A 57671-nucleotide genomic window follows, 5' to 3' on the forward strand; every position below is an offset into this window, starting at 1 on the left:
ACCTGGAAGATCGGCGCTTCTTCGTCCTTGTTGATGGCGACGATGACGCGGCTGTCCTTCATGCCTGCCAGATGCTGGATCGCGCCGGAAATGCCGACAGCGATGTAAAGCTCCGGTGCAACAACCTTGCCCGTCTGGCCAACCTGCCAGTCGTTTGGCGCATAGCCCGCATCGACTGCCGCACGGCTGGCACCAACCGCCGCACCGAGCTTGTCAGCAACCGGCAGGATCACTTCCTGGAACTTCTCAGCCGAACCAAGTGCACGACCGCCCGAGATGATGATCTTGGCCGAGGTCAGTTCCGGACGGTCCGAAGCCGACAGCGCATTGCCAACAAAGCTAGACAATGCTGGATCGGCAGGCACAGTTGCACTTTCAACCGCAGCCGAACCGCCATCGCCGGTGGCCTGGAAAGAGGCCGTGCGCACCGTGATCACCTTCTTGGCGTCGGTGGACTGGACAGTCTGGATCGCATTGCCTGCATAGATCGGACGCTTGAACGTGTCTGCCGATACGACTTCCATGATTTCCGACAACTGCATCACATCGAGAAGTGCTGCAACGCGCGGCAGGATGTTCTTGGCCGAGGTCGTCGCCGGAGCGATGATCGTGTCGTAATTGGCGGCGAGTGCCACGATGAGCGCTGCCGTTGGCTCAGCCAGACGGTTTTCCAGCGCATCGCTTTCAGCCAGCAGAACCTTGCGCACGCCTTTCAGCTTGGCAGCAGCATCGGCTGCCGCCTTTGCGCCCTTGCCTGCAACCAGAATATCGACATCGCCGCCGATCTGGGCGGCTGCCGTCAGCGCCTTTGCCGTCTGGTCCGAAAGGGTTGCATTGTCATGTTCGGCAAAAAGAAGAATAGCCATTTATCGTGTCCCTTCCGATTTCTTAGATGATGCCATCAGCTTTAAGCTTCTCGACCAGCTCGCCAACCGAGCCAACCTTGACGCCAGCCTTGCGGCCACCCGGTTCTTCGGTCTTCAGGACCTTCAGGCGCGCTGTGATATCGGCACCGAAATCGGCAGGCGACTTCTCGTCCAGCGGCTTCTTCTTTGCCTTCATGATATTTGGCAGCGATGCATAGCGCGGCTGGTTCAAACGAAGATCAACCGTGACAATCGCCGGAAGCTTCACATCGATGGTCTGCAGACCGCCATCCACTTCGCGCGTGACCTTGGCCGAACCGTCGCCCAGTTCCACTTTCGAGGCAAAGGTTGCCTGGCTCCAGTTGAGAAGCGCCGACAGCATCTGGCCGGTCTGGTTGGCATCGTCGTCAATGGCCTGCTTGCCGAGGAAGACGAGGTCTGGCTTTTCCGCATCGACCACGCCCTTCAAGACCTTGGCGACGCCGAGCGGCTCGACCGTCTCGTCGGTCTTCACCAGAATGGCGCGATCCGCACCCATGGCAAGTGCCGTGCGCAGTGTTTCCTGCGCCTGTGCCGGGCCGACCGATACAGCCACAATCTCCGTGACCTTGCCAGCTTCCTTCAGGCGGATCGCCTCTTCAACCGCAATCTCGTCGAACGGGTTCATCGACATCTTCACATTCGAAAGCTCAACGCCTGATCCGTCGCCCTTAACGCGGATCTTAACATTGTAATCGACGACACGTTTTACTGCGACAACTGCCTTCATGGGACTAACCTTTCCTTGCGGCGAACCGGATCGTCGTAACGATATATCGGAGCCGGTTCGCAATAACTATTGGACGGACGATCAGAGGCGCGCGCGCTTGGCTTCCGGATCGTATGGCGATTCCTCGATCACGCGGGCCTTGCGCATCTCACCCAGAACCGGGATTTCCAGTTCCGTGCCCGGCACGCCAAGCTCGACCGGCAACAGCGCCAGCGCGATATCGTGTCCGAATGTGTAGGAATAGCTGCCCGAGGTGACCCGCCCCACCAGCTTGCCATCATGGTAGACACCCTCGCAGGTCAGCGTGCTGGCGCCATCGGTTTCAACCGCAAGCGTGACGGAGCGGCGCTTGATGCCGCGTTCCTTTTCCTCGACCAGCGCCTGCCTGCCGATGAAATCGCCCTTGTCGAGACGGATGAACCGGTCGAGGCCGCTTTCCCAGGCGCTCAGCTCGGTGTTCATGTCGCGGTACATGGCGCGATAGGACTTGTCGAGACGCAGCGATTCCAGCGCATGCAGGCCGATAAGGCGCAGGCCGTGCTCCTTGCCGGATGCGAGCAAGGCTTCAAGCAGATGCCGCTGATAGGCCAGCGGATGATAAAGCTCCCAGCCCAGTTCGCCTTCATAATTGACGCGCAGCAGGCGCATATCGCTGGCAAGGCCGACCGTTCCAGACTTGATGCCGAACCACGGGAACGCCTCGTTCGACAGATCAATTTCGGTAAGCGACTGCAACACGCCACGCGCCTTCGGCCCGACGATGGTGAAGCAACCCCGATCATTGGTCACATTGCGCAGGGTGACGCTGCCGTCCTTCGGCAGCAGCTTCGACAGGTCGTCGAAGTTCCAGCGTTCGGCGCGCGGGGTGGAGATCATATAGAAAGTGCCGTCATCGAGACGCGACACCACATATTCAGCCTGCACGCCGCCCTTCTTGGTCAGATGATGCGCAAGGTTGACGCGACCAATTTTCGGCAGGCGGTTGGCGAGAATGCCGTCGAGCCAGGCTTCCGCGCCGGGACCGCTGACCTCGAATTTGGTCATCGGCGTCATTTCGACGAGGCCGACCGCATTGCGGACCGCTTCAACTTCCTCGCCAACATATTTGCCCTTTTCCGTCCAGCGCCAGCTATACTGATCCTTGGCCTCGACGCCCTTAGGCGCGAACCAGTTCGGCATTTCCCAACCATTGAGGCAGCCCCAGACAGCGCCCAGTTCCGTCAGGCGGTCATAGGACGGCGCGGTTTTCTGCGGGCGAGCGGCGGGCATATCCTGCCCCGGATAATGCTGTTCGGCATGGGTGCCCCAGGATTCGCGCACCTTTTCGCGGGTCCAGTTCTTGTTGGCGTAATCGCCGAAACGACGCGGATCGAGTTCGGACGTATCGATGCTGTTGCCGCCCTCCACGATACGCTCCGAAAGATAATAGCCGATTGCACCGCCCCACAGGATGCCGCCCGGAACGCCTTCGGCCAACCAGACATTGTCCAGCCCCCAGGCCGGACCGACCAGCGGCAGTTCATCCGCCGTCATCTGGAACGGTCCGCGCACGTTGGCCTTGATGCCGACGCGACCGAGTGCGGGAACCATCTCGATGGCCTGCTCCCAGTTCCACGAAACAGAATCGAAATCCTCTTCCAGAAGATCGGCGCCGAACCATTCCGGCACGCCGTTTTCAGCAAAGAGCTTCAAGTGTTCCGTCTTCTCATAAGGGCCGAACATCAACCCGTCGCCTTCCTCGCGCAGATAGCCCTCAAAGCCCTCATCGCGCAGGATCGGCATTTCCGGCAGGCCCTGACGCTTGCGCTCGATCACTTCCGGCACCGCATCGGTGATCCAGTACTGATGGATGATCGGGATCGCCGGAATGTCGAGGCCAAGCATCGCCCCGGTCTGGCGGGCGTAGTTGCCAGTCGCCGAGATGATATGCTCGCAGATGATGTCGCCCTGATTGGTCTTCACCTTCCACTCGCCGCTTGGCAGACGCTCGAAACCGTTGACCTGCGTGTTGAGATGAATCTTCGCGCCTCTGTCGCGTGCGCCCTTGGCAAGCGCCATGGTGACGTCGGCAGGCGCGATATGACCGTCATCCGGGTGATAGAGCGCGCCCAGCATGTCATGATTGTTTTCAAGCAGCGGCCACAATTCGCGGGCGCGTGCCGGAGAAACCAGCTCGGCGCGCAGGCCCTGCACTTCGGCAACGCTCATATAGCTCTTATATTCGTCCAGCCGGTCGCGCGTGTTGGCAATGCGCAACTGGCCGCATTTGTGCCAGCCGACATGCTGGCCGGTCTCGGCTTCCAGACCTTCATAAATCTCGATGGATTTGTTGATCATGCGGCCGATATTGATGCTGCGCGCATAGGACGGGATCAGGCCTGCCGCGTGCCATGTGGAACCGGCGGTGAGCTGCGTTCGTTCCAGAAGAACGACATCCGACCAGCCCCGCTTGGCCAGACCGTAAAGAATGGAGGCGCCGACGCAACCTCCCCCGATGACAACCGCGCGCGCATGAGTCTGCATTCCAAGTTCCCTTCCAATATATGATTTGGAGATTGCCGAAGCGTCGCTCCCGGCGACAATACGGACTCCTTTCTGCGTTACATTACAGAGGGTTCTGCGCCCTGTGAGCTTGATAAAAAATCCGCGAAGATATAACTTCAGATTATGCATAGACTCCGCTCGCTCATCCCCTCGGCCAATTACCTCTTCGTGTTTGAGGCGGCGGCCCGACGGCTGAGCTTTACGGCGGCAGCGGAAGAGCTGAATGTCAGCCAGCCAGCGGTGAGCAAGACGATCAAGCTTCTGGAAGAAGCCACCGGATTGAAGCTTTTCCGGCGCGAGCGCAGCCGTCTGGAACTGACGGCGGAAGGCCAGCGGCTTTATCGCGAAACGCAGGAAGCATTCGACCATCTGCACATGGTCATCTCGTCCATGCGCAAGAAACACTCGCGCGATATCATCCGCGTGTCGTTCTCGGCATCCTTCGTGCAACTATGGCTTTTGCCACGCCTGAAAGGGTTCAAGGAAAAGCATCCGGATGTGGCGCTGCGCATCGAAGAAAGCAGTCGCGACGATCAGGATTTGCTTGAAGAAGATATCGACGTTTCAGCGCGTCTGGGGAGAGGCAAATGGCCGGGCATCCTCGCCTGGCCCTTCGTGACGGAGGAAGTCTGGCCGGTTTGCAGCCCCTCATATCTGAAGGAGCGCGGACAGATCGAGGAAGCGAGCGATCTTCTGAACCACACGCTGCTGCATTTCGAGGAGCGCCACCGCTCGCGGCTTGGCTGGCGCGAATGGCTGGAACGTTCCGGCGTACCAAACCCGCGCATTGAACAGGATTTCGTCTTTACCGACGCGCTCAGCTCCATCGAGGCTGCGGTGCAGGGACAAGGCGTAGCACTTGGCTGGAAACACCTCGTCCATGATCATATCGTGGCCGAACGGCTTGTGCCCGCCACTCATATTTTTCATCGGTCCGGCGATACGATCCATCTTGTCATGCCCGCCCAGCGCCCGCCAAAGCGGGGGGCTGAACTGTTCCGCGACTGGCTTCTCGAACAGGGCGCAGACGCGGAACTGGATATATAGGCCCTCGGCCTATTGCGCGAAAACCACCGTCTTGTGCCCATTGAGCATGACGCGGTTTTCCAGATGCATCTTTACCGCCCGCGCAAGAACCCGGCTTTCGATATCGCGCCCGGTGGCGACGAAATCTTCCGCGCTCATGGAATGCGTGACGCGCTCGGTTTCCTGCTCGATGATCGGGCCTTCGTCGAGGTCCGGCGTCACATAATGCGCCGTTGCACCGATCAGCTTCACGCCGCGCTCGAAAGCCTGATGATAGGGCTTTGCACCCTTGAAGGATGGCAGAAACGAATGGTGGATGTTGATGATCTTGCCGAACAGGCGGTTGGACAGATTATCCGATAGCACCTGCATATAGCGTGCGAGGACGACCAGATCGGCCTGCGTCTCACGCACCAGATCGATCAGGCGGGCTTCCTGCTCGGCCTTGTTGTCCTTGTTCACGCCCCATGAATGATAGGGAATGCCCGCACTTTCCGCCGTTTCGCGGCTATCTTCATGATTGGAGACGATGGCAACGACCTCGGCATTCAGCCAGCCGACGCGGATCTGATAGAGAAGATGCAGCATGGCGTGATCAAATTTGGACACCATGAGCACGATCTTCGGCTTGCGGCTGGCATCGGCCACCGCGAATTTCATGCCGAACCGCTCGCCTGCCGGTTTCAGTGCATGCTCAATCGCCTCACGCGACATGCCAAGCGGCGCGCTGAAAGCAATACGCATGAAAAAGCGGTTGGTCAGCCTGTCGCGAAACTGATTGCTTTCCACGATATTGCCACCGATGGCCGCCAGTTCCGTGGTGATGGCCGCCACGATGCCGGGCTTGTCATCGCAATCGAGCGTGAGGACAAAAAGGGCTGGTTCGACGGCGGCGACAGAGCGCACCTTCGCGGGCATGTCGTTCATGGTGGTTCCTTAAGACTGATCAGTCGTTCTTGGGAGGCTTTCCGAAAGCGTATTCACCGACCTTCGGCACGAAATGCGGGTGCTGATAACCGGCAGGCTTGTCACCGACCGAAACGCCGGTGTTGAGAATGCCCGCCTGATAATCCGGCGCAAAAAGCGAATAGGGATAAGTGGACTGAAGGGCGCTTGCACCCTCCAGTCTGGCGCGCAACTCATCCGGAATTGTGAATGCGAGCGCGCCCAGATTGTCGTCGAGCTGTGCAAGCTTGCTTGCGCCGATAATGGCTGCCGCAATGCCCGGCTGTGTCACCACCCAGTTGAGGGCTACCTGCGCCATCGGCTTGCCCATAGCATCTGCAACCTCGGCCAGCGCCGTGACGATGCGGGTGTTACGTTCGGTGAACAGCCCCAGCCCTTCGGCATTGTCGCGGTTCAGGCGGCCTTCGCCGCCCGCGCGATATTTGCCCGACAGAAGCCCCATGGCCAGCGGGCTCCATGCGGTGATGCCAAGGCCGAGATTTTGACCAAGCGGCACGAATTCCTGCTCGATGCTGCGCTCGACCAGCGAATAAGGCAGTTGAAGGCTGATCGGCTGCGAAAGCGCATGCGCTTCCGCCCAGGTTTGCGCCCGCGCCGCATACCAGGCAGGCACGTCGGAAAGGCCGCAATAGCGGATTTTACCCGCGCGGATCAAATCATCGAAGCCGCGCATTACCTCTTCCACGGGGGTCATCCCGTCCCAGGTATGCACCATATAGAGATCGATATAATCGGTCTTCAGTCGCTTCAGCGACTGGTCGACCGCCCGCATCATGTTCTTGCGGCCATTACCGCCGGCATTGGGATTGCCCGGCTGCAAATTGTTCGAATATTTGGTCGCAATGACCACGCGATCCCGTGCGCCAGCTTCCGCGACAAACTTGCCGACCAGTGTTTCGCTGAGACCTGCGCCATAGGAATCCGCCGTGTCGATGAAATTACCGCCCGCTTCCAGATAGCGGTCGAAAATGGCCCGCGCATTGTCCTCGTCGGTGCCCCACGACCCGCCGATCCCCCTGATCCCGGCATTGCCGAATGTCATCGTGCCAAGCGCCAGACGGCTGACACGAAGACCGGAACGACCGAGAAGGAAATAGTGATCGAGCGCCATGGCGGCACCTCCGCAAAATGCCATTATGCAGGTGGTTGCGGATGCGGCGGTCAGCCGCCGCATCCGGTCATGATGATGGGATTACTCGATGAGCTTCGGCGCACCGGTGTCACCGGCGCTTTCATCGAGACCGTAGGACTTCAGGATTTTGGCAATCGTGCCGTCCTTGTGCATTTCCTCGATATTGGCATCGAGTGCCGCACCGAAATCCGTCGCGCTCTTGGCATAAGGCAGGCTTGCCTGCGCCGCTTCCTTGGTGGCGCGGATGCGCGGATCGGGCTGCGCAACCTCGACCTTGATATCCTTGAGCGTGCCATTCTTGGCCGCATAGGCACCGGTCGAATAGCCGTCGATGCCGATGTCGATGCGCCCCGATGCGAGATCCTGATGCATGTTCACGGAGTTCGGGTAAAGGCGCAGTTTCGCACCCAGAAGTTTCTTGGCATCGGTGACCCAGAGATAGCCCTGAACGGTGCCGACATTCTTGCCGACCAGTTCCTCGACAGTCTTGGCGCCATCCTTGGAATAAAGACCCATCTGGTCCTTATAGAGCGGATAGGAAAGGTTCATGACCTTGGCGCGTTCGGCGGTGCGATACCAGTCGCCAGTGGTGATATCGGCCTGACCCGACAGCACATACTGGATGGCCGCAGCCGGATCGACGGCGACCGGCTTGACGGTCAGGCATTCACGCTTGGCGAATTCGGTTGCGATATCGCCATCGAGACCCTTCAGCTTGCCGCTTTCATCCATGAAGGAATGCGGTGCATAGGTGGTGACGGCAATCGTCAGCGTGCCCGGCGTGATGGTCTTGAACTCATGCTTCGGCTTGCAATCCTCTGCGAACGCTGCCGAAGACAAGCCCATAAGCAATGCGGCGCCGAGAACACCTTTACGTATCATCCCATTTTTCATCTGCTACTCCCCTTTATTGTTGTGGGCATTTATTGTTGCGTTGGGTTTTATCGGGTGGCGTAAGCGGATGAGCGCTTCTCCACATAGGAAACGATCCATGCTGCCGGAATGCAGATCGTGGCATAGAGCAAGCCGGCCAGCAGCAAGGCAGGCATATAGCGGAACGTGTTGGACCCGATTTCGTAGGCATTGCTGACGAGTTCCGGCAGGGCAATCGTGAAGCAGAGCGACGTGCCCTGAAAAATCAGGATCGCGAAGCCCAGGAGAGCCGGAAGCGCCACGCGCAGAGCCTGCGGCAGCAGGACAAAGCGCAGTTCGTCAAGCGCATTGAAGCCCATCGCCTCTGCCGCCTCGCGCTGGCCGTGATGGATCGATTGCAAGCTCGCGCGGATGATCTCGCTGGTATAGGCTCCCGTATTCCAGGCCAGCGCCACCACGGCAGCAGAAAACGAGGTCATCGTCAGACCGGTCGCAGGCAGGCCGAAATACATGAACTGCAACAGCACCAGCGCGGGAGCCCCGCGCCCGATCTCAACCAGAAACAGGCTCAGATAGCGATTGAAGCGCGATTTTGCACCGACGCCCAGCGCCAGCAACAGCCCGAGCGGAATGCCGATGGCGAGGCTCAGCGCTGCCACCTGCAAGCTGACTTGCAACCCGCCGAGCAGCGCGGGCATCCATTCGTAGAATTCTTCAGAGGTCGGGAACATCAGCGCGCCACCTTTGCTCTCAGATAGCTGTCGGCAGAGCGCGACAGCCATGCGACGGGGAGGCTCAGGAAAATGTAGAACAGGCCGACCAGCGCGAAGACCTCGATGCCCTTGAAGGTAAGCTGCGACACCTGATTGCCCCGGAAGGCGAGGTCAGCGACACCGATGGTCGAGGCAACGGCGGTTTCCTTCATCAGCCCGATCAGATAGCTCGCCGCCGATGGCAGCGCGACACGAAAGGCCTGCGGCGCAACCACATCGACCAGCGTATGGCGGGTGCCGAAATTCAGCGCCGTCGCCGCTTCCCACTGGCCATGGTGAAGAGAGGCCAGCGCGCCGCGATAAATTTCAGCCATATTGGCCGATGCGATCAGCCCCAGACCGATCAACGCCGCCACAAACGGATTGATCGGCATGATGCCCATGCCAATGCCGAAGAAGATGATGAACAGCCAGAGGATCGGTGGCAGGGCGCGCACGATCTGGATCAGCACGGCCGCGATCCACCGTACCGGCGCGAGACGTGCCTGACGCGCGGCGAGAAGCGGGACGCCGAGAATGCAGCCGATTGCGAAGGAACCCAGCGTCAGCGCTATGGTCCATGGCAGGCCGCTCAGGATGAGGAGAACATTGTCCGCTGTCATCGGTCATGCACCGCACGAAGAAACCGCTTCGTGCGTTCCTCTTGCGGATTGCGCATGACATCCTTCGATGCGCCCTTCTCGATGATGCGCCCATCGGCCATGATCATGACCGTATCGGAGACATTTTCCGCGAAGCCCATTTCATGGGTCACCACGAGCATGGTCATGCCGCTTTCGGCAAGCTCGCGCATGACGGCAAGCACTTCAAGCCCCAGTTCAGGATCGAGCGCCGAGGTCGGCTCGTCGAACAGCATCACCTGCGGATTGAGCGCCAGCGAGCGCGCGATGGCGATGCGCTGCTGCTGACCACCCGAGCAACGGCCGGGATATTGCGTTGCCTTGTCAGCAAGACCGACGCGTTCGAGAAGCTGGATCGCCCGCTCCTCGGCTTCTGCGCGGCTGCGGCCCAGAACACGTTCCTGCGGCAGGCTGACATTGCGCAGAACACTCATATGCGGGAACAGATTGAACGACTGGAACACCATGCCAACCGTATTGCGCAATTCCTTCAGCTGCGCAGTACGCGGCGCCTGCGTGGCGTCGAGCTTCACCTTGCCGACCGTCAGGAGACCGCCATCCGGCCTTTCCAGATAATTGATGCAACGCAGAAGTGTGCTCTTGCCCGAGCCGCTGGGACCGATGATTGCCAGCACTTCGCCTTGCGCAACTTCCAGATCGATATTCTCAAGGACGAGATGCGCCCCGAAATGTTTGCTCAACCCCTCAAGGCGTATGAGTTTCGATGCGGAGGCAGGCGCATTTTCCACGCCAGCAGACCCTGACACCAAAGTCGGTCGCATTGCGTTCAATAACCGCACTCCCCTTTTTTATCGTTCATCGCGACAGTCCCATCTTTACGCGGATGCAGACCGGAAATACCTGCAAGACACGCTGGATCTATGCTCGTTCTGGCGGAACCTTGATTATTTATTATGCCGCCGACGTTCCCTTTATCTTCATCACGATAGTGACCGCTGGAAAGAATACAAAGGCAAAAAATGTCTACGACTTCATAACTCTTAGTTATGAGGTCATGCCTCTGACTACAGATCCTTGCCCAGCCGCAACCCGTCATAAATGGCCGCATGGGTGTTACGGGCCGCAACGGCATCGCCAATCCGGTAAAGCTCGAAAGCGCCTTGCGCGTTTCTGACAACGGCCTGTTTGCGCCCCTCGATCAGGGCGTCGTAATCCACCGCGCCGAGGTTGCGGGATAGGGGTTTCAGCTCGAAATACAGTGCATCCATCGGACGTGTACCATCATTGATGACGATCTGGTCAAATTCGCGCTCGCTGGCAGGCGCGCCATAATCGCTGCCGATCCGCGCAACGAGCCGGTTGCCGTCGCGGTGAATGCCTTCCAGCCGATAGCCGACGGTGAAGGTGACACCCTTCTTTTGCAGGCTGCGCATATAGGGCACGAGGTTCATGCCCATAACTTCCGGTGCGAATGTGCGGTCGGCAGTCATGATCTCGACCTTGCCGCCCGCATTGGCGATGAATTCCGCGGCCTGAAGCCCGGCATGATCTCCCGCCTCGTCAAAGACCAGCGCATTGGTACCGGGACGCACATCACCGGAAATGATGTCCCAGGCGGAAACGGCAAGCTCGTTGCCCGCGCCAAGCAGGCTCATTTCCGGCATGCCGCCGGTCGCGATGATCGCCACATCCGGCGCTTCCGCCGTTACCGTGTCGGCCTCGGCCCAGGCATTGAAGCGGAAATCGACGCCGAGCTTTTCGCACTGCGCCATGCGCCAGTCGATGACGCCCATCATCTCGCGCCGACGCGGGCTTTGCGCTGTCAGCCGCACCTGTCCGCCCGGCTGGCTCGCTGCCTCGAAGACAACGACCTTATGGCCGCGCTCGGCGCTGACGCGCGCGACTTCCAGCCCGGCGGGACCGGCACCGACCACCACGATGCGGCGGCTTTGTTCAGCCTTGTTGACGACATGCGGCATCGAGGTCTCGCGACCCGTGGCGGGATTATGAATGCAATAGGCTGCACCGCCCTGATAAATCCGGTCGAGGCAGTAATTCGCGCCGACGCAGGGGCGGATTTCCTCTTCCCGCTTCTCAAGGATTTTGCGCACGATATGCGGGTCGGTCATATGGGCACGCGTCATGCCGACCATATCGAGTTTGCCGGATGCAATGGCATGGCGCGCTGTTGCCACATCCTGAATCTTGGAGGCATGAAACGTCGCCATTCCGGTGCTGGACCGGATTTCGCCCGCGAAATCCAGATGCGGTGCACTCGGCATGCCCTGAATGGGAATGACGTCGGTCAGACCGGCGTCGGTTTCAATATGGCCGCGAATGACATTGAGAAAATCGACCAGACCGCTGTCCTTCAGCCTGCGGGAAATCTCCAGTCCATCCGCACGCGTCAGGCCGCCTTCCAGCGTCTCATCGGCCACATAACGAATGCCGACCAGAAAATCCGGGCCGACCCGCTCGCGAATGGCGCTCAAAACCTGAAAGGAAAACCGCAGCCGGTTGTCGAGCGAACCGCCGTAATCTCCATCAAGCTCATTGGTCAGCGGCGACCAGAACTGGTCGAGCAGGTGGCCATAGGCCTCCAGTTCCAGACCGTCGAGACCGGCGGCTTTCATCCGCTCCGCCGCATCGGCATAATCGCGGATGATGCGCTCGATATCCCAGTCTTCGGCCCGCTTGGGGTAAGCGCGATGGGCCGGTTCGTGCTTTGCCGTTGACGAGACGGAGGGCAGCCAGTCGCCCTTGTCCCAACGGGTGCGGCGACCGAGATGGGTAAGCTGGATCATCACCGCCGCGCCATGCTCATGGCACTCATCCGCCAACATTCGCAACCAGGGCACAACCTCGTCCTTATAAGCCAGCACATTGTTGAAGGCAGGCGGACTGTCCTTCGACACCGAGGCGGAGCCCGCCGTCATCGTCAGTGCGATACCGGCCTTGGCCCGTTCGACGTGATAGGCGCGATAGCGCTCCTTCGGCATGCCGTCGTCTGCATAGGCTGGCTCATGCGAGGTGAGCATGATGCGGTTACGAAGCGTCAGATGCTTGATGGTAAGCGGCTGCAACAGCGGATCGGCTGACATTTCGATCGTTCCCATTTGTTGTTTTCAACAAGGCTAGCTAGAAATGTACATAACTGTCAATTTAATAATCATTGCTGTCATTTTACCGTACAAAGCTGTTTAGTCTTCTTGCCAAATGCCGACTGTCTGGTAGAACTGACGCCATGGAACAACCGGTGACAAACGAAACGGGGTGGCGCGGATCGCCCGACCTCTGGCTGGAAGCGGCTTATGATGCGCTGATCGAAAGCGGCGTGGAGGCCGTGCGCATTTTACCGCTGGCCAAGCGGCTCGATCTGTCACGCACCAGTTTCTACTGGTTCTTCAAGGACCGCGAAGAGCTGCTTGATGCGCTGGTCAGCCGTTGGCGCGACAAGAACACCGGGGCGCTTCTCAAACAGACGGGAGCCTATGCAGAGACGCTTGAGGAAGCGGTTCTCAATGTTTTCGACTGCTGGCTCGACCGGGATGTTTTCGATCCCGCATTCGAATTTGCGGTGCGCAGTTGGGCGCTGCAATCGGTGCAGGTGGAAGAGGAAGTGCGCGCCGCCGATGCGAGCCGTCTGGCCGGTCTGGCGCGCCTGTTCGAGCGGTTCGGTTTTGAACCTGTGGTTGCCGATGTTCGCGCCCGCACGCTTTATCTGGTGCAGATCGGTTATATCTCGATGCGCACGCAGGAAGACACCGCATTGCGACTGGCGCGCATTCCGCATTATGTGGCGGCCTTCACCGGCAAAGCCCCGTTGCAAAAAGAGATGGATCGCTTTCTGGCGCGCCACGTCGCGCCCCAGTAAGGATCTCCTGATCCGGCTAACTTCGATGGGCCATTTCAGGCTTTTACCCGGCGAATAGTCTTGGCAATTCCGGTCGGTCACAGGCCCGATTATCTGTCAACTTCCTGTCATACACACGTCATGCAATCCGAATAGAAGCGGCGAAACCGTTCAGATTGCAGGCAGATGTTACATAGTCGTCCACTATCCGCAGATATCGCCGTTCAGACAGCTGGCCTCAGGCTTGCCTATGGTCCGGCGACTATTCTGAACGACATCAGCCTCACGCTTCCCAAGGGCCAGACCCTTGCGTTGCTCGGGCCGTCCGGCTGCGGAAAGACGACGCTTCTGCGTCTCGTGGCAGGCCTGCTCGAACCAACCAAGGGTTCCGTCACCATCAATGGCGTCACGGTTGCGGATGCCGACAGCCGCAACTTCATTCCGCCGGAAAAGCGCCATCTCGGCATGGTGTTTCAGGATTATGCGCTCTGGCCGCATATGACCGTCTTCGGCAATGTCTCCTTTCCGCTCGAAATGCGCGGCGTCAATCGTGCCGACCGGGAAAAGCGCGTCGCCGCCGCGCTGGATCGCGTGGGCCTTTCCGGCTTCGGCAATCGCTCCATCAGCGACATGTCCGGCGGGCAACAACAGCGCGTGGCGATTGCCCGCGCCATTGTCGCGGAGCCCGGACTGGTTCTGTTCGACGAACCGCTGTCCAATCTCGACCGTGAATTGCGCGAGAACATGGTCACGGAAATCGGCCAGCTGGTTTCCAATCTCGGCCTGACGGCCATCTATGTCACCCACGATCAGAGCGAGGCTTTTTCGCTGGCCGATCAGGTTGCCGTCATGCGCGGCGGCGTGATCGAACAGCTCGCAGCGCCCGAACAGCTGGTTGCCCAGCCGAAGACGCCAGAAGTCGCCGATTTCCTGCGTCTGGGATGCGTCGTGCCGGTCGAACGTTATAACGACGCCTATCGCATCACCCGCACCGATATCCGCATCGCCCACAATACGGGAGCGGATGCTGCCCAGAATGCAGCCACACATGTGCTTCTGCCATCGCGGTCGGTGCGCAGCGTGCCGCTCAATGACGAGGCGATCCCGGCCACCGTATTGCGCAGCCAGTTTCGCGGTGACGGACATCTGACGACGGTCCGGATCGGCATGGAAGATGCCGGACATGAACTGACCTATCTCGACGGTATTCGCCTGTCGCCGGGTGTTCCCGTCGGCATCGCCATCGATCCGGGCCAGCTGCGCTGGTTCTCGAAGTAAGACCCATTACAGGCAACATCTCAGGAGCTACAGATGAAGAAATCGATCCTCGGTGCCAAAGTCGCGGCAGGCTTTGCGCTCATGACCGCACTCTTCGCGAGCACAGCGGCTTATGCCGATATCACCGTCTATTCCGCCGGTCCCGGCAGCCTGATTGAAAAGCTCGCCACGGGCTTTACCGCCAAGACCGGCGCGAAGGTCAATGTCTTCCAGGCGACGACCGGCAAGATCATGGCCCGCATCGAGGCCGAAGCCGCCAATCCGGTGGTGGACGTGCTGATTTCGGCATCCTGGGACACGGCGACCGATTTCGCCAAGCGCGACTGGCTGGTCGCCTATACCAGCCCCAATGCCGAAAAAGTGCCGGATTTCCTGAAGAACGAAACCGCCGTCGCACAGGGCGTTTCGGCGCTCGGTATCGCATGGAACCCGGCCAGCAAGACCCCGAAGCCGACCGAATGGGCCGATCTCGCCAAGCCTGAATACAAGGATCTGGTGAACCTGCCCGATCCGGCACAGTCGGGCGCAAGCTTTGAGCTGGTCGCCGCGCTTCAGTCGACACAGGGCTGGGATCTGTTCAAGAATCTGCACGCCAATGGCGCAACCGTTGCCGGCGCCAATGCCGAAGCGCTGAACCCTGTACTTCAGGGCGCCAAGGCAGCCGTGTTCGGCGCGGTCGATTACATCTCGCTCGCAGGCAAGGCCAAGGGTGAATCGATCGATGTGATCTTCCCGGCTTCCGGCACGGTTGTTGCGTCGCGCCCGGCCATGATCCTGAAATGGTCGAAGAACCAGGACGAAGCCAAGCAGTTCATCGATTACATGCTGTCCGACGAAGGCCAGAAACTGGTTGCCGCAACCTATCTGATGCCATCGCGCACCGACATTCCTGCCAATCGTCCGCTGATCAACGACCTCAAGGTCCTGACCATCGACGCCAAGGAAGTCTACGGCAAGCGCACTGAAACGCTGAAGGAATTCGGCGCGATTTTCGCAGCCAGCAATTAAGAAGCATCGTCATGAAGACAAATAGCAGCGCTGGCGCAAACCCGCTCGGACTTGTCGCCACCGCCGGACTGGCGCTGGTTGTGGCCGTCCCCTTTGTCTTCATCGTGCTTCAGGCTGTCTTTCCAAAACTGGGACAGGGCTCGCTGGCCGAGCCCTTCCTGCATCTTCCGGCCTTGTTCGGTGATCCGAAGCTTTTGCGCATGAGCGCCAATACGGTGCTGCTCGGCCTTTGCGTGGTCGTGCTGTCAGCACTGATAGCGGTGCCGCTCGCGGTGTTTCGCGCACTTTACAAGGTGCCCTTTGCGGTCGTCTGGGATGTGCTGATGCTCGTTCCCTTCATGATCCCGCCTTATATCGCGACGCTTGGCTGGATCATGACCTTGCAGCCGCGCGGCTATCTCGAACAGTTGACCGGATTTCATCTCGCACCGTTTCTGTTCTCGCTCGCGGGCATGACCTTCGTGATGGCGCTCAACACTTTCCCGCTGGTCTATTTCGCCGTATCGCGCACCATCGAAGCGGTCGGCGCGCGCTATTCCGATGTGGGCCGCGTCTTCGGCGCATCGCCATGGCGGTCCTTCTTCCGCATCACCCTGCCGCTCGCCACACCGGGACTGGCGGCAAGCCTGCTTCTCGTCTTCGCCGCGGCGATTGAAGAATATGGCACACCCGCAGCACTTGGACGCCGCTCAGGCTTTGAAGTGCTGGTGACGGAAATCGACTTGCGCATTTCCGACTGGCCGATTGATCTGGCCGGGGCTTCCGTCTTTTCGCTCACGCTGGTCTCCCTGTCGCTGGCGGCCTTTCTGTTCCAGCGCTGGATCTTGACCCGCCGCTCCTATGTGACCACAGGCGGCAAGCCGCAATCGAAAGACAAGCGCCCGCTTGGCGCAATGACCGCGCCAGTGGTGGCGCTGTTTGCGCTGGTCGCTTTTGCGGCCACCGGTGTTCCGCTGCTGGCGATCCTCGCCACCGCTTTGTCCAAAACCGTATCCGGCGGACTGACGCCCGCCAATCTTGGCTTCGACAACTTCGCAGCCATCGCCGAAAACAGTGCTGGCGGCATGCGCGCCTTGTTCAACAGCCTGTCGCTCGGTCTTGGCAGCGCACTGTTGACCGGGTTTCTCGGTGCTGTCGCTGCCTATGCCGTGGTGAAAATGCGGTTTCGCGGCCGCTTCTGGCTCGATGTGCTGACCGTTTTACCCAATGCCCTGCCCGGCGTCGTCGTGGCGGTCGGCCTCATTCTGGCGTGGAACCAGCCGTCTCTGCCGATCTCGCCCTATAATACGCCGCTCATCCTGCTGCTCGCCTATTGCTGCATCCTGCTGCCGCAGCCGATCCGCTATGCGACCGCCGCCTTTCACCAGATCGGCGACAATCTGGAAGCCGCCGCCCGTGTTTGCGGTGCTAACAGCTTCACGGCTTTCCGCCGCATCATGCTGCCGCTGATCGCGCCAAGCCTGATCACCGCCATGCTGCTGGTGTTTGCGGTCGCAACGCGTGAACTGGTCGCCTCGGTTCTAGTCGCGCCTGTCGGCATGCAGACCATATCCATCTTCATCTGGCGTCAGTTCGAACAAGGTTCGGTCGGGCTTGGCATGGCGATGGCCTTCATCGCCATCGTGATTACGACATTCGTGCCGCTGGTGCTGCTGGGTGTGCTGAAGCGCTTTGAGCGCACGGGCGCTTAGACCTTAGAAGCCACTTCGCCAAGACCGCCACGAACGCGCTTGATCACTGTCACGGCCAGAAGCAGGCACAGCAGCGGCTGAACCCAGAAGGCCCAGCCCGGCAATCCACCGTCAATGGCAATCCACGCGCCAAGAACGCCGAAGACCACGGCGCGGTCGCTCTTGCCCATCGGCCCGTCATAGCGTCTGCTCGCGCCCAGTGAAGCACCTGTGACGCCGACAAATTCGGTCAGAACCGCAAGCAGGACGATGGCGAACATCCACGCACCGGAGAACGGCGCGACAAGGACGAATGGTGCATAGAGTGCGGCATCGGAAACGACATCGCCAACCTCGTTCAGATAAGCGCCAAGTGTGCTCTTCTGGTTGTGCTCCCGCGCCAGCATTCCGTCCACCGCATTGAGCGCCATGCGCAGGAAAAGCCAGACCGGCACCAGCGCGAACCAGACCACGCTGCCGCTCCAGAAAAGCAGTGCGCCAAGTATGACCGACCCCAACGCCGCGCCTATCGTGACTTGATTGGCCGTTACTCCGGCACGGGCAAGTCGCACGACAACAGGCCTCAGTAAATTCTGGAATTGTGACTTAAGCTGATAGACGGACATCGAGAATCTCTTGGGAAATGGACAATATCGGACAAACAGCTATTTGCGGTTCGCATTTGCTCGTTTATTCAAACATTCTACTGCACTCAATACTAATTGGGGTTAATTGAGTGCGGGCAGCTTAGAGCGCATCCCGAAAAGTGTGAAACGGTTTTCGGAAAAGATGCGCGTTAAAATAGGGAACTAGAGCGCCGATCTGATCCAATCAGATCAAAAAGCGCTCTAGGCAATTGGGGAGGAACCGGATGAGCCAGCACGCTGAAATGCCGACGCACAAGACGGCACATCGCGAAGCGACAGAAGCCCAGTTTACAACCCATGACGGTACATCGCTGTTCTATCGTGTCTGGCCCGCAGCCTCGGTCCGCCCGAAAGGCGTGATCGTCCTGTTGCATCGCGGCCACGAACATAGCGGGCGCGTCGCGCATCTGGTCGATGAACTCGGCCTCGATGATTTCGCCTTTTATGCCTGGGATGCACGCGGCCACGGACGTTCGCCCGGCGAACGCGGCTTCTCACCGTCCTTCGGCGCTTCAATCCACGATCTCGACAGCTTTGTCGCGCATATACGCGAAGAAACCGGCGCTGCCATTGAAGATGTCGCCATTGTCGCGCAGAGCGTGGGCGCGGTGCTTGCCGCCGCATGGGTGCATGACTATGCGCCGAATATTCGCGCGCTGGTGCTGGCCTCGCCTGCCTTCGACATCAAGCTCTATGTGCCGTTCGCCAAGGAAGGCATTGCGCTTTGGCAGAAGCTGAAAGGCACGTTCTACGTCAATTCCTACGTCAAGCCGCAGTTTTTGACCCATGATCCCGAGCGGATCGAATCCTATCGCACCGACCCGCTGATCACCCGCCCCATCGCCTCGCATATTCTGCTGCAGCTTCATGAAGCGGCGAAGCGCGTGGTGGACGACGCACGCGCCATCACCGTGCCGACGCAGCTTCTGATTTCCGGCAGCGATTTCGTGGTGCGCCCCACGCCACAGCATCGCTTCTTTGAAAATCTCGGCAGCCGCATCAAGGAGCGGCATGTGCTGAAGGGCTTCTATCACGATACGCTGGGCGAGAAGGACCGAAAGCAGGCCATCGACAAGATCAAGACCTTCATCGACCAGCGCTTTGCCGAAGAGCCGCAGCGCGCCGACCTGACCGAAGCGCATATTGCGGGCTATACCCGCGACGAAGCCGACAGGCTTTCAAGCCCGTTGCCGCTGTTGTCGCCGCGCGGGCTATACTGGGCTTCAACCCGCTCCTCCATCGCCTTTGGCGCGCTTTTCTCCGAAGGGCTGAAGGTGGGGCAACGCACCGGTTTCGATTCCGGCTCGACGCTCGATTATGTCTATGAAAACGAGACACGCGGGTTCGGCCCGGGCGGCAAACTAATCGACAGGCAGTTCCTCGACGCCATTGGCTGGCGCGGCATCCGCCAGCGCAAGGTGCATCTGGAAGAGCTGATCGGCAAGGCGCTTGCTCGTCTCAAAAGCGAAGGCCGCCCCACCAATATCCTCGATATTGCCTGCGGCCATGGTCGCTATGTGATTGATGCGGTGGCGCGTGCGGGCATCATGCCCGACAGCATTCATCTGCGCGATTATTCGCCGATCAATGTGGTTGCCGGACGCAAGCTGATTGCCGATCGCGGGCTGGAAGCCATTGCCCATATGGAAGAAGGCGATGCCTTCGATGCGGAAAGCCTCGCCACCGTCGACCCCCGGCCAAATCTGGCAATCGTGTCGGGCCTCTATGAGCTTTTTGCCGACAATGCGCTTATCGACCGTTCGCTATCGGGACTGGCGCGTGCGCAAAAGCCCGGCTCTCTCCTGATTTACACCAACCAGCCATGGCATCCGCAGCTTGAAATGATCGCCCGTGCGCTGACCTCGCATCGTGGCGGCGAGGCGTGGATCATGCGCCGCCGCACGCAGGGCGAAATGGATCAGCTGGTGGAAAAGGCCGGTTATCGCAAGCTGGAACAGCGCGTTGACCAATGGGGCATTTTCACCGTTTCAATCGCCGAGCGCATCGGAGAACCGGACGCGTGACAGCAGCATTGGGGGGAATCGACGGTTCATCGCGACGGCCGGTCATCCGGCGCGCCATTCTGTGGCTGTTGTTTCTCGGTCCCTTTTTCTACCTGACCTATGGCACCGCCAACTGGCTCGCTTCGCTGCGCGGAGACGTTCCCAATCTGGCGCTTGGCTGGGAAAGCCGCGTGCCGTTCATCGCCTGGAGCATCGTGCCCTACTGGTCGGTCAACCTGTTCTACGCCATTGCGCTTTTCGTCAATGAAAGCCCGGATCAGGTGGGCCGTCTGGCAAAACGCTATCTGACAGCGCAGATCATCGCCGTCATCTGCTTCGTTGCATTTCCGCTGACCGCGACTTTTGTGAAGCCCGAGACGTCAGGGCTGCCGGGCTTCATGTTTGATGTGCTGGGCGGTTTCGACAAGCCGTTCAATCAGGCGCCTTCGCTGCATATCGCACTGTTGATCGTCATCTGGGACCAGATGCGCCGCATCATGAGCAGCGGCGTCCGTATCGTCTGGCATATCTGGTGCCTGCTGATCGGCCTGTCGGTGCTGACGACCTATCAGCACCATGCGGTCGATATTCCGGCGGGTGCATTGCTTGGATTTTTCGTGCTCTGGCTGTTTCCGCGCACCGGCTCTTCGCCGCTTGCCGGGTTTCATCTGACTGACAATGCAAAAGCACGGCGTCTCGGCAGTTATTATCTGGCGGGCGCGCTTTTGTTGCTCGCGCTTGGCATCCATGGTCTCAGCCTGACGGGCTATGCGATTTTCTGGTTCTGGCCAGCCCTTGCTCTCGCCATCGTGGCGGCAGGCTATTTCGGTGCCGGTCCCGACGTTTTCCAGAAGCGGACAGACGGCACGGTCAGCCTCGCAAGCCGCTGGCTGCTCGCACCCTACCGGCTGTTTGCGCGCATCAATATCCGTTTCTGGACACGGAAACTGTCGCCCAATGTTGCTTTGACCGACACTGTGTTTCTCGGTCGCTTCCCCTCGAAAAGCGAAGCCCACGCCTTCACGACCGTCATTGATCTCGCCGCCGAAATGGTCGCCCCGCGAGGTGTGGAAGACTGGAAGAGCTTCTGTGCCATGGACCTGCTGCCGCCGTCACCGGAAAAGGTTCGGCTCGCAGCCGATGCTGTCGAGGCCGCCCGTCATACAGGCCCGGTCCTGATCTGCTGTGCGCTTGGTTTCCAGCGAAGCGCTACGGTCGCCGTCGACTGGCTGGTGCAATCCGGACATGCGACCAGCGCCCGTGAGGCCGAAAACCTCATCCGCGCCAAGGGCTGGCCGCTCCGCCTGCACTCGCATGAGGTGCGGGAATGACCTCTCAAGCCGCACATAGCGCCAAAGCCCTGCGCAACCACGCCTTTATTGGGCTTGGCATCGCGATTGTTCTGATCGGTGTCGCGCCGTTTGTGCGCGCGCAGCACGACCTTGCCTTCTGGCTGATCTGGCCGGCGCTACTGGCAAGCACCCTGATTGCGCTGGGCATTGCCGCTCATCTTCTGTTCGACGCCGCCTTGTTTCGAATGATCGCCGCTGGCGACGATGAAAAGGCAGCCCTTGCGGAGGTCGATTCCATTCTGGAACGAATGGGCCTGCGTGCCAAACAACCGACCGTGCGCCCGCTCTCGGACCGCATTGCGGGATCGCGCGGGGTTGCCCGGCGTCTCCATCTTTTTCTCGGACTGGCTATCGTCCTGTTCAGCCTGCTCGCGCTTTTGCCGCCGGGCGCGGAGTTCTGACATGCGCACCATCATTCGTCATCAGGTGCAATCTTTGTTCGGCTCGTTGCTCGCCATCCTGTCACGCGGCATCACCGGCGTGCGACCGATCTGGAGCGGCACGGGGCCATCGCGCAACCAGCGCATCTATTATGCCAACCACACCAGCCATGGCGATTTCATCCTGCTCGCCTCCTGTCTCAATCAGGAAGAACGGGCGCGCACCCGCGCCGTGGCGGGCGCAGACTATTGGCGCGCCAATCGCGTGCGGCAATTCATGGCCGAAGTGCTGCTGCGCACGGTTCTGGTTGAACGGAACTGGGTGGAGCGCACGCAAGACCCGATGGAAGTGATGCTGACCGCGCTGGCCGATGGGCATTCGCTGATCATCTTCCCGGAAGGCACCCGCAACATGACGGACGAGCCGCTGCTGCGTTTTCGCTCCGGTCTCTACAATCTCGCGCTGGCGCGGCCCGATGTCGAGTTCGTCCCCTGCTGGATCGAGAACATGTCGCGGGTGCTGCCGAAGGGCGCCGCCCTGCCGGTGCCGCTGCTGTGCCGCGTCGTCTTCGGTGCGCCGGTGCAACTTGGCGACGGCGAGGACCGCAAGGAATTTCTGACGCGAGCCCGCCAGCAACTTCTCGATATACAGCCCAGAAACGGGAACCGCCCATGAGCGAAACAACCCAATTATTCATCGGCCTCATAGGCGTTCTGGGAACAGCAAGCCTCGTCGCAGCCATTCTGTCCTGGCGCGCGCCGAAGCCGCTTTCATCCACACTGGTCAACCTCAATGCCCGTATCAAGGCATGGTGGATCATGGTCGCGGCCATGTGCATCGCCTTCCTGTTCGGCAAAGGCGGCGTCATCATTCTGTTCGCGCTCGTATCCTTCGCATCGCTGCGCGAATATGTGACGCTGACCCAGACCCGCCGCAGCGATCATCGCATCCTGCTCGGCATGTTTCTGCTGGTCATTCCGGTGCAATATTATCTGATCTGGATCGAATGGTATGGGCTCTATTCGATCTTCATCCCGGTCTATTGCTTCCTCGCCATGCCGGTGCTGACCGCCCTTTCCGGCGATACGTCCCGCTTTCTCGAACGCATCAGCGAACAGCAATGGGGCATCATGCTGTCGGTCTATTGCATCAGCCATGTTCCGGCGCTGATGACGCTGGATATCCCTGGCTATGACAGCGAAAAACTGCTGCTGATCGCCTTTCTGGTCGCAACTGTGCAGGGTAGCGACGTGCTGCAATATGTGTTCGGCAAACTGTTCGGCAAGCATCGCATCGCGCCAAATATCTCGCCCTCGAAAACCTGGGAAGGCTTTGTCGGCGGCGTGGCCAGTGCATCGCTGCTGGGCGCAGGACTTGCCTGGCTTACGCCTTTCTCACCGCTTCAGGCGGGTGCACTGGCGGCGGTCTCTTGCGTCATGGGCTTTTTTGGCGGGCTGGTGGCCTCGGCCATCAAGCGCGACCGGGGCGTCAAGGATTGGGGCCACATGATCGAGGGCCATGGCGGCATGCTCGACCGTGCCGACAGCCTCGTCTTTTCAGCGCCGGTGTTCTTTCACTTCGTGCGTTATTTCTGGACGTGAGGGCTAGAGCATTTCCAGCAAAAGTGCGAAGCGGTTTTGCGTAGGATAATGCGTAAAAACAAATGGATAGAGCGGTTCCGACAATTCCGTTAAACAGGAACCGCTCTAAGCGGATTGCCGGCTCAGCCATTCGTTGAGCTCGGCTTCCGCACGCTCCAGCGCGCTGTAATTCAACAATTTGCGCAACAGCGCCACGGTCACGGCGCGGGCGCGAAAATTGAACCGCCCCTCGTCGGTATCGCTTTTTTCCTGATAAACGCCGAGCTTTTCGTAAAGCTGCTGCAAACGGTTCTGAACGCTGCGCAGCGACAGATTACGGCGGCGCGCAATCATCTTGTCCGTCAGGCCCAGCGCGATATCAATCAGGATTTCATATTCGCTCTCGGTAAAGCCGCTGGCATGGCTGAGGCTCTTCTGCTGCAGACCGCGCACTTCCCGGTCGACGACGCATTGCGCCTCGACGAAAATGCTGCGCAGCGCCAGCCGCAGCTTGTCGTCGGAAGCCGATTTCAGCACATAGCCATAGGCCGCACCTTCCGGCACGATGCGCGACACACCGCGCACATAGGCCTCATCGGCATAGTTCGACCAGAACAGGATCCGGGTTTCGGGGTTTTCCTTCCAGATGGTGCGCGCCGCCTCGATGCCATTGCGACCGTTCATCTGCAAATCCATCACGATATGCGCGTCGCGATGCTGGCGCGCCAGTTTCTCACCCGCCGACCCGTTTCCGGCCTCGAATATATCGCTGCATTCCGGCAGTGCTGCCCGTACCGCCTCGCCCAGATAAGTGCGATGCAGCGGGTCATCCTCAACGATCAGAACCTGCATCGCTCTCTCCATTCATCGGTTTGCACATTTCCGGCGGCAAAAGCACCGTTACACTGGTTCCCGGGCCTGTCGCATTTTTTCGGATGGCGAAGCCTGCTGAAATCAGCCGCGCACGGGTACGCATATTGTCGATGCCATGGCCTAGTGTGAGTTCCGGCGTCAGTTCGGCAGCCGAACCGGGACGCTGGGCTGGCCGGTCGGTGCCGATACCGTTATCGATCACTTCCACCAGAAGCCGCCCGCCCCGGTCGCTCAGCTTCACCCGCAATTCGCTGGCATGGGCATGGCGGATGACATTGTTGATCGCTTCCTGAACAATGCGAAACAACGATGTCGCAACCGTTTCTTCCAGCCTGTCGGCCATGCCGTAGCTCTGGTCATCCAGCGTCCATTCAATCGCCGCATCGCTGTCGCGCACCGAACGGTCGAGATGGTTTTCCGTGGCCTGAACGAAACCGAATAGCTGGAGAATGGAGGGCTTGGCCTCCTCGATGATCTGCCGCAGATCGCGCATACAATGCTGGAGCCCGCGAAACAGTGGCTCCAGCTGTTCACCGGAAAGATCCGGCGCACGAGTGAGCCGCTCGACGTGGCGAGCAAGCCGGGTCAGATCGGCCAGCGTCTGGTCATGCAAATCCATGCCGATGCGGTGCCGTTCCGTCTCCAATGCCTCGGTCAGTTTCAGTGCGCCGGATCGCAAGCCCTCCTCGCGGGCGCGGGCTTCCGTTTCCACAATGGCCGAACGCTTGGCCTGCTCGGCGGCGCGAATGGCGAAAAAGTAAGGCGCGAGAAGATCGGCGATCGACTGCCCGTTCTCCACATCGCGCATGGAATAGCAGGTAGGCGTCAGGCTGGAACAGCTCAGTGCGCCGATAATATCGCCCTGCGCTTTCAGCGGAACATGGACCCGGCCCTTGAGATCGTGCTCGATGATCGGGCTTGAAAAAGAGCCTTCGAAGTGAAAGCGCGGATCAACGCGCGCATCGTCGGTCAGGAGATATCCCGCCTCGCCGGACAGCAAGGTGCGGATCGGACTGCCGGACAGAAGCGCTGGCGGATTGCGGCTCCAGGCGGTCGCAATACCGGCCTCATAGGCAATGTGGAACTTGCCATCGAGCATCTTGATGCAGACGTCGAGATGATCATAGGGCAGGATGCAGGCAATCTCGGCCGCCACCGCCTGAATGATGGAATCGAAATCGAGCTGCCCCGCCAAAAGCCGGGAAATATTCAGGTAGTGATCCAGAAGGCTTTCGGCCTGCCCGTGATCGTGCTTGCTATCCTGCTGTCTGGGCGCGAGTTCGGCCAAGCGTTTCTCCTCCAAACGCAAGTTACGCTCATCTGTGCGAGACCTATGATACGCCGCGTTCTCCGTGGCGCGTCTTGCGGGAAACCGCAATTTTGCTGCGGGAACCCGCAGCTCAGTTGCTGCATTCGGCCTTCACAGACCGCGCCGCTTCTTCCATCTTCGCTTCACCAGAAAATTGCCCGCAAGACAAGAGTGAAATCACGTCAATTGCGGTTGGTGCCGTTGAGGAGCGGCGGTGCGGGAGGCTTCGCACCAATTTCGAGTTTGAACGAACCGAAGCGCCGGGGCGCTGCGGGGCGGAATATTTGCAACCGGGAGGAAAGAATGAAGCTTGGGAAAATCCTTTTTGCGTCTGCGGCACTGGCAGGCGTTCTCGCGGCAGGCAGCGCGCTTGCCGACACTTCGTCGAAGAAGATTGCATTCTCGAACAACTATGCAGGCAATTCCTGGCGTCAGGCCATGCTGCAAAGCTGGGACAAGATCACCAAGGAAGCCGTGAAGGCTGGCGTGGTGGCCGCTGCCGACCCGTTCACGACCGCTGAAAATCAGGCGACGGAACAGGCTGCCCAGATCCAGAACATGATCTTGCAGGGCTATGACGCCATCGTCATCAACGCCGCTTCGCCGACCGCTCTGAACGGTGCCGTCAAGGAAGCCTGCGATGCAGGCATCACCGTCGTTTCCTTCGACGGCATTGTCACCGAGCCTTGCGCATGGCGCATCGCAGTCGATTTCAAGGCCATGGGCGAAGGCCAGATCGATTATCTCGCAAAGCGTTACCCCGATGGCGGCAACCTGCTTGAAATCCGCGGCCTCGCCGGCGTTTCGGTCGATGACAATATTCATGCCGGTATCGAAGAAGGCGTGAAGAAGCATCCGAAGTTCAAGGTTGTCGGTTCGGTCAACGGTGACTGGGCTGCCGACGTTGCGCAGCGTGCGGTTGCCGGTATCCTGCCAAGCCTGCCGAAAGTCGACGCTGTTGTAACGCAGGGCGGCGACGGCTACGGCGCTGCACAGGCTTTCGCTGCCGCCAAGCGCGAAACGCCAACCATCATCATGGGCAACCGTGAAGACGAACTGCAGTGGTGGAAGCAGCAGAAGGACGCCAACGGCTACGAAACCATGTCGGTTTCGATTGCACCGGGCGTGTCCACGCTGGCTTTCTGGGTCGCACAGCAGATTCTCGACGGCAAGGAAGTGAAGAAAGACCTCGTCGTTCCATTCCTCAGCGTCAGCCAGGAATCGCTCGACAAGGATCTGGCCAACACCCAGAAGGGTGGCGTTGCCAATGTCGAATATGCGCTTGAAGACGCGCAGAAGGTCATCGACGCCGCGAAATAAGCGGATCGGCCCAAAATATGAGGGGCGAGTTCATCCTCGCCCCTTCTTTGTCCCTTTACTTTGACGCCTTTCCGACGGCCAAGCCCTTTGCTGGCTTCGCCGGAAACGTCCAATCGTTAGTTGAGTGTATGACAGAAACAGCAGAGAAACAGGAGGTCGTCGCCGCGCGCAATATTCGCGTGCAGTTCGGTGCGGTAAAAGCACTGGATGGCGCCGAACTCGTGATCCGCGAAGGCGAATGTGTGGGGCTGGTCGGCCATAATGGCGCTGGCAAATCCACCATCGTCAATGTCATCAATGGCGGGCTTTCCCCGCATGAGGGCAGCATTTCCTATCATGGCGAAGCGGGACATGGCGTGGTAACGGCACGCAAGCATGGCATTCGCTGCGTGTTTCAGGAATTGTCGCTGTTTCCAAACCTCACCATTGCCGAAAATGTCCGCATCATGCAGCGCGACCTGACCGGCGCGAGCTGGCGCGGCAAGGCCATCGAACTGATTGCAAAAAAGCTCGACGAGATTTTCCCCGGCCACAAGATCGACTGCGCCGCGACTATCGATGAGCTTTCCATTGCCGAGCGCCAGATGGTCGAAATCGCCATCAACTTCACCGCGCCGGGCACTGCGCCAAAGCTTGTCATTCTCGATGAACCCACCTCCTCGCTCGACGCTGGCATTGCTGCGCAGCTGATGGCCTATGTGCGCCGTTTCGTCGGCACCGGAGGCTCCGTTATCCTGATTTCGCATATGCTGGGCGAAATCCTCACGACTTCTGACCGCATCGTCGTGATGAAGGACGGCAAGGTCGTCGCCAACCGTGCGGCCAGCGACTTCACCAATCGCAGCCTCGTTGAAGCTATGGGCAGCGTCGAGCGCGAGAAGACGGCGCGCCGCGTTGCAAAGACCTATGCAAGCGGTACGCCCGTTCTGTCTTTTGCCAAGCGTGCCAGCGACATCAAGCCGTTTCAGGCATTCAAGGGCGAAGTCATCGGTCTCGCCGGTCTGGCCGGACACGGGCAGACCAAGATGCTGCTCGATCTTTACTATGCGCGGCGGCCGAACTGGGTTCCGGCCCGCACATGCGAAATCGCATTCGTGGCAGGCGACCGCAGCCTCAACGGTACTTTCCCGCTGTGGAGCATTCTGCACAATCTCACCATCGGCTCGCTGGACCGGCTGTCATCGGCAAAGCTCGTTGACCAGAAACGCGAAGACACGCTTGGCGGCCAGTGGAAAGACCGCATCCAGATCCGCACGCCGGATATGGGCAACCGCATCCTGTCGCTTTCGGGTGGCAACCAGCAGAAGGTGCTTTTTGCCCGCGCGCTGGCAACCAGCGCCAACGCCATTTTGATGGACGATCCGATGCGCGGCGTCGATGTCGGCACCAAGCAGGAAGTCTATGAAATCCTGCGTCATGAAGCCGAAAACGGACGCACCTTTGTCTGGTACTCCACCGAAATGGATGAAATCGAACTTTGTGACCGCGTCTATGTTTTCCGCGACGGCGCTATCGTTGCGGAACTGACCGGCGAAGACATTACGGAAAAGAACGTGCTTGCAGCATCTTTTGAGGGAGGTCACGAATAATGCGCCTTTCCTCTTCCTCCATCCGCCTGCTGACACCAGTATTCTCGCTGGTCCTGCTGCTGGCCGCCGTCTTCTACATGCAGCCGCGCGCCATGAGCTATACGGGGCTGAACCTGCTGTTCAATCTGGCAGTGCCTATCGCTCTGGCGACCATCGCCCAGATGCTGATCATGGCCGTCAACGATCTCGACCTTTCGATGGGAACCTTTGTGAGCTTTGTCGTCTGCGTTGCGGCGACCTACCTCAACACGGCTCCCCTTATCGGTGTGCTGATCCTCGCAGCCGCAATTGCTGCTTATGCGGCGCTTGGCGCAATCATCCATCTGCGCAATCTGCCTTCCATCGTCGTCACGCTCGGCATGAGCTTCGTTTGGGGCGGTCTGGCCGTGTTGCTGTTGCCCTCGCCGGGTGGACAGGCGCCGGACTGGGCGCGCTGGATCATGACGGCCAAGCCGCCTTTCATCCCCATGGCGATCGTCGCCAGCATCGTGATTGCCATCGTTACGCATTTCATCGTCATGCGCTCGACCTTCGGCGTGCTGATGCGCGGCGCGGGCGGCAATACCCGCTCCATCGAGCGCGCAGGCTGGTCGGTCACCGCTATTCGCGCCGCAACCTATGCGCTGGCCGCCTTCTTCGCGGTGCTGGCCGGGATCGCACTGGTCGGCCTCACCACCTCGGCGGATGCCAATATCGCATTGCGTTATACGCTGCTGTCCATCGCAGGCGTCATTCTTGGCGGCGGTGAATTCGTCGGCGGACGCGTTTCCCCCATCGGCGCCGTCATCGGCGCGCTGACGCTGACGCTTGCAGGTTCGTTCCTCTCCTTCATGCGCATTTCGCCGGACTGGCAGATTGGCGCGCAGGGCGGCATTCTCATCGTGGTGCTGGCATTGCGCCTCTTCCTCAACCGCCTCGAAAAGAGGGAGAAAAAGCAATGAACGCCATGTCTGTACTCACCAGCCGTCCGTGGATATGGTCGTTTATCGCGACCGCCGCGGTGTGGATCATCACCATCCTGTTCACCGGAGGTGCCGGCGCGCACGGGCTTTCCCATGCAGCCTTCACTTTCGCATCCTTTTCGGTGATCGTCGGGCTGGGCCAGATGTTCGTCATCACGCTCGGACCCGGCAATATCGACCTGTCGGTCCCGGCCAACATGACGCTCGCCGCCACACTGGCGCTGAAGCTCATGGATACGCAGGACGGCATGGTGCTGGCAGGCCTCGCCGTCGCCATACTGATCGGCCTTGCCATCGGCATCTGCAACTACGCGCTGATCAAGCTCCTGCGCATTCCGCCCATCATCGCCACCCTGTCGATGAGCTTCCTGATCCAGTCGACCGCCATCTGGAGCAATCGCGGCCTGCGCGTGAAACCGCCGGAAAGCCTTTCGCAATTCACCACATCCTCCACGCTTGGCATTCCCAATGTCGCCATCGTGGCGCTGATCCTCTCGCTGATCGGCTGGGTGCTTTTGAAAAAGAGTATCTATGGACGCTGGATTTCCGCAATCGGCCAGAACCCCTTCGCAGCGCGCATGGCAGGCGTTCCGGTCGATGGCACCCGCTTCGTCACCTATCTGCTCTGCGCGGTGCTCGCCTCTCTCTGCGGCTTCCTGCTGGCCTGTTTCTCGGGCGGCGCGGCGCTGAACATGGGCGCGGAATATCTCCTGATGTCGATTGCTGTCGTCATCATCGGCGGTACGGCGGTTGCAGGCGGCGATTCCAACATCCCTGGTATTTGGGGTGCCGCTCTCTTCATGTTCCTCATAGTCTCGATGCTCAACACCTACGGCTTCGGCGCCGGTGTTCGCCTCGTGCTGACTGGCCTCACCATCATCGCGGTGATCTTCCTCGCCAGCAGCCGTCGGGCAGAGCGTTAAAATTTCTCGGAGTATCTTCCTTGTCTCAGACTGTTTCGATCTACGAAATCCACGACGAACGTTTCAAGCAGATGATCGTGCCGAGCGCCGATCTGGACGAACTTTACAGCGGCTGCCGCTGGGCGGAAGGCCCGGTCTGGTTCAACGACCTGAACTGCCTGCTGTGGAGCGATATCCCGAACCAGCGCATCCTGCGCTGGGTGCCGGGAAGCGAAATTGAAGGCGAAACCGGCGGCGGCGTTTCAGTGTTCCGCAACCCGTCCAATTTCTCCAATGGCAATACGCGGGACCGCGAAGGACGCCTCGTCACCTGCGAGCATGGCGGCCGTCGCGTCACCCGCACGGAGCCGGATGGCAGCATCACCGTGCTGGCCGATAGCTATCAGGGCAAGAAGTTGAATGCGCCAAACGATGTCATCGTGCGCTCGGATGGCACCGTGTGGTTCACCGACCCGACCTACGGCATTCTGGCGGATTATGAAGGCTACAAGGCCGACCCGGAGCAACCATCGCGGAATGTCTACCGTCTCGATCCGAAGACCGGTGAAATCGATGCCGTCGTCACCGACTTCCACCAGCCGAACGGACTGGCCTTTTCGCCGGACGAAACCAAGCTCTATGTTGCCGACAGCGCCTATAGCCACGACGAGAATGCGCCGCGCCATATCCGCGTCTTCGACATTGTGGATGGCGGCAAGCGCCTGTCGGGCGGCAGTGTGTTCTGCACCATCGACAACGGCCTGCCGGACGGCTTCCGCTTCGATACGGACGACAATCTGTGGACCAGCGCGGGCGATGGCGTGCATTGCTTCTCGCCGGAAGGCACGCTTCTCGGCAAGATCAAGACGCCGCAGACGGTCGCTAATCTGACCTTCGGCGGTCCACGCCGCAACCGCCTGTTCATCGCGGCCACGAAGTCGCTTTATGCGGTCTATCTCACCGTGACCGGCGCGCAATACCCCTGATCAGTCTTTATTTGAGCACATCTTATCCGAAAACCGCTGACACTTTTCGGGATGTGCTCTATGCCCATTAAAACAAAACCGCCGGAGTTCAAAACTCCGGCGGTTTTGTTTTGGACTATTGCGGGATTATTCCCACTCGATGGTGCCGGGCGGCTTCGAGGTCACGTCGTAGACGACGCGGTTGATGCCGCGGACTTCGTTGATGATGCGGGTGGCCGCATTGCCAAGGAAGTTCATGTCGTAGTGGTAGAAATCCGCCGTCATGCCGTCAACCGAAGTCACCGCGCGCAGTGCGCAGACGAATTCGTAGGTGCGGCCATCGCCCATCACGCCCACGGTCTGAACCGGCAGCAGAACGGCGAAAGCCTGCCAGATGGCATCATAGAGGCCAGCCTTGCGGATTTCGTCGAGATAGATCGCATCGGCTTCGCGCAGGATTTCCAGCTTGTCGCGGGTGATGCCGCCCGGGCAGCGGATGGCAAGGCCCGGACCCGGGAACGGGTGACGGCCAATGAAGCTGTCCGGCAGGCCGAGTTCCTTGCCGAGCATACGCACTTCGTCCTTGAACAATTCGCGCAGCGGCTCAACGAGCTGCATCTTCATGCGCTCGGGCAGACCGCCCACATTGTGGTGCGATTTGATCGTGACCGAAGGGCCGCCGGTGAACGAAACGCTTTCGATGACGTCCGGATAAAGCGTGCCCTGCACGAGGAAATCCGCGCCGCCGAGCTTCTTGGCTTCTTCTTCGAACACTTCGATGAAGAGACGGCCAATCGTCTTGCGCTTCTTTTCCGGATCGCTTTCGCCTTCCAGCTCGCCGATGAAACGGTCGGCTGCATCCACGAGGATCAGCGGAAGGTTATAATGTTCGCGGAACATTTCCACGACCTGTTGCGCTTCATTTTTGCGCATCAGACCATGATCGACAAGAATGCAGGTCAGCTGGTCGCCAATGGCTTCATGCGCCAGAAGCGCTGCAACAGACGAATCCACACCGCCGGAAAGCGCGCAGATAACCTTGCCGCTGCCAACCTGCTTGCGGATTGCCTCGACGGCCTGTTCACGATAGGCGCCCATCGTCCAGCCCGGCTTTACGCCGACAATGCGATGAACGAAGTTCTGCAACAGCTTCGCGCCGTCCGGCGTATGTACGACTTCCGGGTGGAACTGCACGCCGTAATATTTGCGCTTTTCATCGGCGATGGCCGCGAAAGGTGCGTTCGGCGAGGTGCCGATGATGGTGAAACCGTCAGGAAGCGAGGTGACGCGGTCACCATGGCTCATCCAGACCTGATGGCGGGTGCCCTTGGCCCAGATGCCAGCGAAAAGCGGGCTGTCTTCCTGCACGTCGAGGAAGGCGCGACCGAATTCGCGGTCATGGCCGCTTTCAACCTTGCCGCCCAGCTGGGCGCACATGGTCTGTTCGCCGTAGCAGATGCCAAGAACCGGAATGCCCTGGTCGAAGACCGCCTGCGGCGCGCGCGGCGAGCCGATGTCGGTCGTCGAATGCGGGCTGCCCGAGAGGATGACGCCTTTCGGCTTCAACCGCTTGAATGCCTCTTCCGCAGACTGGAACGGGACGATTTCGCAATAGACATTGGCTTCGCGTACACGTCGCGCAATCAGCTGCGTGACCTGGCTGCCAAAGTCGATGATCAGGATTGTGTCAGGATGTGCCGTGGTGCTCATGTGCAGCATCTATTTAAAAAGTGGTGAGGATGCAATGTTTATGTGGTGGGCATATACGGATTATATGCGCTTCCCTCAACAGCGCAGTGACAGGAATGAGGCCTATCCTGACACACCATTGTCAGGAGGTGGCAAAAGTCCACCGGCAATCGCCGCTTCCAGTTCTTCCACCGCAACAGCCATTTTCTCGTCGATGACATGCAGATATTGCGTCCAGTCGCCGACATGATGCAGCTCGTCCGCACCATCGGAAATACCGCGCAGACCATATAAGGGCACGCCATGAATCTGGCAGGCGCGCAGGCAGGCGAATGTTTCCATATCCACCATATCCGCGTCGATGGTTTCATAGACCTTGCCGGACACCACATTGGCGCCAGTCGACAGCGTTGCGCTGGCGAGGCCTTCCACCTGATAAGGCAGCTTGATCATCTTCGGCAGATCGAGAAATGGCGTCAGTCCCTTCTCGAAACCAAGCGGCGAAGCGTCCATGTCGCGATAGGAAACCGAGGAAACCTGAAACACTTCCGCCTGCGGCAGTTTCGCGGAACCCGCCGAGCCGAGCGAGACCACGAGATCGGGCTGCTCGCCGTCACGTTCCATGCGGAACAATGCACGGGAGAGGTTGATCGCCGCCTCAACCGGGCCGACGCCGATCATCAGCGGATCGAAGAGCTTGGCCAGATGACGCCCATATTCGGCGTCGGCAGCCATCACATAAAGCAGGCGTCTTCCGGCAACGGTCTTCAACATCCCTGTAGCCCTATCCTTGCAAACCTTTGCGATCCTGCACGACCATCATCGTGCCTGTCATTGTGGCAATGAGACGAACTTCCGTATCGGTTACGGCAAAAGCCTGCCCGTCGCTAACCATGATCGTGCGGCCGGGCTTGGTGACCTCGCCGCGAAACAGGAAGCGTTCGCCCTTGCCGGGCGCCAGCAGATTGACCTTGAATTCGATAGTCAGCACCGCCGCCTCGGCGGGCATCAGCGTCAGCGCCGCATAGCCGCAGGCAGAATCGAGTGCGGCGGAAATCATGCCCGCATGCAGAATGCCGTGCTGCTGGGTGAGTTCCTCCCGGAACGGCATTTCCACTTCGACAATTCCGGGTTCGCATCGCGTCAGTTCTGCGCCGATCAGTTTCATGGCGGCCTGCCGCCCGAAACTCTCCTCGACGCGTTCCTTGAAATCCGGTTCGGCTATGCGATGCGCTGACATTTATTCCCCGATTTAAGAAGCTTTCTTCATCACACTTACATAAAACCCGTCCGTGCCGGTGGACAATGGGGAAAACACACCGCCATGCGATGGAAATACCGGTTCTGAGCCATCGGCATCCGTCACAACCGACTGCCACAACGCTTGCGCGGGCATTTCCGTGAAATCGGGATTGTCGGCCAGAAAGCGCGCAACCTGCCGCGTGTTTTCTTTTGCAAACAGCGAACAGGTGACATAGGCCAGACGCCCGCCCGGCTTCACATAATGTTTGGCCGATTCGAGCACTTCGTGCTGGTCCTGAACCCGACGTTCGAGCTGCTGGTCGTTGAGACGCCATTTCGCATCCGGCCTGCGCCGCCATGTGCCGGAGCCGGTGCAAGGTGCATCGGTCAGCACAAGGTCCATATGACCCGTAAGCGGGTCAAGCGCATCCAGATTGCCATGCACCTGCGTGTTGCGCACGCCAGCCCGCTGCAACCGCTCATGCATGGGCGAAAGGCGCGCACGCTCCGCATCATAGGCGTGCACCTGACCCTTGTTCTGCATGGCTGCCGCTAGTGCCAGCGTCTTGCCGCCCGCACCGGCGCAATAATCGAGAACCTGCTCGCCGGGTTTGGCTCCGGCAAAAAGTGCAGCGAGCTGTGAACCCAAATCCTGCACTTCGAACCAGCCATCGAGAAAGGCCTGTTCGCCCTGCACATTCGGATGACGACCCAGCGCTTCAATCGGCGGAATGCGCAATGCCTGCGCCAGAAATGGTGCGGGAGCCGCACCAGCCTTTTCCAGGGCTGTGAGCGTCTGTTCAGGCTTCGCTTTCAGGCTGTTGACGCGCAGATCGACCGGCGGGCGGGTGGCAAGCGCCTTGCCTTCCTCGACCCAGCGTTCACCGAAAAGCTCCTGAAGCGAAGCGGCGCACCATTCCGGCACATCGGCCTGAACATAATCGGGTGCGGCAGCGGTATCGCGGTTTTCCCATGCGATGCGGCGTGCCTGTTCCAGCGTTTCGGGCGCGAACTTGTCGCCATCCAGTGCCGCGTCGATGGCTGCAATATCCATGCCGCCATCGGCCAGCAAAGCGCCAAAGGCCAGCGCGCGCGCATCGTCGGCGTCCATGCGCCATGCGATGGAGAGCTTGCGGCGCAGTGCGTCATAGACGATGTTGCCGATCACCGCGCGGTCGCCCGCGCCTGCGAAACGATGAGCGGAACCCCAGTCCTTCAGCACATCGGAAGCCGGGCGTTTGCCTGCTTCGATATCGCCCAGAACCTCGATTGCCGCCTGCAGGCGTCCACCAAGCCGCATTGCTTCTCCTTAATAATTAGCTTTCACGGCATAGCCTTCCTTACAGGCAAAAGGCAATCGCCAAATCAAAACAAAAGCCGGAGCACGAGGCTCCGGCTTTCATCGGCTTCAATTGAAGCGAATTTATCTTACATGCCGCCCGGATAGTTCGGGCTTTCACGGGTGATGGCGACGCCATGCGAATGGCTTTCACGCAGGCCCGCATTGGAAATGCGCACGAAGGTTGCCTTTTCGCGGAACTCTTCCAGCGTCTTGGCGCCGACATAGCCCATCGAGGCGCGCAAGCCGCCAGCGAGCTGGTGCAGCACAGCCGAGATCGGACCCTTGTAGGCAACCTGACCTTCGATGCCTTCCGGCACGAGCTTCAGTTCGTCACGCACTTCCGCCTGGAAGTAACGGTCTGCCGAACCGCGCGCCATAGCGCCAACCGAACCCATACCGCGATAGGATTTGAACGAACGGCCCTGATGCAGATAGACCTCGCCCGGGCTTTCTTCCGTACCGGCCAGAAGCGAACCAGCCATGGCAGCGACAGCACCGGCAGCAAGCGCCTTGGCAAAATCGCCCGAGAACTTGATGCCGCCATCGGCGATGACCGGAATGTTCTGCTTGTGGGCTACTTCAACTGCCGACATGATGGCCGAAAGCTGCGGCACGCCAACACCTGCAACGATACGCGTGGTGCAGATCGAGCCCGGTCCGATACCGACCTTGACGGCATCCGCGCCAGCATCGATCAATGCCTGCGTGCCGCCTGCGGTGGCGACATTGCCAGCCAGAATGGCGACATTCGGATAGGCCTTCTTGATGCGGGCGACGGCATCGAGAACACGCTGCGAATGACCATGCGCCGTATCGACAACCAGAAGATCGACGCCTGCTTCGATCAGGCGTTCGGCGCGTTCATAACCGTCTTCGCCAACGCTCGTGGCGGCAGCGGCGCGCAGACGGCCCTGCGCATCCTTGGCGGCATTCGGGTTGAGCTGCGACTTTTCGATATCCTTGACGGTGACAAGACCGACGCAGCGGCCTTTGTCGTCAACGACGAGCAGCTTTTCGATACGATGTGCGTGCAGAAGGCGCTTGGCTTCGTCCTGATTGACATTCTCACGAACCGTGATGAGGTTTTCGCGGGTCATCAGTTCGTGGATCTTCTGTGCCGGGTCCGACGCGAAACGCACGTCGCGGTTGGTCAGGATGCCGACGAGACGGCCCGGACCCTTGGTGGCGTTTTCAACGACCGGAATGCCGGAAATGCCATGCGCCTTCATCAGCGCCTGCGCATCGGCCAGCGTTGCATCCGGGCCGATGGTCACCGGATTGACGACCATGCCGGATTCGAACTTCTTGACCTGACGAACTTCTTCGGCCTGACGTTCCGGGGTGAGATTGCGGTGGATGACGCCGATGCCGCCTGCCTGCGCCATGGCGATGGCGAGACGCGATTCCGTCACCGTGTCCATGGCGGCGGAGAGAAGCGGCAGGTTGAGTTCGATATCCTTGGCGATGCGGGTGCGCAGGTCGACCTGACCCGGCATGACTTCGGAATGGCCCGGCTGCAAAAGCACATCGTCAAATGTGAGAGCGAGAGCACCGGTGGGCGATTCCACGATTTTAGCCATTGCCAATTCCTTTGAATAAGAAAAGCCGCCTCTCCGGGATATGTCCGGGAGCAGCGACAATCAGGGTTTACTTGGTTGAATTGGCACCGGCTGGTAACACGGTTATGACCAAATGGAAAGCCTTTTGCTTACAAGTTTCAGTTACCGCTAAGAATTAGCGTGATAGACCACAAATCGATTTCAATCCCACCCCGAGGGGAGACAATGCGAAAGTCGTATAAGCGCGTTCGATTGATCCGTCGTTCCAGAGTGATGTGGATGTCGCCACGACTCTGGAAACCGCGGCTCGTTTTCTGGTGCGGCGCGCTTGCCATCGGGATTATCAGCGTCGGCTTTGCAGAGGCGGCCGACATTGCACAAAACTGGTTCAAGGCGCTGACAGATGGCACCGGGGGCAGCTTCTGGCGCGCCTGGCTACCGCTTGTCATCACGCCGCTCGGCTTCATGGCCTGTTCGTGGATCGCCATCGCCTGGTTCCCGAATTCCGGCGGCAGCGGTATCCCGCAAGCCATCGCTGCGCGGCATCTCGACGACCATCAGGATCGCTCGATGCTTCTGTCGATCCGGATTGCCATCGGCAAGATCGTGCTCACTGTCGTGGGCCTGTTTTGCGGTGCATCCATCGGGCGCGAAGGCCCCACCGTGCAGATCGGCGCGTCGATCATGCTGCAATCGGCGCGGATCGGCGGCATGGAACAGGCGCGCGGATTGATCCTCGCCGGATCAGCCGCCGGTATCGCTGCGGCCTTCAACACGCCGCTTGCCGGGATTGTTTTCGCGATTGAGGAAATGGGCCGCGCTTATGCGGCGCGTACCAACGGACTGGTGCTGTCGGCGGTCATTCTAGCCGGTCTCGCCTCGCTCGGTCTGGTCGGCAACTACAATTATTTCGGCATGACAACCATCACGGCCACGACCGGCAAGGACTGGGTTCTGGTGGTCGCCTGTGGCGTGATCGGCGGCGCTTTCGGCGCGGCTTTCAGCGCGCTGGCGCTCGATCTCGGACGTCGCGTGCGCCGCCATGTGCAGAAAGTTCCGCTGCGCAACGCAGTGTTGTTTGCCGGCATTTGCGGGCTATTGGTTGCGATCATCGGCATCGCTTCGGGCGGTTCGACTTTCGGCACCGGCTATGATCAGGCTCGCAGCGCGGTCGAGGGATTGGCGTTGCCGCCATTCTACTTCGTTGAAAAATTCGTTGCCGGTCTGCTCTCGATGATATCAGGCATTCCGGGCGGTATTTTCGCGCCATCGCTCTCGGTCGGCGCAGGACTTGGCAGCACAATCGGCCTTGTGCTCGGCACCAGCGCGAGCCTCGCCGCCGTGCTCGGCATGGCCGGTTATTTTGCCGGCGTCGTTCAGGCGCCGATGACCGCTTTCGTCATCATTCTCGAAATGACCGGCAATCATAACAATGTCATTCCGCTGATGTGCGCCTCGATGCTCGGTTACGGTACGGCGCGGCTTATTTCCAATGAGCCGCTCTACCACGCCCTGTCGCGCAACTTCGTGGCGGATGTGCTGCGCCAGCGGCGCGCACGCGAAAAAAATGCGCTTTCGGAGTGAAGCGTCAGATGGAGGAGAAAACTGTTTATGGATCGCAGAACATTCGGCAAATCGCTTGCAGGGCTGGGAGCAATGCCCTTTGTCGTTAGCGCGGCAGCGGCAGCGAGCACGGGAGGAAAGAGCATGCTGGAACTTATGGGCGGAAGCATTTCGGATGTACCGGGGATCAAGCTCGGCCATCACACACTGACCAAGCGCCCCACCGGCTGTACCGTCCTTTTGTGTGAAGAAGGCGCCTCGGCTGGCGTCGATGTGCGCGGCTCCGCGCCCGGCACCCGCGAGACCGACCTTCTCGATCCCATCAATTATGTGCAGCAGGTGCAGGCTATTCTGCTGTCCGGCGGCAGCGCCTATGGCCTTAGCGCCGCAACCGGCGTGATGCGCTATCTGGAAGAAAACAAGCTGGGCTTCAAGATCGGCAACGGCGTGGTGCCCATCGTGCCCGCAGCGATCCTGATGGATCTCGGCGTCGGCGATTTTTCGATCCGCCCCGATGAGGAAGCCGGCTATCTCGCCTGCAAGGCGGCCAAGGCGGAAGCTTCCGGCGAAGGCAATATCGGCGCTGGCGCTGGCGCGACGGTCGGCAAGATGTTCGGCAAAGATTTCGCCATGAAGGGCGGCCTCGGCACGGCAAGCTACAAGGTGCCCGGCACGGAAATCGTGGTAGGCGCAATCGTCGCCGTCAATGCGGTTGGCGATGTCTATGCGCCCAACTCGCGCCAGATCCTGGCCGGTGCGCGCAGCGAAGACGGCAAGGGTTTCCGCAATACGATGCAGGCCATCATGCAGGGCCACGGCGTGGTCAAATCCGGTGGCGCCAACACGACCATCGGGGCGATTGCCACCAATGTGCCGTTCAACAAGGCTGAACTGAAAAAGATCGCAGGCATGGCTCATGACGGCTTTGCACGCACCATCAACCCTATCCACACCATGTGGGACGGCGACACGATTTTCGCGCTCTCGACCGGCAAAGCCAAGGATGTGGAAGCGGACGTGACCGCCATCGGCGCAATCGCTGCAACCGTCATGGCGGATGCTGTCGCACGGGCGGTCGTTAACGCAGATAGCCTTAACGATTTGAATTTGCCCGCCTATAAGGATTATCACCCGCAATAGGATGCACATCTTGCACCATTGAAGGGATCGGTCCTGTATCGAAATAAGGTTATAAGATATCTGGCCATCCCTGATGGTGCAGTTTCGCAAGAAGGCAGAGTGAAGGCATGAGTGGCAGTTCCCTTAAATTCGGCACCAGTGGTCTCAGGGGATTGGCGGACGAGCTGAACGGCTTGCCCGCCTATGCTTATTCGCTCGCCTTCGTGCGCATGCTCGCCGAAAGCCGCAAGCTGAAAAATGGAGCGGAGGTCTTCGTCGGACGGGACCTCCGCCCATCCAGCCCCGACATTGCCGCCCTTTGCATGGCGGCTATAGAAGACGGCGGCTTTACGCCGGTCAGTTGCGGTGTGTTGCCCACCCCGGCGCTCAGCTTCCATGCCATGGCGAAAGGTGCACCTTCCATCATGGTCACAGGAAGCCATATCCCCGATGATCGCAATGGTTTGAAGTTTTATCGCGCTGACGGCGAAATCGACAAGAACGACGAGCAGGCGATCAGTGCGGCCTATGCCGCCCTGCCCGCCGACCTCACCGCAAGGCACTCCGGCAACATCGCGGAAAGCGCCACAGCGACCAGCGCCTATGAGAAACGTTATATCGATTATCTGGGGCGCGGCGTCCTCAAGGGCCTGCGCGTCGGCGTCTACCAGCACTCGTCTGTCGCCCGCGATGTTATAACGGATATTCTGACTGCGCTTGGCGCGGAAACCCTCGCGCTTGGGCGCTCCGACTTTTTCGTGCCGGTGGATACCGAGGCATTACGCCCGGAAGATATCCGGCTTCTCGACCAGTGGGCCAAGGAAAACTGCCTTGATGCCATCGTTTCCACGGATGGCGATGCGGACCGACCTTTGATTGCCGATGCGCGGGGCCAGTTTGTACGTGGTGATCTCGTCGGCGCAATTACCGCGAGCTGGATCGGCGCGGACGCCATCGTCACGCCGGTGACCTCCAATGCAGCGCTGGAAGAATGCGGGCGTTTCGACCGCGTTGTCAGAACCCGCGTCGGTTCTCCTTATGTCATCGAAGGCATGGCACGCGCCAAGGCCGAGGGCGCAAAGATTGTCGTCGGCTTCGAAGCCAATGGCGGCGTGCTTTTGGGCAGCGACAGCACCCGCAATGGCCACACGCTTTCCGCACTGCCGACCCGCGATGCGCTGCTGCCGATCCTCGCCTGCCTGAGCATGATCAAAGAGCAGGGCAAGCCGCTTGCGGATATCGGCGCGGCTTTCAACTTCCGCATCGCGCTTAGCGACCGTTTGCAGAACGTCCCGCAGGAAAAGAGCGGCGCGTTTCTCGCCATCCTCAAGGATGAAGCCGGGCGCAAGGCGCTGTTTCCGGCAACGGATGCGATCATCCGGTCTGAGGCTATTGACGGCGTCAAACTGTTCTTCCATTCCGGCAATGCCGTCCACTATCGCGCTTCCGGCAATGCACCGGAATTACGCTGTTATGTGGAAGCGGCCAATGAAAACCAGGCCATTGAACTTCTGGCCATGGGCCTCGATATCGCCCGCAACGCAACAAAGGATGCCTGAGCAATGAGCTTTATTCCTGTCATCATCAGCGGCGGTTCCGGTTCAAGGCTCTGGCCGCTTTCGCGCGATGCCCACCCGAAGCCCTTCATCGAACTGCCAGACGGCAGTACGTTGATCGGCAAGACCTATAACCGGGCGGCACGGCTTGAAGGCGTCGATCACATCCTGACCGTCACCAATCGCGATTTTCTGTTTCTGACGCTCGACGCCTATGCGGACGCCAAGGCGCCCAAGACCGATAATGCCTTTCTGCTGGAACCCTTGGGTCGCGATACCGCGCCTGCGGTGGCACTTGCGGCCATGCATGCCGCCGCGGCCTACGGCCCGGACGCCACGCTTCTGGTGATGCCTGCCGACCACCTGATCGAAGACGAACCCGCCTTTGCGGAAGCGGTTCAAAAGGCGCGGCAGCTTGCCGAAACCGGTCGCATCGTGACATTCGGCATTGTGCCCGATCATCCGGAAACGGGTTTTGGCTATATCGAGGCGGATGGCGTGGACGTTCTACGCTTTGTCGAGAAGCCCGATGCGGAAACCGCGCAGGCCTATGTCGAGAGCGGACGCTATTTCTGGAATTCGGGCATGTTCTGCTTTACCGCGCGAACTATGCTGGAAGCGATGCGCGCCCACGCGCCGGAGATTTTTAACGGCGTGCAGGCTTCGCTCGAACATGCGCGCCGCGGCGTCAATGGCGACACCACGACTATCGAGATTCCGAAAGAAGATTTTGCGGCGACACCGGCCATTTCCATCGATTATGCCATCATGGAAAAGGCCGACAATATTGCCTGCATTCCCGTTTCATGCGGTTGGTCGGATATCGGTTCCTGGGCCGCTATGGCCGACCTGATAAATCCGGATGCCGATGGCAACCGCCTGCGCGGCGAGACCGTTCTGGAAGACACGACCAACAGTTTTGTCCTGTCGGAAACCCGACTGGTCAGCCTTGTCGGCGTGCACGACCTTCTGGTCGTCGATACGCCGGACGCGCTGCTTGTCGCCCATCGCGACAAGGCGCAGGATGTGCGCAAGGTTTTCAACCGCCTGCGCGCCGATGGCCACGAAGCCGCCAAGCTGCACCGCACCGCACATCGTCCGTGGGGCACCTATACCGTGCTGGAAGAAGGCGACGGCTTCAAGATCAAGCGCATTGAGGTGAAGCCCGGACGACGCCTGAGCCTACAGGCGCATCATCACCGTTCTGAACACTGGATCGTGGTGTCCGGTACGGCCAAGGTGACCAATGGCGACCGGGAAATTCTGCTGACCAACAACCAGTCGACCTATATCCCCTGCGGCTTCAAGCACCGTCTGGAAAATCCGGGCATTCTGCCCTTGGTTCTGATCGAAGTGCAGAGCGGCGAATATCTCGGCGAAGACGATATCGTGCGTTTCGACGATATTTACGGCCGGGTATAAAAGACCAGTGCCGACGAAGAAAACTTCGTCGGCACTGTATTTCACGTCAGTCAGTGTGTCAGTTGAAAGCGCCGCTGTCGCTTTTGCTTTCCGGGCGTTCCGCTGCGACCTTCTGGCGATAGCCGCTGGCGCGATAGGCGGCAATCGGCTCGATCGCCCCGCCGGTGCGTCGACGCGCTTCGGCCAAGATCGGCTCCACATCGGTGCGATAGGCGCGTTTCAGCGTGTCTGATGCCATCAGTGCATCGTTTTCCTGCTGATAGGTTTCCAGCGCCTCGCGGTCCACCAGCAGCGCCTGCGCATAAGCGCGGCGGATTTCATTTGCCGACGAAATGAGGCTCTCCAGCGGATCGGTCACATTGTGCGACTGGTCGATCATATGCGCCGGATTAAAGTCCTTCACGCCGCGATATTCGGCATCGACCAGCTCATTGAACACCAGAAACAGGCGATAGGGATCGATGGAACCGGCATCGAGATCGTCATCGCCATATTTGCTGTCATTGAAATGGAAACCGCCGAGTTTGCCGAACTGCATCAACCGCGCCACGATCATTTCGATATTGGTGTTGGGCGCATGGTGACCGAGATCGACCAGACATTGCGCCTTGGGACCAAGCGTCGAGGCGATGAGATAGTTTGTACCCCAGTCTTGTACCACCGTCGAATAGAAGGCCGGTTCATACATTTTGTGCTCGGAGAACAAGCGCCAGTCATCGGGCAGCGCTTTGTAGATTTCGCCCATTGAAGCGAGATAGCGCTCGAAAGCACGGGTGAAATTCTGCTGGCCGGGGAAATTGGAGCCGTCGCCGAGCCAGACCGTCAGCGCCTTGGAGCCGATGGCATTGCCGATTTCGATACATTCGAGATTATGCTCGACAGCCTGCGCCCGCACCGCCGCATCGACATGGGTGAGCGATCCGTATTTGTAGGACAGTTTCTGATCGGCAGCGTCCGAAAACGTGTTGGAGTTCATGGCGTCGAAGCCGAGGCCGAGCGCTGCGGCGTGGGCTTTCAGCTTTTTCGGGTCTGCCTTGTCCCACGGAATATGCAGCGAGACATTCGGCGTTGCGCGCGAAAGCTCGTTGATGACGGCGCAATCGTCCAGCTTGTCGAAAATGCCACGCGGCTCGCCGCCGCCCGGAAAGCGACCAAAACGAGTGCCGCCCGTGCCGGTACCCCAGGAAGGCACCGCGACGAAGTAGCTTGCCACCTTGTCGGTGACGGTATCGATCTCGATGCCGCGACGTGCCAGCTGCGCGCCCAGCGCCTGATAATCGCTATTCAGCGCCTTTTCGAAACCGGAATTATGCTCGGCGATGAAATCCGCCGAAATACGTTGATCGGACATGGTTCCTCCCAGAACATTCCAGATTATAGGGTCAACGTGGGAAACTCTGCTGGTTCCCGGCATCGACATTGATGATGTTGCCGGTGGATTTTGCCGAAGCGTCGCTGGCGAGGAAATAGATCGCCTCGGCGATATCTTCCGGCAGGACATTGAGCTTCAGCAGCGACCGCTTGCGATAATGCTCCTCCAGTTCCGAAACATCGATCTTGGAGGATGCCGCGCGCTGTTCACGCCACTCGCCGTCCCAGATCTTGGAGCCGCGCAAAACCGCATCAGGATTGACCACATTGACGCGGATGCCAGCATCAGCACCTTCCAGCGCCAGACAACGGGCCAGATGGATTTCAGCAGCCTTGGCCGTGCAATAGGCGGACGCATTGGGTGAAGCGGCCAGACCATTCTTGGAAGCGACAAACACCACATTGCCGCCGATCTTCTGGCGGCGGAACAGGCGGAAGGCCTCCCGCGACACGAGGAAATAGCCGGTCGCCAGAATGTCGATATTGCGGTTCCACATCGACAATTCGGTCGCTTCGACCGGAGCCGATGACGCGATGCCTGCATTGGAGACCAGAATGTCGATGCCGCCCAGCTCGACGCTGGCTTCGACAAAGGCGTTTGCGACGCCCTTTTCATCGGTCACGTTCAACTCGACGCTGCGAACCTGATCGGCGCCATAACGCTTTGACAGATTGGCGTGAGCGGATTTGAGCGATTCTGCGTCAATATCCGCCAGAACCACGCAAGCGCCCTCGCCCGCCAGCCGCTCGGCGGTGGCATAGCCGATACCGCCAGCGCCGCCCGTGATAAGCGCAATGCGCCCGGCAAGGCTTTTCGGCTTCGGCATGCGCTGCAACTTGGCTTCCTCGAGCAGCCAATACTCAATATCGAAGGCTTCCTGTTCCGGTAGGCCCTGATATTCGGACACTGCGGATGCGCCACGCATGACGTTGATTGCATTGACATAGAATTCGCCAGCGATGCGCGCCGTCGCCTTGTCGCGGGCAAAAGACAGCATGCCGACGCCTGGGATCAGAAAAATCACCGGGTTGGGATCGCGCATCTTCGGCGAATTGTCGTGCTTGCAGGCCTCATAATAACGCTTGTAATCGGCGCGATAGGCTTCCAGCGCATCTTCAAGCCCGGCAACGATAGCATCGACATCCGGCTTGGTTGGATCGAAATTGACGACCAGCGGGCGGATTTTGGTACGCAGGAAATGATCCGGGCAGGACGTGCCCAAAGCGGCCAGCGGGCGCAATTCCTTCGCATTCACGAATTCCAGCACCGCATCCTGATCATCGAAATGGCCGAGCTTGCGCTCTTCCTTACCGATGAGCCCACGAATTTCCGGCATCAGACGCGCTGCAATGGCGCGACGCTCCGCAGCAGCCAGGCTTTGTGTGACAGCACCGCCGAAAGCGGCTTTGCCCGCCGTCTTCCGGTCCAGCCATTCAATGGCCTTGTTGATGATAGCGAGCGTGGTTTCGTAGCAGGTCTTCGCATCATTGGCCCAGGTGAAAAGCCCATGACTTTCAAGGACTACGCCCTTGGCCTGCGGATGCGCCTTGACGAAAGCTTCGAGATCGAGACCGAGCTGGAAACCCGGACGGCGCCATGGTAGCCAGCCAATGTCGTCACCGAAAATCTCGGCCGTCAGCTCGCGGGAATTCCTCGAGGCAGCAATCGCAATGATCGCATCGGGATGCATGTGATCGACATGGCTGAAAGCGACGAAACCATGCAGCGGCGTATCGATGGATGCAGCGCGCGGATTGAGGTTGAAGGTGCAGTGCGGCAGGAAGCCGACCATGCGGTCCTCATCCTCAACGCCCTTATAGATGCCCTTCAGCGCATCGAGCTTGTCCTGATAAAGCGTGGCAAAACCATCGAGCTTGATGGTGCCGACATCGCCGCCCGAACCCTTGACCCAGAGAACCTGAACCTTTTCGCCAGTCAGCGGATCAATTTCCTCGACCTTGGCAGAGGTGTTGCCGCCGCCGTAATTGGTGATGCGCTTGTCAGACCCGAGCAGATTGGAGCGGTAAAGCAGCTTTCCCGGCTCATCCAGCGTTGCCGCCTTGGCGTCGTCCCAGCGATTATCGAGCAGCCGATTGCTGACCACCATATCATCCTCCCAAGTCAGTTATGCCAGGTTATGGCCAATCGCAGCGCGCATATCCTTCCCATGCGCGAGCGATCATGTTGGCGGCAGATATGACGCATGAAACGAAATACTGTCAATCATAAACAATCATAACCAATCAAATATTTCACGCATGTGCGAATTATTGATTGTTTGTGATTGACATGCGCCAGCAATATGAGAATAGATGGAAGCAGGAGGAGCCATGCACGAAAGAGAGCGCCACCGCATCATCCTGAGCGCTGTTCAGGAGAAACCGGTGATCACCATTCAGGATCTGGTGGAATTGACGGAGGCGTCGGAAGCGACCCTTCGGCGCGATATCGCATCGTTGCATATGCAGGGCCGCATCAAGCGCGTGCGCGGTGGGGCCGAAGCCATCCATCCGCCGCAGTTCGGCAGTCTGGCGGGGCGTCCGTTCAAGGTTTCCGAATCCGAAAATGGTGATCGCAAGCGCGCCATCGCCCGCGAAGCTGTGGCGCTTTGCGATGAAGGCGACAGCATCATCATCAATGGCGGCTCCACGACATTCCAGATGGTGCATTATCTGACGGCGCGCCGCCTTCAGGTTCTGACCAACTCCTTCGCCATTGCCGAACATCTGTTGCGGCAGTCGAAAAGCACGGTGATCGTGCCCGGCGGCGCGATCTATCGCGACCAGAGCCTGATCCTTTCGCCTTTCGACAATGACGTCATCCGTAATTTTTACGGTCGGCGCATGTTCATGGGCTGTCAGGGTGTCAGCCCGCTCGGCGTGATGGAATCCGACGCGCTGATCATCCAGAGCGAACAGAAACTGATGGGCCAGGCGGACGAACTTGTCCTGATGGTCGATTCATCGAAATTCACCCGCCGTTCCAGCCTCATCCTTTGCCCGCTCGACCGTGTCAGCACGCTGATCACCGATGACGGCATTTCCGATGAGGCGCGGCGGATGGTCGAAAATGCGGGTATCCGGCTGATTGTAGCGCAGGTTTCCGCAAATGCCGGCAAGGGCGGCGAACAGGGGGATTCCGCCGAGGTTGCCTGAGCCAACTCTATTATCATTCCGGTCAATGCCGGGATCATCGTGAAACATATGTCTTTATACTGGGAGGAATGAGACATGAAGCTTTTCAAGAAACTCGCACTCGGCACCGCACTGGCTGTCGCCTTCATGGCAAGTCAGGCACAGGCCGCCGACATCAAGATCGCACTCGTCGCGAAGTCGCTCGGCAATGGCTTCTTTGAAGCCGCCAACAAGGGTGCGCAGGAAGCCGCCAAGGAACTTGGCGGCGTCGAGGTCATCTATACCGGCCCGACCACCACAACCGCCGAAGGCCAGATTGAAGTCATCAATTCGCTGATTGCCCAGGGTGTCAACGCCATCGCCATTTCCGCCAATGACCCGGATGCGGTCGTACCGGCGCTGAAAAAAGCTGCCCAGCGCGGCATTAAGGTGATTTCGTGGGATTCGGGTGTGGCTCCGGCTGGCCGTATCGTGCATCTCAACCCATCGTCCAATGAGCTGATTGGCAAGATGTGCCTGAAGCTTGCAGCCGATCACCTGCCGGACGGCAAGGGCGATTTCGCGATCCTGTCCGCCACCACCACCTCGACCAACCAGAATATCTGGATCGGCGAGATGAAGAAGCAGCTCAAGGACTTCCCAGGCCTCAATCTGGTCACGACCGTCTATGGCGACGATCTGGCCGACAAGAGCTATCGTGAAGCACAGGGCCTCCTGAAGTCGAACCCGAACGTCAAGGTCATCGTGGCGCCAACCACCGTGGGCGTTCTGGCCGCTTCGCAGGCCGTGAAAGATGCTGGCAAGATCGGCGATGTCTATGTGACGGGCCTCGGCCTGCCGTCCGAAATGGCTGGCGCCATCAAGTCCGGCGCGACCAAGGAATTCGCCATCTGGAACCCGATCGATCTCGGCTACTCCGCAACGCAGATCGCCTATCACCTCGTGAAGGGTGATGCTGATGGCAAGCCGGGTTCCGAAATCGATGCCGGACGCATGGGCAAGATCAAGATCGGCGAAAACGGCGAAGCCGCGATGAGCGATCCTTTCGTCTATGACGAGAAGAACATCGACCAGTTCTCCAAGGTCTTCTGATCGGAAAGCGCATCCCGAAAAGTGTGAAACGGTTTTCGGACACGATGCGCATTTTAAAAAGAGGTGGCATTCGCTGAACGGGTGCCGCCTCCCGTTCCCCAGAATCGATTTCAGGTGTCTGCAATGAATGCAGCTTTTCTCTCAAGCGGCGATTCCAGCGGTGAGCAGACGGTGCTTGCCATGACGGACCAGCCCATTCTGGAAATGCGCGGCATTGCCAAGACATTTCCCGGTGTGCGTGCGCTCGATGACGTCAATATCGCGCTCTATCCCGGTAAGGTGACCGCGCTGATCGGCGAGAACGGCGCAGGCAAGTCCACGCTCGTGAAAATCCTCACCGGCATTTACCAGCCCGATGAAGGTGAAATCCTCATCGACGGCAAGCCGGTGCATCTGGCGACGGCGCAGGATGCGACCGATCACGGCGTCACGGCCATTCATCAGGAAACCGTGCTCTTCGACGAATTGTCGGTGGGCGAAAACATCTATCTCGGCCATGCGCCGCGAACGAAATTCGGCTTCGTCAACTGGAAGGCCGTCTATGCCCGTTCGCAAGCCTTGCTGTCCTCGCTGGAAACGACGGTCGACGCCCGCATCAAGCTGAAGGAACTGTCCATCGCCCAGCGCCATCTGGTCGCCATTGCCCGTGCGCTGTCGGTGGATTCGCGCATCGTCATCATGGACGAGCCGACCGCAGCCCTGTCGCGCAAGGAAGTGGACGACCTGTTTCGCATCGTGGCGCGGCTGAAAGCGCAGGGCAAAGCCATCCTGTTCATCAGCCACAAATTCGATGAAGTTTACGAAATCGCCGATAATTATGCGGTTTTCCGCGACGGGCACGCCGTCGGGCACGGTACGCTTGCCGATACGCGGCAGAACGATATCGTGCGGATGATGGTCGGGCGGTCTGTCGATCAGGCTTTCCCCAAGCAGGATGTCGCCATCGGCAAGCCGGTGCTGAAGGTTGAAAACTATTCGCACCCGACCGAGTTTCGCGACATTTCCTTTGAGCTGCGCAAGGGCGAAATCCTCGGCGTTTACGGCCTTGTCGGCGCCGGGCGCTCGGAGTTTGCACAATCGCTGTTCGGCATCACCAAGCCATCGCGTGGCCGTGTGATGCTTGAAGATCGCGAGATCAGCATTCGCCGCCCCGGCGACGCGGTGGCCCATGGCATCGTCTATGTGCCGGAAGAACGCGGGCGCCACGGGGCCGTGCTGCAACTGCCGATCTTTCAGAATGTTTCGCTGCCGTCGCTTGCCCGCACCTCACGCAATGGCTTTCTGCGCATGGCGGAAGAGCTGGCGCTGGCGCGCAAATATGCCGAGCGCTTAGACCTGCGCGCTGCCGCCCTTTCCGTACCGGTCGGGACGCTATCCGGCGGTAATCAGCAAAAGGTGGTCATCGGCAAGTGGCTCGCCACCAATCCGAAGGTCATCATTCTCGACGAGCCGACCAAGGGCATCGATATCGGCTCCAAGGCCGCGGTTCACGCCTTTATCAGCGAACTCGCCGCCGAGGGGCTCAGCATCATCATGATCTCGTCGGAACTGCCGGAAATCATCGGCATGTCAGACCGTGTGATGGTTATGCGCGAAGGCCTTATGGAAGGCGTCTTCGAACGCGCAAGCCTCGACGCGGAAGTGCTGGTGCGCGCCGCCACGGGCAATGCCGAGCAGGCTGCGGAGTAGATCATGAAACAATTGCTGAAACAGCGGGAACTCCTGCTCCTCGTCATCATCGCGCTTCTGGTGGGCCTGTTTGCAAGCCGCGCGCCGGGCTTTGCCAGCGTCGGCAATCTGGCAGGCATCTTCAACGACACGTCGATCCTGATCATCATCGCGCTTGGACAGATGGCGGTGATCCTGACCAAATCCATCGATCTGTCGGTTGCTGCCAATCTCGCCTTTACCGGCATGGCCGTGGCAATGCTCAACGCCACCTATCCGGGCCTGCCTCTGGTGCTGCTAATCGTGCTTGCCATCGGCATCGGTGCGGTTTTGGGCGCGATCAACGGCATTCTCGTCTGGAAACTCAATATTCCGGCGATTGTCGTCACGCTTGGCACGCTCACCATCTATCGCGGCATGGCCTTTGTGCTGTCCGGCGGCGCATGGGTGAATGCGCATCAGATGACAGCGCCCTTCCTCAATACGCCGCGCACGCCTTTTCTCGGCCTGCCGCTCCTCGGCTGGACGGCGATCCTGATTGTCGCGCTCGTCTATGTGCTGCTGACGCGAACATTCTTCGGTCGCGCCCTTTATGCTTCCGGCGGCAATCCGACCGCCGCCGTCTATACCGGCATCGACGTTGGCCGCACGCGCTTCTTCGCCTTTGTGCTTTCGGGTGCGCTTGCCGGACTGTGCGGCTATCTCTGGGTGTCGCGCTATGCCGTCGCCTATGTGGATGTGGCCGCCGGTTTCGAACTCGACAGCGTTGCGGCCTGCGTCATCGGCGGCATCTCGACGCTCGGTGGCATCGGCACAGTTGCCGGTGCGGTTCTGGGCGCGCTGTTTCTCGGCGTCATCAAGAACGCTTTGCCGGTCATCGACATATCGCCCTTCTGGCAGATGGCGATCTCCGGTTCCGTGATTATTCTGGCGGTGATTTTCAATGCACGTCAGGAAAAGCGGCGCGGACGCATCATCCTGCGCGACAAGGCCGCGAAGACTTATGAGGAGGTTGCGGCATGAGCCAGACGGACATGAACGACCAGCGCCGTCATATTCCCGACCGCCTCGGAACGCCTTTCTCGCGCATCTTTGCAAGCTGGGAAATGTTGCTGCTTGGCGTGGCAATTGCGATCTTCATCGCGAATTCTTTCGCCTCGCCCTATTTCCTCGATGCGTGGAACCTCTCCGACGCCACGTTCAACTTCACGGAAAAGGCGCTGATCGCTTTTGCGATGACGCTGCTCATCATTTCCGGTGAAATCGACCTCTCGGTCGCCGCCATCATTGCGCTTTCCTCGACCGCGATGGGTGCGGCTGCGCAGGCTGGTGTCGGCACGCCGGGTCTGGTCTGCATCGGCATCGGTACAGGCCTTGTCTGCGGCGCAATCAATGGTGGACTGGTGGCCGGGCTGAAACTGCCATCCATCGTCGTGACCATCGGCACGATGAGCCTTTTCCGCGGCATTTCCTATATCGTGCTCGGCGATCAGGCCTTTGGCGGCTATCCGGAAAGCTTTGCCTATTTCGGGCAGGGCTATGTGTTCTGGGTCTTCTCGTTCGAATTCGCACTGTTCATTCTGTTCGCCGTGCTGTTTGGCGTTCTGCTGCATGCCACCAGCTTTGGACGCCGCATCTATGCCATCGGCAATAATGAGTTCGCGGCCCGCTTTTCCGGCATTCCGGTTGAAAAAACCAAATTCGTACTCTTCCTGATGACCGGCGTGATGAGCGGCATCGCCGCCGTCTGCCTGACCTCGCGCCTCGGCTCCACGCGCCCGTCTATCGCGCAAGGCTGGGAACTGGAAATCGTCACTATGGTCGTACTGGGCGGCGTATCGATCCTCGGCGGATCGGGCACCATTGTCGGCGTCGTGATTGCGGCTTTCGTGATGGGCCTTGTGACCTTCGGGCTTGGACTTCTCAATGTGCCGGGCATCGTCATGTCGATCTTTATCGGCCTCCTGCTCATCGTCACCATTTCGCTGCCGATCCTGATCCGGCAGTTCAAAGGGAGGCGCGCGACATGACGGCCGAACGCTATGCATTTCGCATGACGCTTAATCCGGGCATGGAAGCGGAATATCGCCGCCGCCATGACGAGATCTGGCCCGAACTGGTCGAACTTCTGCACAAGGCTGGCGTGTCGGACTATGCGATCTATCTCGATGAAGAAACCAACATTTTGTTCGGCGTGCTGACGCGCAGCGCCGGACACGGCATGGCGGCCCTGCCCGACCATCCCGTCATGAAGAAATGGTGGGCGCATATGGCCGACATCATGGCGACGAACCCCGACAATTCACCGGTTTCTGTCGATCTCAAGCCAGTGTTTCACATGTCATGAAGCGCATCGCCATTCTCGATATCGGCAAGACCAATGCCAAAGTCGTCGTGATCGATGCGGCAGGCGGTGAGGAAATTGCCGCGCGCCGCATGCCGAACACCGTTCTGCGCGATGGCCCCTATCCGCATTATGATATCGAGGCGCTGTGGCGCTTCTTTCTGGCAAGCCTGGCGGAATTTGCGCAAGAGCCGGGCTTCGATGCCATTTCCATCACCACGCATGGCGCGTCGGCGGCCCTCGTTGCCGAAGACGGCACGCTGGCAATGCCCGTTCTCGACTATGAACTCGAATATCCAGCCGAAATCCGCGCTGCCTATGCGGCCATAAAGCCGGTTTTTCGCGATACTTTTTCGCCGACCCTGTCGCTCGGCCTCAATCTCGGTGCGCAGCTTCACTATCTGAAAACGGTCTTTCCTGCCGATTTTGCGCGCACGCATTTCATATTCACCTACCCGCAATATTGGGCATGGCGTCTGACCGGCATTGCCGCATCGGAAGTGACCTCGCTTGGCTGCCACACGGATTTGTGGCTGCCGAAGCAATCGGCTTTTTCGGCGCTTGTCGACCGACTGAACATTCGCGAAAAATTCCCGCCGCTGCGCTCCGCCTTCGATGCGCTAGGGCCGCTATTGCCGGAGATCGCGACCGATATCGGACTGCCCTCGCCCGTTCCGGTACATTGCGGCATTCACGATTCCAACGCATCGCTGCTCGCACATCTGATGGATCGCAAAGGCCCATTTTCGGTAGTTTCGACAGGCACATGGGTGGTGAGTTTTGCCGTTGGTGGCAATCTGGACCAGCTGGACCCGAAGCGCGATACGCTCGCCAATGTCGATACCTATGGACGGGCCGTGCCTTCGGCGCGCTATATGGGCGGGCGCGAATTCGATCTGATGACCGAAGGGCTGCAAAAGCCCTCGCCTGCTGAATACGACAGGCTTGCCGTACAGGTTCTGCATCGCGGGATTATGGCTCTGCCTTCAGCCGTTCCGGGCTGCGGCCCTTTCCCTGACACGCATCTGCGCTGGCACGATGCGGATCAGGCAAGCGATGCCGAACGCTATGCGGCTGCGTGTATCTATGCCGCGCTGATGACGGAGAGCTGTCTTGGCCTATTGGGCGCCAAGGGACCAATTGTGGTCGAAGGTCCATTTTCTGAGAATGCTATTTATCTGAAAGCGCTGGCGAATTTTTCCGGACGTGAGGTTGAGGCCATTGCCGGATCAACCGGTACGGCGACCGGCGCAGGCTTGCTAGCAGGTGCTGCGCCCCAGGAAAAGCACGGTAGAAGCTATCAGCCTGACGGCAGTGCTTCCGGCAACGCCTATGCCGCCTATCGCGCACAGTGGCTGGAAGCCGTCGCGCCGCAACCAGCGCACTGATCGGCAACATACCTCTCCCAACAAGTTGTCACGTGATTGTGACATCGCTGGCGCAAGCCGGCGGTCCAATTCGCTTGCCATGTTCAAGACATTTGTCATAAGCTGCAAATAATAAGGTAGCTTATAAATAAGTGGGCATACAAGTGGCGGACACCCGCGTTCTCGGTTTTCTGTTGCATGATGTTGCCCGCCTTCTTCGCAAACGTTTTGAACAGCGCGCACGCGGAACTGGCCTGACACGGGCCCAGTGGCAAACGCTGGCATTCCTCTCGAAGAATGACGGGATCATGCAACGCAGTCTGGCTGATCTGCTGGACGTGGAGGCTATAACCCTCACGCGCATTCTCGACCGGCTCGTCGAACAGGGATTTGTCGAAAGACGGCCCCATCCGACCGATCGGCGTGCGCATCTGATTTACATATGCGAGGCGGCGATGCCGCTTCTGGAAGATATGCGCGAACTCGGCGGCCAGACGCGGGCCGAGGCGCTTGAAGGTGTTTCGCAGGCGGAACAGGAACAGCTGATCCAGACCCTCCTGTCGATGAAAGACAATCTCTCCCGGGCTTGCCGGTCTCCCGCAAGTCCTGAAATCGTCAACGAAGATACAGATCATGACTGATACGTCCAATATCGTAAAACATCCCGCCTCTATCGAACGGGATGAGCCTGAAGCACGTCAGGAAACCCACGCCGAAAGCACCGGTCCGGCCGCGCAGCCGCAAAGCGGCATCGACGCGACCCTGAAGCCGAGCGCGAGCGACATCGCCGCACGTCGCCGGTTGAAGCGCCGCCGCATGATGTTTTCGCTTTTGCCGCTGGCGCTTGTTGTCGGCGGCTATTTCTACGTCACAGGCGGGCGCTATGTTTCGACCGACAATGCCTATGTACAGGCCGACATGGTGGGTATCTCGACCGATGTTTCGGGCCTTGTTGCCGGCATTGATGTGCATGAAAACGAGCTGGTCAAAGCCGGTCAGGTGCTGTTTCGCCTGAAACCGGATTCCTTTGCCATTGCGCTTGAAGGTGCGCAGGCCGAACTCGGCCAGGTGCGCAACCAGATATTGGGTCTTCAGGCCAGCTATCAGCAATCGCTTGCCGAAATCACGCAGGCTGAAGCCGATTTGCCTTTCTATCAGGCCACATTCAAGCGGCAGCAGGATCTCGTGGCGACCAGCGCGTCATCGCGCGCGACATTCGATCAGGCAAAGCACGATCTCGATGCTGCCCAGCAGAAGGTTGCTGTGGCCAAGGCGCAAGCCCAGTCGGCGCTGGCCCAGCTTGGCGGCAACGCTGACCAGCCTGTGGAACAGAACCCGCTTTACCTGCAAGCCAAGGCCAAGGTGGATGAAGCCCAGCGCCAGCTCAATGACGCCACCATTCGCGCGCCGTTTGATGGCATCGTCACCAATGTGAACAGCCTGCAGGTCGGCTCCTATCTGCAAGCCGCACAACAGGCATTCTCACTGGTTTCATCCGATCATCTCTGGATCACCGCCAATCCGAAGGAAACCGAATTGACGGGGATCGAACCCGGCCAGCCGGTGACGATCTCGGTCGATACCTATCCCGATGCGCGCTGGGAAGGCAAAGTCGCCAGCATCAGCCCGGCTTCGGGTTCCAGCTTCTCGCTGCTGCCAGCCCAGAATACGTCTGGCAACTGGGTCAAGGTCGTGCAGCGCATCCCCATGCGTGTCAGCATCGACAATAAGAGCGGTCAGCCGCCGCTGCGTGTCGGCATGAGCGTCAATGTTGAAGTCGATACCGGCCACCCGCGCGGTCTGCCGAGCTTCATTACCAATCTTTTCGGCGGTGGAAACCATGTCTAACGTCGCCATTTCCGGCGCGTCTATCGTCGCTCATCGCGGCGCGATCACCGCTTGCGTCATTCTCGCGGTCATCATGCAGGCGCTGGATACGACGATTGCCAATGTCGCCCTGCCCTATATTCAGGGCAGCGTTTCGGCAAGCGCCGACCAGATCAACTGGGTGCTGACCTCCTATATCGTAGCGGCTGCGATCATGACGCCGCCGTCAGGCTTTCTTGCCGCCAAATTCGGCCGCAAGCGTGTTCTGCTGGCGGCCATTGCGGGCTTCGTTGTGGCCTCCGTCCTTTGCGGTCTTGCGCAATCCCTGCCGCAGATTGTCGGTTTCCGTCTTTTGCAGGGCCTGTTCGGCGCTTCGCTGGTGCCGCTGTCGCAAGGCATTCTGCTCGATATCTACACGCTGGAAGAACGTGGCTCCGCCATGGCACTTTTCGGCGTTTCGGTGATGGTTGGGCCGGTTCTCGGACCCGTCATCGGCGGCTGGCTCACCGACAATATGAGCTGGCGCTGGGTTTTCTATATCAATGTGCCAATTGGTGCGCTGGCTTTCGCCGGGATCATGGTCTTCGTGTCCGAAACCAAGATAGATCGAATGGCGCGTCTTGACTGGACCGGCTTCGGTCTACTCAGTCTTGCCATTGCCTCGCTGCAATTGTTTCTCGATCGCGGCGAGCAGATGGACTGGTTTTCATCGAGCGAAATCGTCATCGAGTCGCTGGTTTGTGCGGCAGCGCTTTACCTGCTTGTGGTGCACACATTCACCGCAGAGAATTCTTTCGTCAAACCGCAGCTGTTTCTGGACCGCAATTTCGCGGTGAGTATGCTCTTCATCTTCATTATCGGCGTAACCTATCTGGCGTCGCTGGCGTTGATGACGCCTTATCTCCAGACACTGATGGGCTATCCGGTGACCACTGCCGGTATCGTGATGGGTCCGCGCGGCATGGGAACGATGGCCTGCATGTTTCTGGTCGGCAAACTGATTGGCCGTGTCGATTCACGCTATCTGCTATTGACCGGTCTCGGACTGACGGCCTGGGCCATGTATGAGATGACCGGCTGGACGCCCAATATTTCGCAATGGACTATCGTGCGGGTCGGCTTCATTCAGGGCGCGGGTCTCGGCTTCCTGTTCGTGCCGCTGACCACGATTGCCTTTTCCACCCTCCCCGCCCATCTGCGCGGCGACGGCACCGGCTTGTACAATCTCTCGCGCAATATCGGATCGAGCGTTGGTATTTCAGTGGTTTCAGCGCTTCTGACAGAAAATGTTCAGGCCAACCACGCGGATATCAGCGCCTATGTCACGCCGTTCAATCATAATTTCGACAGCGCGATTGTTTCGCAATATCTCAACCCGACCACGGCTGCCGGTCGCGCGCTGCTTGATAATATCATCACGCAGCAGGCGACGGTCATCTCCTATATCGATGATTTCAAGCTACTGATGCTGATGTCGCTCATGGCGATGCCGCTCGTTCTTTTGCTCCGCAAGCCGAAGATCGCGCAGGAAGTCGATCACACCATCGCCATGGAATAGAGCAAAGCCTACAGCTTGGTAAACTCGATATAGAAATCGTGGACGCCGGAGGCCAGAAACTGCACGGCAATACAGGTCAGGAGAAAGCCCATGATCTTTGTGATCGCCTGCATGCCGTGTTCGCCAAGCATTTTCTCGATGAAAGTCGCCGACGATAGGGCTGCATAAGCAATGCCGACCGTCAACAGAATGGCGACTATAACAATGATATGGCCGATGATCGTGTGTTCCGCTGGTATCTGTGACCCGAAGCTCATCACCACGGCAATCGATCCCGGTCCAGCAAGACTGGGCATAGCAAGCGGCGAGAAGGAATAATCGATCTCGGCCTTCTTGATCTCAGAAGGCTCGACATTGACCTCCGAAGACGTGTCTTCACCAGAAAAGATCATTCTCAGCGCCAGTATCATGATAATGATACCGCCTGCCACCCGGATACCGGGCAGCGAGATATTGAACAGCGCGATAATCCCCTGCCCCAGCAGCAGAAAAGCCGTCAGAATGGAGAATGCGTAGATACAGGCCTTTATGGCTTGCTTTTGCTTGTTCTCCTTGCTCATCCGCTTGGTCAAAGCCATGTAGAGCGGAATGGTGG

At 59.3% G+C, this 57671-nt stretch carries 50 protein-coding genes (1 of these 50 running past the window's edge); 29 read left to right on the top strand and 21 right to left on the bottom strand.

The features are described 5' to 3' along the window. From ACTJKP_RS14145 to ACTJKP_RS14155, 3 genes are all read right to left on the bottom strand, one after another. A partial coding sequence (locus tag ACTJKP_RS14145) for an electron transfer flavoprotein subunit alpha/FixB family protein (RefSeq protein ID WP_440629270.1) occupies nt 1-866 on the bottom strand: 866 nt, incomplete at its 3' end. Between the two features lie 22 nt (nt 867-888). Further along, a complete protein-coding gene (locus ACTJKP_RS14150) occupies nt 889-1635 on the bottom strand; it encodes an electron transfer flavoprotein subunit beta/FixA family protein (RefSeq protein WP_440631093.1) in 747 nt (248 codons plus the stop codon). A gap of 81 nt (nt 1636-1716) precedes the next feature. Next, nucleotides 1717-4158, bottom strand: a complete 2442-nt coding sequence (locus tag ACTJKP_RS14155; protein WP_440631094.1) for a GcvT family protein — start codon at nt 4156-4158, stop codon at nt 1717-1719. Between the two features lie 144 nt (nt 4159-4302). Between ACTJKP_RS14155 and ACTJKP_RS14160 the strand changes: the two genes are divergently transcribed. Further along, nucleotides 4303-5226, top strand: a complete 924-nt coding sequence (locus ACTJKP_RS14160; protein WP_440631095.1) for a LysR substrate-binding domain-containing protein — start codon at nt 4303-4305, stop codon at nt 5224-5226. Nucleotides 5227-5235: 9 nt separating this feature from the next. On the opposite strand, the gene purU is transcribed toward ACTJKP_RS14160, so the two are convergent. The 7 genes from purU to ACTJKP_RS14195 form a co-directional block, all read right to left on the bottom strand. Next, nucleotides 5236-6132, bottom strand: a complete 897-nt coding sequence (purU, locus tag ACTJKP_RS14165; RefSeq protein WP_440631096.1) for a formyltetrahydrofolate deformylase — start codon at nt 6130-6132, stop codon at nt 5236-5238. Between the two features lie 19 nt (nt 6133-6151). Further along, the gene (locus ACTJKP_RS14170) at nt 6152-7282 is read right to left on the bottom strand and encodes an aldo/keto reductase (RefSeq protein ID WP_440631097.1); all 1131 of its coding nucleotides are present in this window, start codon (nt 7280-7282) and stop codon (nt 6152-6154) included. An 81-nt stretch (nt 7283-7363) separates the two neighbouring features. Then, a complete protein-coding gene (locus ACTJKP_RS14175; protein WP_078338139.1) occupies nt 7364-8197 on the bottom strand; it encodes an ABC transporter substrate-binding protein in 834 nt (277 codons plus the stop codon). A gap of 47 nt (nt 8198-8244) precedes the next feature. Next, on the bottom strand, nt 8245-8907 hold the full coding sequence (locus ACTJKP_RS14180; protein ID WP_078338140.1) for an amino acid ABC transporter permease: 663 nt from the start codon (nt 8905-8907) through the stop codon (nt 8245-8247). Further along, nucleotides 8907-9551, bottom strand: coding sequence for an amino acid ABC transporter permease (locus ACTJKP_RS14185; RefSeq protein WP_138786239.1), 645 nt, complete (start codon nt 9549-9551; stop codon nt 8907-8909). The genes ACTJKP_RS14180 and ACTJKP_RS14185 overlap by 1 nt, the downstream gene beginning before the upstream one ends. Then, nucleotides 9548-10360 (bottom strand): amino acid ABC transporter ATP-binding protein, encoded by an 813-nt coding sequence (locus ACTJKP_RS14190; RefSeq protein ID WP_113534320.1) that lies wholly within the window; start codon nt 10358-10360, stop codon nt 9548-9550. Before ACTJKP_RS14190 ends, ACTJKP_RS14185 begins: the two co-directional genes overlap by 4 nt. 234 nt (nt 10361-10594) lie before the next feature. Further along, nucleotides 10595-12631, bottom strand: coding sequence for an oxidoreductase (locus ACTJKP_RS14195; RefSeq protein ID WP_440631209.1), 2037 nt, complete (start codon nt 12629-12631; stop codon nt 10595-10597). Between the two features lie 143 nt (nt 12632-12774). On the opposite strand from ACTJKP_RS14195, the gene ACTJKP_RS14200 reads away from it, so the two are divergent. From ACTJKP_RS14200 to ACTJKP_RS14215, 4 genes are all read left to right on the top strand, one after another. Further along, nucleotides 12775-13404, top strand: coding sequence for a TetR/AcrR family transcriptional regulator (locus ACTJKP_RS14200; protein WP_440631098.1), 630 nt, complete (start codon nt 12775-12777; stop codon nt 13402-13404). Between the two features lie 165 nt (nt 13405-13569). Next, the gene (locus tag ACTJKP_RS14205; protein ID WP_440631099.1) at nt 13570-14661 is read left to right on the top strand and encodes an ABC transporter ATP-binding protein; all 1092 of its coding nucleotides are present in this window, start codon (nt 13570-13572) and stop codon (nt 14659-14661) included. Nucleotides 14662-14694: 33 nt separating this feature from the next. Beyond that, complete coding sequence (locus ACTJKP_RS14210; protein WP_440631100.1) at nt 14695-15669, top strand: ABC transporter substrate-binding protein; 975 nt, start codon at nt 14695-14697, stop codon at nt 15667-15669. Nucleotides 15670-15680: 11 nt separating this feature from the next. Next, on the top strand, nt 15681-17360 hold the full coding sequence (locus tag ACTJKP_RS14215) for an ABC transporter permease (RefSeq protein ID WP_440631101.1): 1680 nt from the start codon (nt 15681-15683) through the stop codon (nt 17358-17360). Here ACTJKP_RS14215 and ACTJKP_RS14220 read toward each other — a convergent pair. Beyond that, the gene (locus ACTJKP_RS14220) at nt 17357-17965 is read right to left on the bottom strand and encodes a CDP-alcohol phosphatidyltransferase family protein (protein ID WP_440631102.1); all 609 of its coding nucleotides are present in this window, start codon (nt 17963-17965) and stop codon (nt 17357-17359) included. The two genes, ACTJKP_RS14215 and ACTJKP_RS14220, sit on opposite strands and share 4 nt — an antisense overlap. 263 nt (nt 17966-18228) lie before the next feature. Here ACTJKP_RS14220 and ACTJKP_RS14225 point away from each other — a divergent pair, with 263 nt between their 5' ends. Genes ACTJKP_RS14225 through ACTJKP_RS14245 form a run of 5 tightly spaced genes read left to right on the top strand, consistent with a single transcriptional unit; the run spans nt 18229 to nt 23323 of the window. Next, nucleotides 18229-20010, top strand: a complete 1782-nt coding sequence (locus ACTJKP_RS14225) for a bifunctional alpha/beta hydrolase/class I SAM-dependent methyltransferase (protein WP_440631210.1) — start codon at nt 18229-18231, stop codon at nt 20008-20010. Then, nucleotides 20007-21320, top strand: a complete 1314-nt coding sequence (locus ACTJKP_RS14230; protein WP_440631103.1) for a phosphatase PAP2/dual specificity phosphatase family protein — start codon at nt 20007-20009, stop codon at nt 21318-21320. Before ACTJKP_RS14225 ends, ACTJKP_RS14230 begins: the two co-directional genes overlap by 4 nt. After that, nucleotides 21317-21742, top strand: a complete 426-nt coding sequence (locus ACTJKP_RS14235) for a hypothetical protein (protein WP_440631104.1) — start codon at nt 21317-21319, stop codon at nt 21740-21742. Before ACTJKP_RS14230 ends, ACTJKP_RS14235 begins: the two co-directional genes overlap by 4 nt. Before the next feature lies 1 nt (nt 21743). Continuing rightward, nucleotides 21744-22397, top strand: a complete 654-nt coding sequence (locus ACTJKP_RS14240) for a lysophospholipid acyltransferase family protein (RefSeq protein ID WP_151589983.1) — start codon at nt 21744-21746, stop codon at nt 22395-22397. Next, nucleotides 22394-23323 carry a phosphatidate cytidylyltransferase gene (locus ACTJKP_RS14245; RefSeq protein WP_151589981.1) on the top strand — a complete coding sequence of 310 codons (930 nt, stop codon included), beginning with the start codon at nt 22394-22396 and terminating at the stop codon, nt 23321-23323. Before ACTJKP_RS14240 ends, ACTJKP_RS14245 begins: the two co-directional genes overlap by 4 nt. A gap of 105 nt (nt 23324-23428) precedes the next feature. On the opposite strand, the gene ACTJKP_RS14250 is transcribed toward ACTJKP_RS14245, so the two are convergent. After that, on the bottom strand, nt 23429-24154 hold the full coding sequence (locus ACTJKP_RS14250; protein ID WP_078338152.1) for a response regulator transcription factor: 726 nt from the start codon (nt 24152-24154) through the stop codon (nt 23429-23431). Next, entirely contained in the window at nt 24135-25463 is a 1329-nt protein-coding gene (locus tag ACTJKP_RS14255) for a GAF domain-containing sensor histidine kinase (RefSeq protein ID WP_440631105.1), read from the bottom strand. The genes ACTJKP_RS14250 and ACTJKP_RS14255 overlap by 20 nt, the downstream gene beginning before the upstream one ends. Nucleotides 25464-25787: 324 nt before the next feature. Between ACTJKP_RS14255 and ACTJKP_RS14260 the strand changes: the two genes are divergently transcribed. From ACTJKP_RS14260 to ACTJKP_RS14280, 5 genes are all read left to right on the top strand, one after another. After that, nucleotides 25788-26804, top strand: coding sequence for an ABC transporter substrate-binding protein (locus ACTJKP_RS14260; RefSeq protein WP_078338154.1), 1017 nt, complete (start codon nt 25788-25790; stop codon nt 26802-26804). A gap of 128 nt (nt 26805-26932) precedes the next feature. Further along, entirely contained in the window at nt 26933-28393 is a 1461-nt protein-coding gene (locus ACTJKP_RS14265) for a sugar ABC transporter ATP-binding protein (protein WP_440631106.1), read from the top strand. Continuing rightward, nucleotides 28393-29334 carry an ABC transporter permease gene (locus tag ACTJKP_RS14270; protein ID WP_138786226.1) on the top strand — a complete coding sequence of 314 codons (942 nt, stop codon included), beginning with the start codon at nt 28393-28395 and terminating at the stop codon, nt 29332-29334. Before ACTJKP_RS14265 ends, ACTJKP_RS14270 begins: the two co-directional genes overlap by 1 nt. Next, nucleotides 29331-30278 carry an ABC transporter permease gene (locus ACTJKP_RS14275; protein WP_078338157.1) on the top strand — a complete coding sequence of 316 codons (948 nt, stop codon included), beginning with the start codon at nt 29331-29333 and terminating at the stop codon, nt 30276-30278. Before ACTJKP_RS14270 ends, ACTJKP_RS14275 begins: the two co-directional genes overlap by 4 nt. Before the next feature lie 71 nt (nt 30279-30349). Continuing rightward, nucleotides 30350-31243 carry an SMP-30/gluconolactonase/LRE family protein gene (locus ACTJKP_RS14280; RefSeq protein WP_440631211.1) on the top strand — a complete coding sequence of 298 codons (894 nt, stop codon included), beginning with the start codon at nt 30350-30352 and terminating at the stop codon, nt 31241-31243. 126 nt (nt 31244-31369) lie between these two features. Here ACTJKP_RS14280 and guaA read toward each other — a convergent pair whose 3' ends face one another. The 5 genes from guaA to guaB all read right to left on the bottom strand — a co-directional run bounded on the left by guaA (nt 31370) and on the right by guaB (nt 37075). Continuing rightward, complete coding sequence (gene guaA / locus ACTJKP_RS14285) at nt 31370-32932, bottom strand: glutamine-hydrolyzing GMP synthase (RefSeq protein ID WP_105545266.1); 1563 nt, start codon at nt 32930-32932, stop codon at nt 31370-31372. Nucleotides 32933-33034: 102 nt separating this feature from the next. Further along, entirely contained in the window at nt 33035-33685 is a 651-nt protein-coding gene (locus ACTJKP_RS14290; protein ID WP_078338158.1) for a 5'-methylthioadenosine/S-adenosylhomocysteine nucleosidase, read from the bottom strand. Between the two features lie 10 nt (nt 33686-33695). Beyond that, entirely contained in the window at nt 33696-34151 is a 456-nt protein-coding gene (locus ACTJKP_RS14295; RefSeq protein WP_078338159.1) for a PaaI family thioesterase, read from the bottom strand. A gap of 12 nt (nt 34152-34163) precedes the next feature. Next, entirely contained in the window at nt 34164-35453 is a 1290-nt protein-coding gene (locus ACTJKP_RS14300; protein WP_440631107.1) for an RsmB/NOP family class I SAM-dependent RNA methyltransferase, read from the bottom strand. Between the two features lie 128 nt (nt 35454-35581). After that, nucleotides 35582-37075 (bottom strand): IMP dehydrogenase, encoded by a 1494-nt coding sequence (guaB, locus tag ACTJKP_RS14305; RefSeq protein ID WP_078338161.1) that lies wholly within the window; start codon nt 37073-37075, stop codon nt 35582-35584. 204 nt (nt 37076-37279) lie between these two features. On the opposite strand from guaB, the gene ACTJKP_RS14310 reads away from it, so the two are divergent. The 4 genes from ACTJKP_RS14310 (at nt 37280) to ACTJKP_RS14325 (ending at nt 42714) form a co-directional block, all read left to right on the top strand. Next, nucleotides 37280-38638, top strand: a complete 1359-nt coding sequence (locus tag ACTJKP_RS14310) for a chloride channel protein (RefSeq protein WP_440631108.1) — start codon at nt 37280-37282, stop codon at nt 38636-38638. Nucleotides 38639-38665: 27 nt separating this feature from the next. Then, the gene (locus ACTJKP_RS14315) at nt 38666-39757 is read left to right on the top strand and encodes a P1 family peptidase (RefSeq protein ID WP_078338163.1); all 1092 of its coding nucleotides are present in this window, start codon (nt 38666-38668) and stop codon (nt 39755-39757) included. A 107-nt stretch (nt 39758-39864) separates the two neighbouring features. Next, entirely contained in the window at nt 39865-41295 is a 1431-nt protein-coding gene (locus tag ACTJKP_RS14320; protein ID WP_440631109.1) for a phosphomannomutase, read from the top strand. 3 nt (nt 41296-41298) lie between these two features. Next, complete coding sequence (locus ACTJKP_RS14325; protein WP_440631110.1) at nt 41299-42714, top strand: mannose-1-phosphate guanylyltransferase/mannose-6-phosphate isomerase; 1416 nt, start codon at nt 41299-41301, stop codon at nt 42712-42714. Nucleotides 42715-42772: 58 nt separating this feature from the next. On the opposite strand, the gene rhaI is transcribed toward ACTJKP_RS14325, so the two are convergent. Together rhaI and ACTJKP_RS14335 are read right to left on the bottom strand one after the other, a co-directional pair. Next, nucleotides 42773-44065 (bottom strand): L-rhamnose catabolism isomerase, encoded by a 1293-nt coding sequence (rhaI, locus tag ACTJKP_RS14330; protein ID WP_440631111.1) that lies wholly within the window; start codon nt 44063-44065, stop codon nt 42773-42775. Nucleotides 44066-44096: 31 nt separating this feature from the next. Beyond that, entirely contained in the window at nt 44097-46193 is a 2097-nt protein-coding gene (locus tag ACTJKP_RS14335) for a bifunctional rhamnulose-1-phosphate aldolase/short-chain dehydrogenase (RefSeq protein WP_440631112.1), read from the bottom strand. A gap of 223 nt (nt 46194-46416) precedes the next feature. Between ACTJKP_RS14335 and ACTJKP_RS14340 the strand changes: the two genes are divergently transcribed. The 10 genes from ACTJKP_RS14340 (at nt 46417) to ACTJKP_RS14385 (ending at nt 57076) form a co-directional block, all read left to right on the top strand. Next, complete coding sequence (locus tag ACTJKP_RS14340; RefSeq protein WP_078338167.1) at nt 46417-47241, top strand: DeoR/GlpR family DNA-binding transcription regulator; 825 nt, start codon at nt 46417-46419, stop codon at nt 47239-47241. 75 nt (nt 47242-47316) lie between these two features. After that, nucleotides 47317-48312, top strand: a complete 996-nt coding sequence (gene rhaS / locus ACTJKP_RS14345) for a rhamnose ABC transporter substrate-binding protein (RefSeq protein ID WP_078338168.1) — start codon at nt 47317-47319, stop codon at nt 48310-48312. 123 nt (nt 48313-48435) lie between these two features. Next, nucleotides 48436-50001, top strand: coding sequence for a sugar ABC transporter ATP-binding protein (locus ACTJKP_RS14350; RefSeq protein WP_440631113.1), 1566 nt, complete (start codon nt 48436-48438; stop codon nt 49999-50001). 3 nt (nt 50002-50004) lie between these two features. Continuing rightward, on the top strand, nt 50005-51003 hold the full coding sequence (locus ACTJKP_RS14355; protein WP_078338170.1) for an ABC transporter permease: 999 nt from the start codon (nt 50005-50007) through the stop codon (nt 51001-51003). Then, nucleotides 51000-52010, top strand: a complete 1011-nt coding sequence (locus ACTJKP_RS14360; RefSeq protein ID WP_440631114.1) for an ABC transporter permease — start codon at nt 51000-51002, stop codon at nt 52008-52010. The genes ACTJKP_RS14355 and ACTJKP_RS14360 overlap by 4 nt, the downstream gene beginning before the upstream one ends. Beyond that, complete coding sequence (rhaM, locus tag ACTJKP_RS14365; protein ID WP_440631115.1) at nt 52007-52327, top strand: L-rhamnose mutarotase; 321 nt, start codon at nt 52007-52009, stop codon at nt 52325-52327. Before ACTJKP_RS14360 ends, rhaM begins: the two co-directional genes overlap by 4 nt. Then, a complete protein-coding gene (locus ACTJKP_RS14370) occupies nt 52324-53712 on the top strand; it encodes an FGGY-family carbohydrate kinase (protein WP_440631116.1) in 1389 nt (462 codons plus the stop codon). The genes rhaM and ACTJKP_RS14370 overlap by 4 nt, the downstream gene beginning before the upstream one ends. 143 nt (nt 53713-53855) lie before the next feature. Continuing rightward, on the top strand, nt 53856-54332 hold the full coding sequence (locus ACTJKP_RS14375) for a MarR family winged helix-turn-helix transcriptional regulator (protein ID WP_078338174.1): 477 nt from the start codon (nt 53856-53858) through the stop codon (nt 54330-54332). After that, entirely contained in the window at nt 54325-55539 is a 1215-nt protein-coding gene (locus ACTJKP_RS14380; RefSeq protein ID WP_440631117.1) for an HlyD family secretion protein, read from the top strand. Before ACTJKP_RS14375 ends, ACTJKP_RS14380 begins: the two co-directional genes overlap by 8 nt. Beyond that, nucleotides 55532-57076 carry a DHA2 family efflux MFS transporter permease subunit gene (locus tag ACTJKP_RS14385; protein WP_440631118.1) on the top strand — a complete coding sequence of 515 codons (1545 nt, stop codon included), beginning with the start codon at nt 55532-55534 and terminating at the stop codon, nt 57074-57076. Before ACTJKP_RS14380 ends, ACTJKP_RS14385 begins: the two co-directional genes overlap by 8 nt. 8 nt (nt 57077-57084) lie before the next feature. Here the strand turns inward: ACTJKP_RS14385 and ACTJKP_RS14390 are convergent, their stop codons facing one another. After that, nucleotides 57085-57671, bottom strand: partial view of a MarC family NAAT transporter gene (locus ACTJKP_RS14390; RefSeq protein ID WP_440631119.1) — the 3' portion only. The gene runs 76 nt beyond the window's last position; 587 of the gene's 663 nt are visible here — the last part of the coding sequence; its start codon lies off the right edge, out of view; its stop codon occupies nt 57085-57087.

The organism is Brucella sp. 22210 (assembly GCF_052045675.1).
Taxonomy (GTDB): Bacteria; Pseudomonadota; Alphaproteobacteria; order Rhizobiales; family Rhizobiaceae; genus Brucella.

What these genes read in the sequence shown, in the direction of transcription:
- ACTJKP_RS14150 (WP_440631093.1), bottom strand. Translation starts at nt 1,635, where the DNA reads ATGAAGGCAGTTGTCGCAGTAAAACGTGTCGTCGATTACAATGTTAAG.
- ACTJKP_RS14155 (WP_440631094.1), bottom strand. Translation starts at nt 4,158, where the DNA reads ATGCAGACTCATGCGCGCGCGGTTGTCATCGGGGGAGGTTGCGTCGGC.
- ACTJKP_RS14160 (WP_440631095.1), top strand. Translation starts at nt 4,303, where the DNA reads ATGCATAGACTCCGCTCGCTCATCCCCTCGGCCAATTACCTCTTCGTG.
- purU (WP_440631096.1), bottom strand. Translation starts at nt 6,132, where the DNA reads ATGAACGACATGCCCGCGAAGGTGCGCTCTGTCGCCGCCGTCGAACCA.
- ACTJKP_RS14170 (WP_440631097.1), bottom strand. Translation starts at nt 7,282, where the DNA reads ATGGCGCTCGATCACTATTTCCTTCTCGGTCGTTCCGGTCTTCGTGTC.
- ACTJKP_RS14175 (WP_078338139.1), bottom strand. Translation starts at nt 8,197, where the DNA reads ATGAAAAATGGGATGATACGTAAAGGTGTTCTCGGCGCCGCATTGCTT.
- ACTJKP_RS14180 (WP_078338140.1), bottom strand. Translation starts at nt 8,907, where the DNA reads ATGTTCCCGACCTCTGAAGAATTCTACGAATGGATGCCCGCGCTGCTC.
- ACTJKP_RS14185 (WP_138786239.1), bottom strand. Translation starts at nt 9,551, where the DNA reads ATGACAGCGGACAATGTTCTCCTCATCCTGAGCGGCCTGCCATGGACC.
- ACTJKP_RS14195 (WP_440631209.1), bottom strand. Translation starts at nt 12,631, where the DNA reads ATGTCAGCCGATCCGCTGTTGCAGCCGCTTACCATCAAGCATCTGACG.
- ACTJKP_RS14200 (WP_440631098.1), top strand. Translation starts at nt 12,775, where the DNA reads ATGGAACAACCGGTGACAAACGAAACGGGGTGGCGCGGATCGCCCGAC.
- ACTJKP_RS14205 (WP_440631099.1), top strand. Translation starts at nt 13,570, where the DNA reads ATGTTACATAGTCGTCCACTATCCGCAGATATCGCCGTTCAGACAGCT.
- ACTJKP_RS14210 (WP_440631100.1), top strand. Translation starts at nt 14,695, where the DNA reads ATGAAGAAATCGATCCTCGGTGCCAAAGTCGCGGCAGGCTTTGCGCTC.
- ACTJKP_RS14215 (WP_440631101.1), top strand. Translation starts at nt 15,681, where the DNA reads ATGAAGACAAATAGCAGCGCTGGCGCAAACCCGCTCGGACTTGTCGCC.
- ACTJKP_RS14220 (WP_440631102.1), bottom strand. Translation starts at nt 17,965, where the DNA reads ATGTCCGTCTATCAGCTTAAGTCACAATTCCAGAATTTACTGAGGCCT.
- ACTJKP_RS14225 (WP_440631210.1), top strand. Translation starts at nt 18,229, where the DNA reads ATGCCGACGCACAAGACGGCACATCGCGAAGCGACAGAAGCCCAGTTT.
- ACTJKP_RS14235 (WP_440631104.1), top strand. Translation starts at nt 21,317, where the DNA reads ATGACCTCTCAAGCCGCACATAGCGCCAAAGCCCTGCGCAACCACGCC.
- ACTJKP_RS14240 (WP_151589983.1), top strand. Translation starts at nt 21,744, where the DNA reads ATGCGCACCATCATTCGTCATCAGGTGCAATCTTTGTTCGGCTCGTTG.
- ACTJKP_RS14245 (WP_151589981.1), top strand. Translation starts at nt 22,394, where the DNA reads ATGAGCGAAACAACCCAATTATTCATCGGCCTCATAGGCGTTCTGGGA.
- ACTJKP_RS14250 (WP_078338152.1), bottom strand. Translation starts at nt 24,154, where the DNA reads ATGCAGGTTCTGATCGTTGAGGATGACCCGCTGCATCGCACTTATCTG.
- ACTJKP_RS14260 (WP_078338154.1), top strand. Translation starts at nt 25,788, where the DNA reads ATGAAGCTTGGGAAAATCCTTTTTGCGTCTGCGGCACTGGCAGGCGTT.
- ACTJKP_RS14265 (WP_440631106.1), top strand. Translation starts at nt 26,933, where the DNA reads ATGACAGAAACAGCAGAGAAACAGGAGGTCGTCGCCGCGCGCAATATT.
- ACTJKP_RS14270 (WP_138786226.1), top strand. Translation starts at nt 28,393, where the DNA reads ATGCGCCTTTCCTCTTCCTCCATCCGCCTGCTGACACCAGTATTCTCG.
- ACTJKP_RS14275 (WP_078338157.1), top strand. Translation starts at nt 29,331, where the DNA reads ATGAACGCCATGTCTGTACTCACCAGCCGTCCGTGGATATGGTCGTTT.
- ACTJKP_RS14280 (WP_440631211.1), top strand. Translation starts at nt 30,350, where the DNA reads ATGATCGTGCCGAGCGCCGATCTGGACGAACTTTACAGCGGCTGCCGC.
- guaA (WP_105545266.1), bottom strand. Translation starts at nt 32,932, where the DNA reads ATGAGCACCACGGCACATCCTGACACAATCCTGATCATCGACTTTGGC.
- ACTJKP_RS14290 (WP_078338158.1), bottom strand. Translation starts at nt 33,685, where the DNA reads ATGTTGAAGACCGTTGCCGGAAGACGCCTGCTTTATGTGATGGCTGCC.
- ACTJKP_RS14295 (WP_078338159.1), bottom strand. Translation starts at nt 34,151, where the DNA reads ATGTCAGCGCATCGCATAGCCGAACCGGATTTCAAGGAACGCGTCGAG.
- ACTJKP_RS14300 (WP_440631107.1), bottom strand. Translation starts at nt 35,453, where the DNA reads ATGCGGCTTGGTGGACGCCTGCAGGCGGCAATCGAGGTTCTGGGCGAT.
- guaB (WP_078338161.1), bottom strand. Translation starts at nt 37,075, where the DNA reads ATGGCTAAAATCGTGGAATCGCCCACCGGTGCTCTCGCTCTCACATTT.
- ACTJKP_RS14310 (WP_440631108.1), top strand. Translation starts at nt 37,280, where the DNA reads ATGCGAAAGTCGTATAAGCGCGTTCGATTGATCCGTCGTTCCAGAGTG.
- ACTJKP_RS14315 (WP_078338163.1), top strand. Translation starts at nt 38,666, where the DNA reads ATGGATCGCAGAACATTCGGCAAATCGCTTGCAGGGCTGGGAGCAATG.
- ACTJKP_RS14320 (WP_440631109.1), top strand. Translation starts at nt 39,865, where the DNA reads ATGAGTGGCAGTTCCCTTAAATTCGGCACCAGTGGTCTCAGGGGATTG.
- ACTJKP_RS14325 (WP_440631110.1), top strand. Translation starts at nt 41,299, where the DNA reads ATGAGCTTTATTCCTGTCATCATCAGCGGCGGTTCCGGTTCAAGGCTC.
- rhaI (WP_440631111.1), bottom strand. Translation starts at nt 44,065, where the DNA reads ATGTCCGATCAACGTATTTCGGCGGATTTCATCGCCGAGCATAATTCC.
- ACTJKP_RS14335 (WP_440631112.1), bottom strand. Translation starts at nt 46,193, where the DNA reads ATGGTGGTCAGCAATCGGCTGCTCGATAATCGCTGGGACGACGCCAAG.
- ACTJKP_RS14340 (WP_078338167.1), top strand. Translation starts at nt 46,417, where the DNA reads ATGCACGAAAGAGAGCGCCACCGCATCATCCTGAGCGCTGTTCAGGAG.
- rhaS (WP_078338168.1), top strand. Translation starts at nt 47,317, where the DNA reads ATGAAGCTTTTCAAGAAACTCGCACTCGGCACCGCACTGGCTGTCGCC.
- ACTJKP_RS14350 (WP_440631113.1), top strand. Translation starts at nt 48,436, where the DNA reads ATGAATGCAGCTTTTCTCTCAAGCGGCGATTCCAGCGGTGAGCAGACG.
- ACTJKP_RS14355 (WP_078338170.1), top strand. Translation starts at nt 50,005, where the DNA reads ATGAAACAATTGCTGAAACAGCGGGAACTCCTGCTCCTCGTCATCATC.
- ACTJKP_RS14360 (WP_440631114.1), top strand. Translation starts at nt 51,000, where the DNA reads ATGAGCCAGACGGACATGAACGACCAGCGCCGTCATATTCCCGACCGC.
- rhaM (WP_440631115.1), top strand. Translation starts at nt 52,007, where the DNA reads ATGACGGCCGAACGCTATGCATTTCGCATGACGCTTAATCCGGGCATG.
- ACTJKP_RS14370 (WP_440631116.1), top strand. Translation starts at nt 52,324, where the DNA reads ATGAAGCGCATCGCCATTCTCGATATCGGCAAGACCAATGCCAAAGTC.
- ACTJKP_RS14380 (WP_440631117.1), top strand. Translation starts at nt 54,325, where the DNA reads ATGACTGATACGTCCAATATCGTAAAACATCCCGCCTCTATCGAACGG.
- ACTJKP_RS14385 (WP_440631118.1), top strand. Translation starts at nt 55,532, where the DNA reads ATGTCTAACGTCGCCATTTCCGGCGCGTCTATCGTCGCTCATCGCGGC.